The organism is Bradyrhizobium sp. Kon58 (genome assembly GCF_055807455.1).
The window spans coordinates 170,979-227,580 of sequence record NZ_JBVVOT010000009.1 but is presented as its reverse complement, the minus strand read 5'-3'; the positions used below and the strand labels follow the sequence as shown (position 1 = coordinate 227,580).

54 protein-coding genes (2 of these 54 only partly in view) are annotated in these 56,602 nt (G+C 63.9%); 22 read left to right on the top strand and 32 right to left on the bottom strand.

Annotation, left to right across the window (positions count from 1 at the left end; translation table 11 throughout):
- The 15 genes from AC0L20_RS18350 to urtA all read right to left on the bottom strand — a co-directional run.
- Positions 1 to 1,446: the 5' portion of a CHASE domain-containing protein gene (locus AC0L20_RS18350; RefSeq protein WP_473290411.1), read on the bottom strand. The gene continues 213 nt to the left of window position 1, outside the view; the window shows 1,446 of its 1,659 coding nt (coding positions 1-1,446); its start codon is at positions 1,444 to 1,446; the stop codon falls past the left edge of the window.
- A 298-nt stretch (positions 1,447 to 1,744) separates the two neighbouring features.
- Positions 1,745 to 2,368 (bottom strand): urease accessory protein UreG, encoded by a 624-nt coding sequence (gene ureG / locus AC0L20_RS18345; RefSeq protein WP_473290409.1) that lies wholly within the window; start codon positions 2,366 to 2,368, stop codon positions 1,745 to 1,747.
- A 50-nt stretch (positions 2,369 to 2,418) separates the two neighbouring features.
- The gene (locus AC0L20_RS18340) at positions 2,419 to 3,147 is read right to left on the bottom strand and encodes an urease accessory protein UreF (protein WP_473290477.1); all 729 of its coding nucleotides are present in this window, start codon (positions 3,145 to 3,147) and stop codon (positions 2,419 to 2,421) included.
- Positions 3,128 to 3,748 (bottom strand): urease accessory protein UreE, encoded by a 621-nt coding sequence (locus AC0L20_RS18335; protein WP_473290407.1) that lies wholly within the window; start codon positions 3,746 to 3,748, stop codon positions 3,128 to 3,130. The genes AC0L20_RS18340 and AC0L20_RS18335 overlap by 20 nt, the downstream gene beginning before the upstream one ends.
- 14 nt (positions 3,749 to 3,762) lie before the next feature.
- Positions 3,763 to 4,062 (bottom strand): putative quinol monooxygenase, encoded by a 300-nt coding sequence (locus AC0L20_RS18330; protein WP_473290405.1) that lies wholly within the window; start codon positions 4,060 to 4,062, stop codon positions 3,763 to 3,765.
- Between the two features lie 140 nt (positions 4,063 to 4,202).
- Complete coding sequence (gene ureC / locus AC0L20_RS18325; RefSeq protein WP_007605426.1) at positions 4,203 to 5,918, bottom strand: urease subunit alpha; 1,716 nt, start codon at positions 5,916 to 5,918, stop codon at positions 4,203 to 4,205.
- A 37-nt stretch (positions 5,919 to 5,955) separates the two neighbouring features.
- Positions 5,956 to 6,495, bottom strand: a complete 540-nt coding sequence (locus tag AC0L20_RS18320; RefSeq protein WP_473290403.1) for an HD domain-containing protein — start codon at positions 6,493 to 6,495, stop codon at positions 5,956 to 5,958.
- Positions 6,496 to 6,552: 57 nt separating this feature from the next.
- The gene (locus AC0L20_RS18315) at positions 6,553 to 6,858 is read right to left on the bottom strand and encodes an urease subunit beta (protein WP_007599812.1); all 306 of its coding nucleotides are present in this window, start codon (positions 6,856 to 6,858) and stop codon (positions 6,553 to 6,555) included.
- Positions 6,859 to 6,867: 9 nt separating this feature from the next.
- Positions 6,868 to 7,170, bottom strand: coding sequence for an urease subunit gamma (locus AC0L20_RS18310; RefSeq protein ID WP_007599811.1), 303 nt, complete (start codon positions 7,168 to 7,170; stop codon positions 6,868 to 6,870).
- Between the two features lie 33 nt (positions 7,171 to 7,203).
- Positions 7,204 to 8,034, bottom strand: a complete 831-nt coding sequence (locus AC0L20_RS18305) for an urease accessory protein UreD (protein WP_473290401.1) — start codon at positions 8,032 to 8,034, stop codon at positions 7,204 to 7,206.
- Positions 8,035 to 8,065: 31 nt separating this feature from the next.
- Entirely contained in the window at positions 8,066 to 8,761 is a 696-nt protein-coding gene (urtE, locus tag AC0L20_RS18300) for an urea ABC transporter ATP-binding subunit UrtE (RefSeq protein WP_007605420.1), read from the bottom strand.
- A 3-nt stretch (positions 8,762 to 8,764) separates the two neighbouring features.
- Complete coding sequence (gene urtD, locus AC0L20_RS18295) at positions 8,765 to 9,526, bottom strand: urea ABC transporter ATP-binding protein UrtD (protein ID WP_473290399.1); 762 nt, start codon at positions 9,524 to 9,526, stop codon at positions 8,765 to 8,767.
- A complete protein-coding gene (gene urtC / locus AC0L20_RS18290) occupies positions 9,523 to 10,701 on the bottom strand; it encodes an urea ABC transporter permease subunit UrtC (RefSeq protein ID WP_456766323.1) in 1,179 nt (392 codons plus the stop codon). The genes urtD and urtC overlap by 4 nt, the downstream gene beginning before the upstream one ends.
- Positions 10,698 to 12,305: an urea ABC transporter permease subunit UrtB gene (gene urtB / locus AC0L20_RS18285; protein WP_473290396.1), complete on the bottom strand. Its 1,608-nt coding sequence runs from the start codon at positions 12,303 to 12,305 to the stop codon at positions 10,698 to 10,700. Before urtB ends, urtC begins: the two co-directional genes overlap by 4 nt.
- Before the next feature lie 84 nt (positions 12,306 to 12,389).
- Positions 12,390 to 13,712, bottom strand: coding sequence for an urea ABC transporter substrate-binding protein (gene urtA / locus AC0L20_RS18280; protein WP_007599797.1), 1,323 nt, complete (start codon positions 13,710 to 13,712; stop codon positions 12,390 to 12,392).
- A gap of 479 nt (positions 13,713 to 14,191) precedes the next feature.
- Here urtA and AC0L20_RS18275 point away from each other — a divergent pair, with 479 nt between their 5' ends.
- The 3 genes from AC0L20_RS18275 (at position 14,192) to AC0L20_RS18265 (ending at position 16,566) form a co-directional block, all read left to right on the top strand.
- Positions 14,192 to 15,772 carry a DEAD/DEAH box helicase gene (locus AC0L20_RS18275; protein WP_473290394.1) on the top strand — a complete coding sequence of 527 codons (1,581 nt, stop codon included), beginning with the start codon at positions 14,192 to 14,194 and terminating at the stop codon, positions 15,770 to 15,772.
- A gap of 23 nt (positions 15,773 to 15,795) precedes the next feature.
- Positions 15,796 to 16,083: a translation initiation factor IF-1 gene (infA, locus tag AC0L20_RS18270; protein ID WP_007599789.1), complete on the top strand. Its 288-nt coding sequence runs from the start codon at positions 15,796 to 15,798 to the stop codon at positions 16,081 to 16,083.
- A gap of 270 nt (positions 16,084 to 16,353) precedes the next feature.
- A complete protein-coding gene (locus tag AC0L20_RS18265) occupies positions 16,354 to 16,566 on the top strand; it encodes a cold-shock protein (RefSeq protein WP_007599788.1) in 213 nt (70 codons plus the stop codon).
- Positions 16,567 to 16,643: 77 nt separating this feature from the next.
- Here AC0L20_RS18265 and AC0L20_RS18260 read toward each other — a convergent pair whose 3' ends face one another.
- The 4 genes from AC0L20_RS18260 to AC0L20_RS18245 form a co-directional block, all read right to left on the bottom strand.
- Entirely contained in the window at positions 16,644 to 17,276 is a 633-nt protein-coding gene (locus AC0L20_RS18260) for a TadE/TadG family type IV pilus assembly protein (RefSeq protein WP_456769739.1), read from the bottom strand.
- A 23-nt stretch (positions 17,277 to 17,299) separates the two neighbouring features.
- Positions 17,300 to 17,872, bottom strand: coding sequence for a TadE/TadG family type IV pilus assembly protein (locus AC0L20_RS18255; protein WP_456766326.1), 573 nt, complete (start codon positions 17,870 to 17,872; stop codon positions 17,300 to 17,302).
- A 258-nt stretch (positions 17,873 to 18,130) separates the two neighbouring features.
- Positions 18,131 to 18,628: a pilus assembly protein N-terminal domain-containing protein gene (locus AC0L20_RS18250; protein WP_027570204.1), complete on the bottom strand. Its 498-nt coding sequence runs from the start codon at positions 18,626 to 18,628 to the stop codon at positions 18,131 to 18,133.
- 153 nt (positions 18,629 to 18,781) lie between these two features.
- Positions 18,782 to 19,609, bottom strand: coding sequence for a sterol desaturase family protein (locus tag AC0L20_RS18245; protein ID WP_473290392.1), 828 nt, complete (start codon positions 19,607 to 19,609; stop codon positions 18,782 to 18,784).
- A gap of 260 nt (positions 19,610 to 19,869) precedes the next feature.
- Between AC0L20_RS18245 and AC0L20_RS18240 the strand changes: the two genes are divergently transcribed.
- The 10 genes from AC0L20_RS18240 (at position 19,870) to AC0L20_RS18195 (ending at position 28,792) form a co-directional block, all read left to right on the top strand.
- Positions 19,870 to 20,034 (top strand): Flp family type IVb pilin, encoded by a 165-nt coding sequence (locus AC0L20_RS18240; protein WP_456766327.1) that lies wholly within the window; start codon positions 19,870 to 19,872, stop codon positions 20,032 to 20,034.
- A gap of 72 nt (positions 20,035 to 20,106) precedes the next feature.
- Entirely contained in the window at positions 20,107 to 20,247 is a 141-nt protein-coding gene (locus AC0L20_RS18235; RefSeq protein ID WP_197031224.1) for a hypothetical protein, read from the top strand.
- 122 nt (positions 20,248 to 20,369) lie between these two features.
- The gene (locus AC0L20_RS18230; protein WP_106941835.1) at positions 20,370 to 20,894 is read left to right on the top strand and encodes an A24 family peptidase; all 525 of its coding nucleotides are present in this window, start codon (positions 20,370 to 20,372) and stop codon (positions 20,892 to 20,894) included.
- Positions 20,895 to 21,021: 127 nt separating this feature from the next.
- Positions 21,022 to 21,819, top strand: a complete 798-nt coding sequence (gene cpaB, locus AC0L20_RS18225; protein ID WP_027570201.1) for a Flp pilus assembly protein CpaB — start codon at positions 21,022 to 21,024, stop codon at positions 21,817 to 21,819.
- 11 nt (positions 21,820 to 21,830) lie between these two features.
- Entirely contained in the window at positions 21,831 to 23,306 is a 1,476-nt protein-coding gene (locus AC0L20_RS18220; protein ID WP_473290475.1) for a type II and III secretion system protein family protein, read from the top strand.
- Between the two features lie 17 nt (positions 23,307 to 23,323).
- Positions 23,324 to 24,061, top strand: a complete 738-nt coding sequence (locus AC0L20_RS18215) for a CpaD family pilus assembly protein (RefSeq protein ID WP_456766328.1) — start codon at positions 23,324 to 23,326, stop codon at positions 24,059 to 24,061.
- Complete coding sequence (locus AC0L20_RS18210) at positions 24,058 to 25,326, top strand: CpaE/TadZ family protein (protein ID WP_027570198.1); 1,269 nt, start codon at positions 24,058 to 24,060, stop codon at positions 25,324 to 25,326. The genes AC0L20_RS18215 and AC0L20_RS18210 overlap by 4 nt, the downstream gene beginning before the upstream one ends.
- Before the next feature lie 21 nt (positions 25,327 to 25,347).
- Positions 25,348 to 26,814: a CpaF family protein gene (locus AC0L20_RS18205; RefSeq protein WP_473290380.1), complete on the top strand. Its 1,467-nt coding sequence runs from the start codon at positions 25,348 to 25,350 to the stop codon at positions 26,812 to 26,814.
- Between the two features lie 16 nt (positions 26,815 to 26,830).
- Positions 26,831 to 27,808, top strand: coding sequence for a type II secretion system F family protein (locus tag AC0L20_RS18200; protein ID WP_473290377.1), 978 nt, complete (start codon positions 26,831 to 26,833; stop codon positions 27,806 to 27,808).
- A 9-nt stretch (positions 27,809 to 27,817) separates the two neighbouring features.
- Complete coding sequence (locus AC0L20_RS18195) at positions 27,818 to 28,792, top strand: type II secretion system F family protein (protein WP_473290373.1); 975 nt, start codon at positions 27,818 to 27,820, stop codon at positions 28,790 to 28,792.
- A gap of 60 nt (positions 28,793 to 28,852) precedes the next feature.
- Here AC0L20_RS18195 and AC0L20_RS18190 read toward each other — a convergent pair whose 3' ends face one another.
- From AC0L20_RS18190 to AC0L20_RS18180, 3 genes are all read right to left on the bottom strand, one after another.
- A complete protein-coding gene (locus AC0L20_RS18190; protein WP_473290473.1) occupies positions 28,853 to 29,602 on the bottom strand; it encodes a tetratricopeptide repeat protein in 750 nt (249 codons plus the stop codon).
- Between the two features lie 202 nt (positions 29,603 to 29,804).
- Entirely contained in the window at positions 29,805 to 31,319 is a 1,515-nt protein-coding gene (locus AC0L20_RS18185; RefSeq protein ID WP_473290370.1) for a metallophosphoesterase family protein, read from the bottom strand.
- Positions 31,320 to 31,604: 285 nt separating this feature from the next.
- Positions 31,605 to 31,808, bottom strand: a complete 204-nt coding sequence (locus AC0L20_RS18180) for a hypothetical protein (protein WP_018454690.1) — start codon at positions 31,806 to 31,808, stop codon at positions 31,605 to 31,607.
- A 200-nt stretch (positions 31,809 to 32,008) separates the two neighbouring features.
- On the opposite strand from AC0L20_RS18180, the gene AC0L20_RS18175 reads away from it, so the two are divergent.
- Positions 32,009 to 33,382: a leucyl aminopeptidase family protein gene (locus tag AC0L20_RS18175; RefSeq protein WP_473290368.1), complete on the top strand. Its 1,374-nt coding sequence runs from the start codon at positions 32,009 to 32,011 to the stop codon at positions 33,380 to 33,382.
- The gene (locus AC0L20_RS18170) at positions 33,375 to 34,241 is read left to right on the top strand and encodes a C40 family peptidase (RefSeq protein ID WP_473290366.1); all 867 of its coding nucleotides are present in this window, start codon (positions 33,375 to 33,377) and stop codon (positions 34,239 to 34,241) included. Before AC0L20_RS18175 ends, AC0L20_RS18170 begins: the two co-directional genes overlap by 8 nt.
- 4 nt (positions 34,242 to 34,245) lie before the next feature.
- Here AC0L20_RS18170 and AC0L20_RS18165 read toward each other — a convergent pair whose 3' ends face one another.
- The 6 genes from AC0L20_RS18165 to AC0L20_RS18140 all read right to left on the bottom strand — a co-directional run bounded on the left by AC0L20_RS18165 (position 34,246) and on the right by AC0L20_RS18140 (position 42,734).
- Positions 34,246 to 35,883 (bottom strand): ABC transporter ATP-binding protein, encoded by a 1,638-nt coding sequence (locus AC0L20_RS18165; RefSeq protein WP_473290364.1) that lies wholly within the window; start codon positions 35,881 to 35,883, stop codon positions 34,246 to 34,248.
- A 4-nt stretch (positions 35,884 to 35,887) separates the two neighbouring features.
- Positions 35,888 to 37,069 carry an ABC transporter permease gene (locus tag AC0L20_RS18160; protein ID WP_473290361.1) on the bottom strand — a complete coding sequence of 394 codons (1,182 nt, stop codon included), beginning with the start codon at positions 37,067 to 37,069 and terminating at the stop codon, positions 35,888 to 35,890.
- Positions 37,069 to 38,178 carry a microcin C ABC transporter permease YejB gene (locus AC0L20_RS18155; protein ID WP_473290358.1) on the bottom strand — a complete coding sequence of 370 codons (1,110 nt, stop codon included), beginning with the start codon at positions 38,176 to 38,178 and terminating at the stop codon, positions 37,069 to 37,071. Before AC0L20_RS18155 ends, AC0L20_RS18160 begins: the two co-directional genes overlap by 1 nt.
- Positions 38,175 to 40,055, bottom strand: coding sequence for an extracellular solute-binding protein (locus tag AC0L20_RS18150; RefSeq protein WP_473290356.1), 1,881 nt, complete (start codon positions 40,053 to 40,055; stop codon positions 38,175 to 38,177). The genes AC0L20_RS18155 and AC0L20_RS18150 overlap by 4 nt, the downstream gene beginning before the upstream one ends.
- Before the next feature lie 14 nt (positions 40,056 to 40,069).
- Positions 40,070 to 41,971, bottom strand: a complete 1,902-nt coding sequence (locus tag AC0L20_RS18145) for an extracellular solute-binding protein (RefSeq protein WP_473290354.1) — start codon at positions 41,969 to 41,971, stop codon at positions 40,070 to 40,072.
- 208 nt (positions 41,972 to 42,179) lie between these two features.
- Positions 42,180 to 42,734 (bottom strand): c-type cytochrome, encoded by a 555-nt coding sequence (locus AC0L20_RS18140; protein ID WP_007599749.1) that lies wholly within the window; start codon positions 42,732 to 42,734, stop codon positions 42,180 to 42,182.
- Between the two features lie 219 nt (positions 42,735 to 42,953).
- Between AC0L20_RS18140 and AC0L20_RS18135 the strand changes: the two genes are divergently transcribed.
- Positions 42,954 to 43,694: a 3-deoxy-manno-octulosonate cytidylyltransferase gene (locus AC0L20_RS18135; protein ID WP_473290352.1), complete on the top strand. Its 741-nt coding sequence runs from the start codon at positions 42,954 to 42,956 to the stop codon at positions 43,692 to 43,694.
- Between the two features lie 21 nt (positions 43,695 to 43,715).
- Positions 43,716 to 44,561 (top strand): prephenate dehydratase, encoded by an 846-nt coding sequence (locus tag AC0L20_RS18130; protein ID WP_473290350.1) that lies wholly within the window; start codon positions 43,716 to 43,718, stop codon positions 44,559 to 44,561.
- Between the two features lie 44 nt (positions 44,562 to 44,605).
- On the opposite strand, the gene AC0L20_RS18125 is transcribed toward AC0L20_RS18130, so the two are convergent.
- Positions 44,606 to 45,619 (bottom strand): LLM class flavin-dependent oxidoreductase, encoded by a 1,014-nt coding sequence (locus AC0L20_RS18125; protein ID WP_473290348.1) that lies wholly within the window; start codon positions 45,617 to 45,619, stop codon positions 44,606 to 44,608.
- A gap of 392 nt (positions 45,620 to 46,011) precedes the next feature.
- On the opposite strand from AC0L20_RS18125, the gene metF reads away from it, so the two are divergent.
- The 3 genes from metF to AC0L20_RS18110 all read left to right on the top strand — a co-directional run bounded on the left by metF (position 46,012) and on the right by AC0L20_RS18110 (position 52,157).
- A complete protein-coding gene (gene metF, locus AC0L20_RS18120; protein ID WP_473290346.1) occupies positions 46,012 to 46,932 on the top strand; it encodes a methylenetetrahydrofolate reductase [NAD(P)H] in 921 nt (306 codons plus the stop codon).
- 6 nt (positions 46,933 to 46,938) lie between these two features.
- On the top strand, positions 46,939 to 50,802 hold the full coding sequence (metH, locus tag AC0L20_RS18115) for a methionine synthase (RefSeq protein WP_473290342.1): 3,864 nt from the start codon (positions 46,939 to 46,941) through the stop codon (positions 50,800 to 50,802).
- Between the two features lie 347 nt (positions 50,803 to 51,149).
- On the top strand, positions 51,150 to 52,157 hold the full coding sequence (locus AC0L20_RS18110) for a DUF3592 domain-containing protein (protein WP_473290339.1): 1,008 nt from the start codon (positions 51,150 to 51,152) through the stop codon (positions 52,155 to 52,157).
- A 6-nt stretch (positions 52,158 to 52,163) separates the two neighbouring features.
- Here AC0L20_RS18110 and AC0L20_RS18105 read toward each other — a convergent pair whose 3' ends face one another.
- Positions 52,164 to 52,793 (bottom strand): glutathione S-transferase family protein, encoded by a 630-nt coding sequence (locus AC0L20_RS18105; RefSeq protein ID WP_473290335.1) that lies wholly within the window; start codon positions 52,791 to 52,793, stop codon positions 52,164 to 52,166.
- A gap of 156 nt (positions 52,794 to 52,949) precedes the next feature.
- On the opposite strand from AC0L20_RS18105, the gene AC0L20_RS18100 reads away from it, so the two are divergent.
- Complete coding sequence (locus AC0L20_RS18100; RefSeq protein WP_473290332.1) at positions 52,950 to 53,897, top strand: threonine/serine dehydratase; 948 nt, start codon at positions 52,950 to 52,952, stop codon at positions 53,895 to 53,897.
- Positions 53,898 to 53,951: 54 nt separating this feature from the next.
- Positions 53,952 to 54,545 carry a hypothetical protein gene (locus AC0L20_RS18095; RefSeq protein ID WP_473290329.1) on the top strand — a complete coding sequence of 198 codons (594 nt, stop codon included), beginning with the start codon at positions 53,952 to 53,954 and terminating at the stop codon, positions 54,543 to 54,545.
- 138 nt (positions 54,546 to 54,683) lie between these two features.
- Here AC0L20_RS18095 and AC0L20_RS18090 read toward each other — a convergent pair whose 3' ends face one another.
- Complete coding sequence (locus tag AC0L20_RS18090; protein WP_473290327.1) at positions 54,684 to 55,277, bottom strand: GNAT family N-acetyltransferase; 594 nt, start codon at positions 55,275 to 55,277, stop codon at positions 54,684 to 54,686.
- A 191-nt stretch (positions 55,278 to 55,468) separates the two neighbouring features.
- On the bottom strand, positions 55,469 to 56,602 hold the 3' end of the coding sequence (locus AC0L20_RS18085) for a penicillin acylase family protein (RefSeq protein ID WP_473290325.1). 1,314 nt of this gene lie beyond the right edge of the window; 1,134 of the gene's 2,448 nt are visible here — the last part of the coding sequence; the start codon falls outside the window, past its right edge; its stop codon occupies positions 55,469 to 55,471.

The window sequence follows — 56,602 nt, the reverse complement described above, 5'->3', positions numbered from 1 at the left end:
GAACTCCTCCCAGCGGAAATAGAAGACCTCGCCGGCGCCCTCGTTCGTCACCGTCCAATTGGCCGTGATGTGCGGATGCTTGCCGACCAGCGACAGGCCCTCGTCGGAGTGCGAGGCGAGCTCGAAGAACAGCAGCGACAGGCTCTGCGCCGCGCGCGCGCTGACTGCGATATCAGGACCGGTAACGGCGATGCGGTCGGCATGCGGAATGGCGCGCGCCTCGAACAGGCCCTTCAGCTTGACACCCTGCCACTGGCTCTCGCTGAGCAGCGAGACGACGTTGGACATGGCGTGGATGCGGCCGATCAGGAGCTCGCGCGCGACATCGATGTCGGAGCCATGGCGCAGCGTGCGGGTCACGATCGACTGGATCACCGCCAGGATGTTTTTGACCCGGTGGTTGAGCTCGTCGATGACAGCGGTCAGCCGGCGCTCGAAGCCGATTCTGACCTGGATTTCCCGGCTGAGCCGCAAATTGTTGTAGGCGACATAGCCGAACAGGCCGCACACCATCGCGGTGATCGCAAAGCCGATCGCCGCCACGATGATCGCAGTCTGTTCGGCGCGGCGCGCCGAATTGGTCTTGGCGTAATAGCCGAGCTGCCAGTCGCGACCACCGAAGCTCACCGTGCGCGTCGCCGACGGCGCCGGCCCATCGGCCGCCGTCGGGCGGGCCGAGACCACGCCTTGATCGTTGGCGACCAACTCGCCACCCTCACGGCGCGGATCCTTCAGCGCGACCGCGAACAACGACATGTCGTCGTTGGTCAGCATCAGGGAAGAGAGCTCATAGGAAAATGTGATGAAGCCCGCCGGCTCCGTCGCGCCCTCGGGGATGACGGGAGCGGCCACAATGATGCCGATCGGCCCGCCGCCACGCAGGAGGGCAACCGGTTCTGAGGCAACCGACCTCTTCTCCACTCTGGCGCGCGTCAGCATGGCGCTGCGCACCTGGTCCTGGTCGTAACTGCGGCCGGGCAGCCCCTTGGTCTCGTTGCTGCGCGGCTCGAGATCCATCAGCACATCGATCGGCTGGGTGACACCTGCCGGATCGATCGGCTTGTCGTCATAGCTGCGGATTCGCGGATTGGGGAAGCCGGCGCTCGCGATGGCGGCCTGTGCTGCGGCAAGCTCGTTCGGCTTCAGGCGGGCGACCCAGCCCGCCACCACGAAATCAGTCTTGAAGGCGTAGATGGCCGAGCGCAGCGGCTCGAGCATGTTTGGCTTGAGCACCGACGGCGCCCGAAACAGGCCGGAGGCAACCCGCGCGAGCAGTTCGCGCTCGGTGAGCCGGTCCTGGACCAGGCTCGCATGGACGTCGATCGCGCGCGCCAGCGCGATCCGGTCCAGCGCCAGCTCCTGGTCGTGGACGCGATAAGCCGCAAGCCCGGAGAGCAGGGCTCCGAGAAGAGCAATGAAGCCGATGATGAAACCCAGCCTGACCACGCGACTACTCAGGCGAAAGCAGGAGGTCGGCAATAAACACGGAGCATATGGACGCCGCTCGAACGGGCACGTGCCGAAACAGGGTGAACCCCAATGGCCGAGATAATGGAGGAGGAGGCATCGATACGCAACTTGGGTCGCCTGAGAAGCTTAAAGCCGCCCGGCCGATGGTCCGGCCGGAATGGATTGCTCCGGGCACCGGAGGTAATCAATTGCCGTGACCGAAATTTGTTCCGCGGACACGGCTCTGCCCATGCCGTTATCCGGGGAAAACGCCTGCGCCAAGTGGTCGCGCCGGTCAGCCGGCCCGTTTCAAGCCGCCTTTGGCCTCGATGAAACCGATGATGCGGTCCATTCCCTGGCTCTTCTTCAGGTTGGTCATGACGAACGGTCGCTCGCCGCGCATGCGCCTGGCGTCCGTCTCCATCTTTTCCAAGGAGGCGCCGACATAGGGCGCCAGGTCGATCTTGTTGATGACAAGGAGGTCGGACCGGGTGATGCCGGGGCCGCCCTTGGACGGGATCTTGTCGCCGGCCGCCACGTCGATGACGTAAATGGTGAGATCGGCGAGCTCCGGGGAAAAAGTGGCAGCGAGGTTATCACCGCCGGATTCGATCAGCACGAGATCGAGCCCGGGAAACTTGGCGCGCATATCCGCCACCGCGGCGAGATTCATCGAGGCGTCCTCGCGGATCGCGGTGTGCGGGCAGCCGCCGGTCTCGACCCCGGCAATGCGATCCGGCGTCAGCGAGCCCGAGCGTACCAGGAATTCCGCATCCCATTTGGTGTAGATGTCATTGGTGATCGCGGCGATGTCGTAGCGCTCGCGCATGGTCTTGCAGAGCAGGTCCATCAGCGCGGTCTTGCCCGATCCGACCGGACCGCCGATGCCGACACGCAAGGGACCGTGAGATGTAGCCATTGCTTCTTTCCTATCGTCGTCCTGGCGGCTGCGGAGTGTACTGGCCGCAATCAAGATCTGAACAACCGCGTATATTGCGTCTCGTGCCGCAGGCTGGCGAGGTCGGCGCGAAAATTCGCGCCGCCGAGATCGTCCAAGGTCGCATTCAGCGCACGATTTGCCGTCGCGGCAACCGCGCCTTCCAGCCTCACCAGCACGCGCTGGCTGTCGGTCTGGCCGAGCGGAATGAGCCGGCTGGCCGCGGAGATCCAGTTCGAGACCAGCGCATGCAGGAAGGCGTGCAGCGTCGGCGCCAGCGGCACGCCGTGCATCGCGGCGACCACGCCAACGGCAACGGGATAGATCAGTGGCGTCCGGCATGCCGCAACCATGGCATCCAGCCCGTCGGCATCCCACGCGGCGCGGGCGATGTCGATGAAGGCACGGCCCTGCGATGTCGTCTCCAGCTGCCGCTCGCGCGACGGCACGAAGGCCGCGGCGAGCTCCGCGATATCGCTCAAGGTGTCGCCCTCACCCGCTTCAGTGGCGCGATAGGCGTGGACCAGAAAAATCGCATCGCAGAAGCCCGAGCCATCGCGAAGCATCGCGTCGAGCCAGTCCGCCAGCGTCGCGACGTCGGTGATGTCGCCGGCCTCGACCGCCCATTCGATGCCGCTGGAGTAGGAAAAGCCGCCGACGGGAAACGCGGGCGACAGCCACGTCATCAGCCGGTACAGCGCCGCCGCCTCGCGCTCCGCGAGGTCGCGGGCCGCGACCGGCTCATTTGTGGTCATGAGCATGCTTGTGGCCATGGTCATGGTCGGGGTGATCGCAATGCTCGTCGTGGTGGTGATCGTGACCGTCGCCATGTGCGGCGTGACCATGGTGGTGATCATGACCGTGATGATCATGATGATCGTCGTGGCCATGATCGTGATGCGCGTGGTCGTCGTGTCCATGGGCATGACCGGCATCGGCATAGGCGCCGCCTTCGGGATCGAACGGCGCTTCGATCTCGATCACGTGGGCACCGAGGCCCTTCACCATGGCTTCGATGACGTGGTCGCGGCGGATGCGCAGGCCCTTGGCCATGATCTGCGTCGGCAGATGACGATTGCCGAGATGCCAGCCGACACGAATAAGGTGGTGGGGATCGTGGCCGCGGATCTCGAGCAGCGGCTCGGGCGCGGCGACCACCTCGACCAGCCGTCCGTCCTCCAGCACCAGCGCATCGCCGCCACGCAGCGCGACGGCATTCTCCAGGTCGAGCAGGAACTCGAGCCCCCGCGTCCCCATCATCGCCATGCGGCGGCGGTGTCGATCGTCGAAATCGAGCACGACCGTATCCGCCGGCGCTTCCGCGAAGCGGTGTTGTCCCCTGACCTGCGTCGCCCGGATCATGCGCTTTTACCTCGTTACCGTGTCTCGACCTTCTCGGGCGTGATCACTTCGATCTTCGGCGGCGCCGTAAAACACTTCACCGCGACGCGGCCAAACGTCTTCATGTGCTCCATGGCGCGATGCGGCACCAGTGCTTCGGCATTCTCCCACTGCTCGACGAACACCATCTTGGCGGGATCGGTGACGCTCTCATGCAGATCATAGGTGATATTGCCGGGCTCTTTCCGCGTCTCCTTGATGCAGGCGGTGGCGGCTGCAATGAATTCGGCGCGCGTTTCAGGCTTGATGGTCAAGGTGGCGACGACGTAGATCACGAGAAATCCTCCCGGCTTTTCTTCTGGGCTTCAGATACCCGGCGGGACCTTAGACCAGGCGAGATCGAACGCAAAACCGGAAAAGCTGTCTCCGATATGCGACCAAGACATACTCCTGGGACATGCGTTGAGGCGCTATTTCAGTACATGAAATATCGCTGCGCCATCGGCAGCACCTCGGCGGGGGCGCAGGTCAAGAGCTCGCCGTCGGCGCGGACCTCATAGGTCTCCGGATCGACCTCGATATTGGGCGTGGCGTCGTTGTGAATCATGCTCTTCTTCGAGATCCTGCCGCGGGTGTTCTGGACCGCATAGAGCTTCTTGTCGATGCCGAGCTTACGCGCGAGGCCGCCGGTAATCGCGGCCTTCGAGGTGAACACCACGGAGGACGCGGTCATCGCCTTGCCGAAGGCGCCGAACATCGGCTGGTAATGCACCGGCTGCGGGGTCGGGATAGAGGCGTTGGGATCGCCCATGGGAGCCGCGACGATCATGCCGCCCTTGACGACGCAATCCGGCTTGACGCCGAAGAAGGCTGGCGACCACAGCACGAGATCGGCGAGCTTACCCTTCTCCACCGAGCCGATCAGCTTCGAAACGCCATGGGCGATCGCGGGATTGATCGTGTATTTGGCGATGTAGCGTTTGACGCGGAAATTGTCGTTGTCCTTGCCCTTATCCTGCGGCAACGAGCCGCGCTGCTTCTTCATCTTGTCGGCGGTCTGCCAGGTCCGGATGATGACCTCGCCGAGGCGGCCCATGGCCTGGGAGTCCGAGGAGATCATCGAGAGCGCGCCGAGATCATGCAGGATGTCCTCGGCCGCGATGGTCTCCTTGCGGATGCGGCTTTCAGCGAACGCCAGATCTTCCGCGATCGAGGGATCGAGGTGGTGGCACACCATCAGCATGTCCAGATGCTCGTCGATGGTGTTGCGCGTGAAGGGCCGCGTCGGGTTGGTCGAAGACGGCAGCACGTTCTTCAGCCCCGCGACCTTGATGATATCAGGGGCGTGGCCGCCGCCGGCGCCCTCGGTGTGGAAGGCGTGGATGGTGCGGCCCTTGAACGCCTTGATCGTATCCTCGACGAAGCCGGATTCGTTCAGCGTGTCGGTGTGGATCATCACCTGGATGTCGTAGTCATCTGCGACCGACAGGCAGGTGTCGATCGCGGCCGGCGTGGTGCCCCAGTCCTCGTGCAGCTTCAGCGCACAGGCGCCGGCCTTGATCATCTCGACCAGCGCGGCGGGCCGCGAAGCGTTGCCCTTGCCGGAGATGCCCAGATTGACCGGGAAGGCGTCGAACGACTGGATCATCCGCCCCATGTGCCACGGCCCCGGCGTGCAGGTGGTGGCGAACGTGCCGTGCGAGGGGCCGGTGCCGCCCCCGAGCATCGAGGTGACGCCCGACATCAGCGCGTGCTCGATCTGCTGCGGACAGATGAAATGGATGTGGCTGTCGAAGCCGCCGGCGGTGAGGATCTTGCCTTCACCCGCGATCACGTCGGTGCCGGGGCCGATGATGATGGTGACACCGGGCTGGATGTCGGGATTGCCGGCCTTGCCGATGCCGGCGATCATGCCGTCTTTGATCGCGACGTCGGCCTTCACGATGCCCCAGTGATCGACGATCAGCGCATTGGTGATGACGGTGTCCGCCGCACCCTGCTTGTTGGTGACCTGCGACTGGCCCATGCCGTCGCGGATCACCTTGCCGCCGCCGAACTTCACTTCCTCGCCGTAGGTAGTGAAATCCTTCTCGACCTCGATGATGAGGTCGGTGTCGGCCAGCCGCACCCTGTCGCCGGTGGTCGGGCCGAACATGTCGGCATAGACGGAACGCTTTATTTTGACGGACATCACAAGCCCCGTTTGCGTTTGAATTTTGACATGGTGCTCACAGCGAGGTCCTCGCCGTGAGCACCATGTCGTCGAATGTCGTATCGAGCCAAGAGTTGGCGCCGCGGCAACCGGCGACAACCTGCTCGGCCCAGTCGGTGTAATCGACCAGATCGTCGCGTTCCTCGGCCGTCGGATCGGAATGTACGCGCGCGCCGATATTGCTGATCTTGTCGGCGATCTTGATCAGCCTGGCGCCAGCCGATTTTTTCGGTGCGTCGAGCACCTGACGCCGCCGCCGCTCCGGCTTCGGCAGGCTCATATCGTCGGTGCATTCCTCGACAAGCGACGCGACACGGTCGGAGAATTTTTGCGCGAGCTCCTCGCGCGTGGTGTCGGTGTCCTCGATCACATCATGCAGCCAGCCTGCTGCAACGAGTTCGGCGTCGGCGCCGTCCGTCGCGGTGGCAAGCAGGTTCGCGACCTCGGCGAGGTGATTGATGTAAGGCTCATGACCGCGGCCTTTGCGCGCCATCCCGTTGTGACGGCGCGCGGCGAGCTCGGCGGCTTCGGAGACGAGGCGGACAGGTGACAGCATGGCAAAGTCCTCCGTTTTCGCCTCAACCGTGCCGCGCCACGCTCGTTCCTGTGGAATTCACAGCTTCCCCATTACGTCGCCGCGGAAGCCGTAGATGGTCTTCTTGCCGGCCACCGCGACGAGCTGGACGTCGCGGGTCTGGCCCGGCTCGAAGCGAACGGCGGTGCCGGCGGCGATGTCGAGGCGCATGCCGCGGGCTTTCTTGCGGTCGAACTTCAGCGCCGGGTTGGTCTCGAAGAAATGGTAGTGCGAGCCGACCTGGATCGGGCGGTCGCCGGTGTTGGCAACCGTCAGCGTCACGGTCTTGCGGCCGGCATTGAGCTCGATCTCGCCGTCCTGGATGAAGAGTTCGCCGGGGATCATGCTTCTCTCCTACCTGATCGGCTCGTGCACGGTGACGAGCTTGGTCCCGTCCGGAAAGGTCGCTTCGACCTGGATGTCGTGGATCATCTCCGGGATTCCCGGCATCACCTGGTCGCGGGTGAGGACCTGCGCACCCGCCTGCATCAGCTCGGCGACGGTGCGGCCGTCGCGCGCGCCTTCGAGGATGAAATCGGAGATGAGCGCGATCGCCTCGGGATGGTTGAGCTTGACGCCGCGATCCAGTCGGCGGCGGGCCACGATCGCCGCCATCGAGATCAGAAGCTTGTCCTTTTCGCGGGGAGACAGGTTCATGCGAAATCTCTTCCGTTCAACACTTTCAGTCGATCAATTGAGCCAGAGCCGCGGCAACGCCGCACCGGTGCGCGCCAGCACGGCCATCATGTCGGCGCGCAGCCGCGCCGCATCTTGGGCACAGAACCGCGCCATTGCAAAGCCATTCCAGGCGGATATCCCGACCTCGCCGCCAAAGGATTCCGAGGCCTCGCGGAGACGCTCGATCAGGGCCTCGTCGCCGGGCACGATCAGCGCCGTGCCGATCGCAGCGCCGCCCTTCGCCACTGCCGATCGCGCAAGCTTTGCGCCGATGTTGCCGTCGAGCCTGACGGTCTCGGCGAACACTAACTTGCCGCCGCGACGCAGCCGCCAGCGGTCGACGAACTCGCCCTGCTCCATCCGTTCGCCCATGGCGGTGCGGCCGAACACCACGATCTCGCACAGCAGGAGCGAGGCAGTCGCATCGAGGTCTATGTCGAAGCGGCGCCGCACGCGCGCCCGGTCGAACAGGATCGTCTCCTGCGGCAGCCAGCCGAGATGTGCGCCTGCGGCAACCTTCAGCGCTATATTGAGCTCCGCCGCCTGCCCTGGCGCGCGGTAGACCTTTTCCGCGGCTGCCGTCGTCAGCGTCAGCTTCGAACCATCTGCGGCCGCGATCTCAATGTCGAAGCGATCGCCGCCCGCAACGCCGCCGGCCGTGTTGACGAACACACCGGAGAGACCCTCGTCCTCCGGCGAAGGGAAGCGCACGCGCAGGGAGCCGGACTCATGCAAGATCCCGCGACGTGTCACACCGTCGCGCGCGTGGACGTCGAAGCGCACCGCGCCGCGGGCGCGGTTGGCGTCGAACACCGAAGATGTCGCTAAAACGTCGCTGCGCATCCGCCTCCCCAGCCGGTCGCGGCAGAATGGCCTACAGCGCCATCTGGCGGCTGATTTCGCTCGCGTCGAGATTGGAGCGGTCGCAGGTGAACTTCACCGCGCCGCGATCCATCACCGCAAAACTGTCGCCGAGTTCGCAGGCAAAGTCGAGATATTGTTCGACCAGCACGATGGCGATGTTGCCGAGATTGCGCAGGTACGAGATGGCTCGGCCGATGTCCTTGATGATCGAGGGCTGGATGCCCTCGGTCGGCTCGTCGAGCAGCAGCAGCTTTGGCCGCATCACCAGCGCGCGCCCGATTGCGAGCTGTTGCTGCTGGCCGCCGGACAGATCGCCGCCGCGCCGTCCGAGCATGGATTGCAGCACCGGGAACAGCGAGTACACGTCGTCCGGAATGTGCTTGTCCTCGCGCCTGAGCGGGCCGAAGCCGGTCTTGAGATTTTCCTCGACCGTCAGAAGCGGAAATATCTCGCGCCCCTGCGGCACGAAGCCGATGCCCTTGCGCGCACGCTCATAGGGCTTCAGGCCGGTGATATCGCTGCCGTCGAGCACAATCGCGCCCGAGGAAATCGGGTACTGCCCGACCATGGCGCGCAGGAGCGAGGTCTTGCCGACGCCGTTGCGCCCGAGCACGCAAGTCACCTTGCCGGGTTCGGCCGCGATCGAGACGCCGCGCAGGGCCTGCGCCGCGCCGTAGAACAGGTTGATGTCCTTGACCTCAAGCATCGCTCAGCGCCCCAGATACACTTCGATGACCCGCTCGTTGGACGAGACCTGGTCGATGGTGCCTTCCGCGAGCACGGTACCCTCGTGGAGGCAAGTGACCTTGACGCCGAGCTCGCGCACGAACGTCATGTCGTGCTCGACCACCATCACGGTGTGGGTCTTGTTGATTTCCTTGAGCAGCTCGGCGGTGAGATGCGTCTCGACGTCGGTCATGCCGGCGACGGGCTCGTCGACGAGGAGCAGTTTCGGATCCTGTGCGAGCAGCATGCCGATCTCGAGCCACTGCTTCTGGCCGTGGCTGAGGCTGCCGGCGAGACGGTTGCGGGCATCGGTGAGGCGGATCGTCTCCAGCACCTTGTCGATCTGCTCGGATTCGGCCCGGCTGCCGCGCCAGAACAGCGTAGCCTTGACGCTGTGGTCGACATTGAGCGCGAGCAACAGATTGTCCTGCACGGTCTGGCTCTCGAACACGGTCGGCTTCTGGAATTTGCGGCCGATGCCGAGCTCGGCGATACGGGTTTCGTCTAGTCGCGTCAGATCGGTGACGCCGTCGAACAGCACGGTGCCTTCGTCAGGCTTGGTCTTGCCGGTGATGATGTCCATCATCGTGGTCTTGCCGGCGCCGTTCGGGCCGATGATGGCGCGCATCTCGCCGGGCTCGAGCGTCAGCGAGAGGTTGTTGATGGCGTGGAAGCCGTCGAACGAGACGTGCACGCCGTCGAGATACAGCATTGCAGAGGTCGCGCGGGTATCCATGACGTTCATTGCGCCTCCTCCGCCATTTTGGGTTCGGTGACGCCGTCTTCGGCCGCGGCGCTCGCAATGGTCGCGGCGTCGCGCCTTTCCTTCGACGAGTCCCACCAGGCGTTGAACGTGCCGACGATGCCCTTGGGCAGCAGCAGCGTCACCAGGATGAACATGGCGCCCAGCATGAACAGCCAGTAGGGCGCAAGCATGCCGGAGGTGAAGAACGTTTTCGCGTAGTTGACGACGACGGCACCGAGCGCAGCGCCGACCAGCGTACCGCGGCCGCCGACCGCGACCCAGATTACTGCCTCGATCGAATTGCCCGGCGCGAATTCACTTGGGTTGATGATGCCGACCTGCGGCACATAGAGCGCGCCGGCGACGCCGGCCATGCAGGCCGAGACCGTGAACACGAACAGCTTGTAGGATTCGACGCGGTAGCCGAGGAAGCGCGTGCGCGATTCCGCATCGCGCACGGCGATCAGCACCTTGCCGAGCTTGGACGAGACGATGGCGCGGCAGATCAGGAAGCCAACGATCAGCGCCAGGCAGCTCAGCGCGAACAGCGCAGCACGCGTGCCCTCGGCCTGCACGTTGAAGCCCAAAATGTCCTTGAAGTCGGTCATGCCGTTGTTGCCGCCGAAACCGAAATCGTTGCGGAAGAAGGCGAGCAGCAGTGCATAGGTCATCGCCTGCGTGATGATCGACAGATACACGCCCGTGACGCGGGAGCGGAAGGCGAGCCAGCCGAAGCAAAAGGCCAGCAGCCCCGGTACGATCAACACCATCAGCGCGGCAAACCAGAACATGTCGAAGCCGTACCAGTACCAGGGCAGCTTCGAATAGTTCAGGAACACCATGAAGTCCGGCAGGATCGGGTTGCCATAGACGCCGCGGCTGCCGATCTGCCGCATCAGGTACATGCCCATCGCGTAGCCGCCGAGCGCGAAGAAGGCGCCGTGGCCGAGCGAGAGGATGCCGCAATAGCCCCAGATCAGGTCAATCGAGAGCGCCAGGATGGCGTAGCAGACATATTTGCCCCAGAGCGCGACCAGATAGGTCGGCACTTGCAGGAATGAGCCCGCGGGCAGCAGCAGGTTGGAGAGCGGGATAAGGATGCCGCAGGCCACAACGACGGCAAGGAAGATCGTCGCGCCGCGGTCCAGCGATCGCGTCAGCATGTGAGGGGTCATGCTTCCACCGCACGGCCCTTGAGCGCGAACAGGCCGCGCGGCCGCTTTTGAATGAACAGGATGATGAGAACGAGGATGGCGATCTTGCCGAGCACGGCGCCGGCGACCGGCTCCAGGAATTTGTTGGCGATGCCGAGCGTGAAGGCGCCGACCAGCGTGCCCCAGAGATTGCCGACGCCGCCGAACACCACGACCATGAAGCTGTCGATGATGTAGCTCTGGCCGAGATTGGGGCTGACATTGTCGATCTGCGACAGCGCCACGCCGGCAATGCCGGCAATGCCCGAGCCGAGGCCGAAGGTCAGCGCATCGACACGCGAGGTCGCGATGCCCATCGAAGCCGCCATGCGGCGGTTCTGCGTGACCGCGCGCATCTCGAGCCCGAGTGCCGTGTAGCGCAGCATCGCGAGCAGGATGACGAACACCGCGAGCGTGAAGACCAGGATCCAGAGCCGGTTATAGGTAATCGTGATCTGGCCGAGCTCGAACGCGCCGCTCATCCAGGAGGGGTTGCCGACCTCGCGGTTGGTCGGGCCGAACATGGTGCGCACGGCCTGCTGCAGCACCAGCGACAGGCCCCACGTCGCCAGCAGCGTCTCCAGCGGACGGCCATAGAGAAAGCGGATGATGCTGCGCTCGATCACGACGCCGAGCGCGCCAGCCACCAAAAAGGCGAGCGGCACCGCGATCAGCAGCGAATAGTCGAACAGGCCGGGATAGCGGGTGCGGATCACCTCCTGCACCACGAAGGTGGTGTAGGCCCCGATCATCACCATCTCGCCGTGGGCCATGTTGATGACGCCCATCACGCCGAACGTGATGGCAAGCCCGATCGCGGCAAGCAGCAGCACCGAACCGAGCGAGAGGCCGTACCAGGCATTCTGCACCATCGACCAGACCGCGAGCGAACTCTGGATCGAGCCGATTGCGCTCGCGGCAGCCTTGGTCACCGAGGCGGGCTGGTCGCCCATGCCGGTGAGAAGCGCCATCGCCTCCTGGTCGCCGCGCGCCTTGATGGTGGCAACGGCTTCAAGCTTCTCGAGCTCGGTGGCATCAGGCTTGAACAACAGGATCGCCGCGCGGGCGTCGCCCAGCGCAGCCTTGACGGATCGGTTGGTTTCCTTGGCGAGCGCGCCGTCGACGGCTTCGAGCGAGGTCTCCTCATGCGACTTGAAGACGGATTGCGCGGCCTGGAGCCGCGCTCCGATGTCGGGTGACTGCAGCGTCAGACTGCCAATCGCGGCATCGACGCTGCGGCGCAGGCGGTTGTTGAGGCGGACCGCGCTTGCACTGTCGGGCACGCTGGCCACGGCCTGACCGGTCGCGGCATCGATCGACTTGCCGTCGGCGCCGGTAACGTAAACCTTCTTGCTGTCCGGATCGGCCATCAGCCGGCCGTCCTGGAGCGCGCTGATAATCGGAAAGGCCAGCGTATTGCCGCTGCTCGCGACCACGCCGATCGCCTCTTCCGTGTCGGAATAATCGTCGTTGGCGAATTTGGCGACCGCATCTTCGAACGGACCAGCCAATGCCGGCAATGCGAACGCGATCAGGAACAACGAGAGCAGGAGCGAACAGAGGCGGGCGGACAAATTGGCTGGCACTGTGAGAGACCCCGGCAGAAAAGGGTAGAGAAGGCGGCGGGATCGCCGCCTTCTCCGATCGTGCAATGGAGCGTCAGGTCCGGATCAGGAACCCGAACCGAGGCACTTGTTGGTCTTGGTGTTGAAGTTGCCGCACTTCTTGCCGACCCAGTCGCCGACCAGGTCCTTGGAGCCGTCGAGCTCCTTCGACCAGGCGTCGCCCGCGACAAGACCCGGGGTCTTCCACACCACGTCGAACTGGCCGTTGGCTTTGATTTCGCCAATGAACACCGGCTTGGTGATGTGATGGTTCGGAAGCATCTTGGAGGTGCCGCCGGTCAGGTTCTTGGCTTCGATGCCCGGGAGCGCGTCGATCACCTTGTCCGGATCGGTCGACTTCACCTTCTCGACCGCCTTGACCCACATGTCGAAGCCGATCACGTGCGCTTCCATCGGATCGTTGGTCACGCGCTTCGGATTCTTGGTGTAGGTCTGCCACGCCTTGATGAACTTCTCGTTCTCCGGCGACTTGATCGACTGGAAGTAGTTCCAGGCGGCCAGATGGCCGAGCAGCGGCTTGGTGTCGATGCCGGCGAGTTCTTCCTCACCCACCGAGAATGCGACGACCGGGATGTCCTTCGCCTTGATGCCCTGGTTACCGAGCTCCTTGTAGAAGGGAACGTTGGCGTCGCCGTTGATGGTCGAGACCACGGCGGTCTTCTTGCCGGCCGAACCGAACTTCTTGATGTCGGCCACGATCGTCTGCCAGTCGGAATGACCGAACGGCGTGTAGTTGATCATGATGTCTTCCTGGGCGACACCCTTGGACTTCAGATAAGCTTCCAGGATCTTGTTGGTGGTGCGCGGATAGACGTAGTCGGTGCCCGCGAGCACCCAGCGCTTCACCTTCTCGTCCTTCATCAGATAGTCGACGGCGGGGATCGCCTGCTGGTTCGGCGCGGCACCGGTGTAGAACACGTTGCGCTCGCTCTCCTCGCCCTCGTACTGCACGGGGTAGAACAGGATGCTGTTCAGCTCCTTGAACACCGGGAGCACTGACTTGCGCGACACCGAGGTCCAGCAGCCGAACACGACCGAGACCTTGTCCTTGGTGATCAGCTCGCGTGCCTTCTCGGCGAACAGCGGCCAGTTCGAAGCGGGATCGACGACGACGGCTTCGAGCTTCTTGCCGTTGACGCCGCCCTTCTTGTTCTGCTCGTCGATCAGGAAGAGGATGGTGTCCTTCAGCGTGGTCTCGCTGATGGCCATGGTGCCGGAGAGGGAATGAAGCACGCCGACCTTGATGGTGTCGTCCGCGGCTTTCGCACCGGAAATGGAAGCCAGACCAAGCATCAGTCCGGCGGTCGCGGCGAGAACGCCACGGCGGCTAAATGGCGCCGCTATATCGTGAGTGGATTTGCTATGCATGAGTATCTCATCTCCCTGACGCAGACGTGAAAAACGCTGCGAAACGGCCCCAACGGCCGCCTGCGATTAACGGATTCGCAAGAACCGTGCCATGGATTAGACACATATTAGGCTATTGATTTCGCTGGAGAAATCGACAGAAAACGAACCATCGCCATGGCTGCGCCGCTTAAACATTGAGCAATTCAAATGTATGCGAATGCGGCAGGCAGGCTATTTTCTAAGCAAATTTAGCGCTCTGGCTAAATTTCCGGCATAACTATTTCTGCACCGCGATCGCCATTTGTGGTGCGCCTGCCTTGAAAGCGCCGCCTCAATGTTCCATATGGGGGCCGAGGTCTCTTGCGAATCAGAGACCGTTGCGAGCCGCGTGTTCTTAAGCCCTTACGGGCGTCTGGCTTGCCCCATCCCATCAAGCCATCCGACACCCCAAACACGCAGGTGTCCCTCTCGACACCCTTTTGCGCGCGCCGCGCCGAATGCGCCGGGCGCCCGCTTTTGACATGGAAAGAACCCACCTTTTGACTTCGTTTCAGGATTTCGGCCTCGCCGAACCCATCGCTCGTGCTCTCACCGAAGAGAACTACGTCACCCCCACCCCCATCCAGGCCCAGACGATTCCGACCGCGCTGACCGGCCGCGACGTCGTCGGCATCGCCCAGACCGGAACCGGCAAGACCGCGTCCTTCGCGCTGCCGATCCTGCACCGCCTGCTCGAGAATCGCATCAAGCCGCAGCCGAAGACGACCCGCGTCCTGGTGCTGTCGCCGACCCGCGAACTGTCCGGCCAGATCCTCGACAGCTTCAACGCCTATGGCCGCCACATCCGCCTGTCCTCGACCCTCGCTATCGGCGGCGTGCCGATGGGCCGTCAGGTCCGCTCGCTGATGCAGGGCGTCGAGGTGCTGGTCGCCACCCCCGGCCGTTTGCTCGACCTCGTGCAGAGCAACGGACTGAAGCTTGGAAGCGTCGAATTCCTCGTGCTCGACGAGGCCGATCGCATGCTCGACATGGGCTTCATCAACGACATCCGCAAAATCGTCGCCAAGCTGCCGATCAAGCGGCAGACGCTGTTCTTCTCGGCCACCATGCCGAAGGACATCGCCGAGCTCGCGGACGCCATGCTGCGCGACCCCGCCCGCGTCGCGGTGACCCCGGTCTCCTCGACCGTGGAACGCATCCAGCAGCGCATCATCCAGGTCGACTTCTCCGCCAAGCCGGCGTTCCTCGCCCAGCTGTTGAAGCAGGAGCAGGTCAACCGCGCGCTGGTTTTCACCCGCACCAAACACGGCGCGGACAAGGTGGTGAAGACGCTCGAGAAGGCCGGCATCCCCGCCAGCGCCATCCACGGTAACAAGTCGCAGAACCATCGCGAACGGACGCTTGCCCAGTTCCGCACCGGTGAAATCCGCACGCTGGTCGCCACCGATATCGCCGCCCGCGGCATCGATGTCGACGGCATCACCCATGTCATCAATTTCGACCTGCCCAACGTGCCGGAGACCTATGTGCACCGCATCGGCCGCACCGCGCGCGCGGGTGCCGAGGGCACCGCGATCTCGCTGGTCGCAGGCGGCGAGGAGCTCAGCTATCTCCGCGACATCGAGCGGCTGATCAAAGTGGCGCTGCCGCGTGAGGATCGCCGCACCGACGCTGGCCGCCGCGATGCGGGTCCTCCCCCGCAGCAGCAACGACAGGGTCGACCGGGCCGCCCGGGCCAGCGTCCGCAAGGCGCAAGGCATGGCGACGGGCGGCGTGCCGACGAAAGGCATGCGGACGGGCGCCACCACAGTGCCGCCAAGCAGGGCGACGGAAGACCCGGCGAGGGACGGCATGGCGACGCCAGGCGTGCTGACGCACGGCCCGGCAGTGGCCCGAAGGCTTCGAAGGCTCCTCGTCGCGACCACACCGGCGGCAAGGCGCATTCTTCGCCAAACGGCCGTCCGGAACAGCGTTCCGCGCATAGCGCCGGGGCGTCTGATGGGATACAAGGCGTTGCCTTTTTGCGCCGCGAGAGTCGGCCGAACGGCCAACCGAACCGCAAACCCCATTCGCACTAGCCGTCCACGACCTGGAGAAATTCATGGCTAAGGAAGAGCTGATCCAGTTCGAAGGACTGGTCACCGAAATCCTCCCCGACGCGCGCTACCGCGTGCAGCTCGACGCCGGACACGAGATCGTCGCCTACACCGCCGGCAAGATGAAGAAGAACCGCATCAAGACTCTGGCGGGCGACCGCGTGACGGTGGAGATGTCGCCCTATGACCTCGAAAAGGGCCGGCTGATTTTCCGCCACAAGGACGAACGTCCGAGCGGGATGGGCGGACCTCCGCGCCCCGGACAGCGCGGCGGCCAGTTCCGTCGCCGCTAGTCGGGGGCTCAGCGCGCGAGCGCGGACCTGAAGTTCCGACCTGTATGCTGATCCGCCGTGAGCATCACGGCGGATCAAAAAATCGTGCACGCCAGCATTGTTTTGGGGTTCTGTTTCCAATAAAATGAATTAATCGATTTTCGGCCGGACGACATTAGCATCCACCGGTACAGCCGGTTCAGACACGCTGACGACCCTTCCAAAAATTCGATCTAACCTGTCCGCGCGAGCGGGCTCTGACATTGTGTTATCTGAGAAGGGACTACCCCCATGAGCATGGGAACCGTGAAGTGGTTTAACGCGACCAAAGGCTTCGGCTTCATCCAGCCCGACGATGGCGGCCAGGACGTGTTCGTCCACATCAGCGCTGTGGAGCGTGCAGGCCTCGGCACGCTGCGCGAAGGTCAGAAGATCTCCTACGAGATCGTGGCCGACCGCCGTTCCGGCAAGTCGGCAGCGGACAACCTTCGTTCCGCCGGTTGAGCCTACCGCTTACGGCCCCGATCGGCTCGAGCGAACAAGTCAAAAGAAAAGGCCGGGCGCAATGCCCGGCCTTTTTTCTAGTTCAGGGGGCACGGCAGCGACGGTACGCCGTTGTAAGGAACGCAGGTGACCTGGCGCGGACGCGTGTAGGAGACATCGCTCAGCATGATGCCCGACTTCAGAACAAATTTGACGGAGGGCGTGTAGAGGTAACTCGCCTCGCTGTAAATGAGGTAGGTCTTCGGGATCAAGAGCGTCGACGGAATCATCGAGGTGACCGTGGTACCAGCAGCCAGAGCCGAGGGCGGAGCCGTCAGCGTGGCCTGCGTCGCACCGTTGGCAATGGTGGCGGACTGGCTCCATTTAATTTTGGCGACGCTGCTCGAGTCGATATAGATCTGAAGAACCGTGCCGTTCACGAGCGTAGCGTCGTAAGGCATGATCATCGAAATGCTTGCCGTGAACGTGTCCTGCAAGTCGCCAGCGTCGAGCGACGTTGACTGCGACGTCAAATCGGACAGCGTCCGTGCAATCATCGTGACTTTGCGATCAATCGCCACGGCCGATGAAAATTCGACGGTACCGAAGAACATCACCAGCATCAGCGGCACGATGACCGCGAATTCGGTCGCAGCGAGCGCGCGCTTGTCGGCGACGAAGTCGCGCACGAAGTGACCGGTATTCCTCCAGATATGCGCAATCGGCTGCATCGGCTTGCTCGAATCCATCTGTCTCAAAAAGGTTCGTTCTTGAAGGCCGCGGTCGCGACCAGCAGCCGTTTGTTGCTGCAGCCCATGTTGAAGCCAAGGCCGGTGACGATGAGCGGCCACTGATAGAACAGGCGCACCACGACGACCTGGCCGGCGGCCCCGGCATTGTACTGCACGCCGGCTGGGTTGAAGCTGCAGGAATTGCCGTAGCTGGTGAGGCTTAGTGCTCCGAACGAGTTTGTACTCACAACGTCGACGTAGAGCTTGGTGCAATCAAAGAGTGCTGGGATCTGGCTGCAGACGTAAGCCTTGAACGTCGCTTGCGAGCAGGGCGTGCTCACGCCGGAGACCGCGCAGGCCGCCACCGAACCGGATTGCGCCTGCCCCGTCAGCAACACCCGCGCGGAATTCTGGCTGGCGCTCTCGAGCACCTGGGTCGCCAAGAACATCAGCGCCGTCTCGATGACGGCGAACAGCAGCGCGAAGAACATCGGTGCGACCAGCGCGAACTCGACGGCTGCGGAGCCGCGGCGACTGCCGCGAAACCGGCGCAGCATGGCGAGGAGCGTGAACCTCGTAGGTGCAGGCGAAGGCATCAAATTCCCCAGCAGCAGCAATCATCTGCCATGTTCAATAGCGGAAACTGATTGTTTAAGTGTTTCAGGCGATCCGCACCCGGCGGCCCGGGCCATTAAGGGCGCGTTAACTGTGAACGACCCAGGCCAACGAGACGAGAGCATTGAGACGAGCATACGGAGAGAGAAACTCACGCGCCCGCGTCGGCCCGGGGCGATCCTTGCCCCGGCAAACCCGCCAATCAAACTCGCTGGTTCGTCTTACTCAGTTCGTCTTACTCAGTTCGTCTTGGCGCCCGCCCCAGCATTGCCGCTGGCCGTGCTGCTCAACGAACCGGCCTGACTCATCGTGTTGTTGAAATAGGTGTCGCTGTCGCCGAGCGTCACGCGACGCTGGCAAACCGGCATGCAGCTGTAGGACTCGCGCTCGATCCCGCGATAGACGGTGACGAGCCGATCGCTCGGACCTTCGACCTGGATTTGGCGGTCGACCAGGATCTCGCCGCCTCGGTCGAGCGCGATGAAATTGGTGGCGCCATAGCCCTTGCCGGTCACGACGATCATGCCACCAGGCTGGAGCGTGACGTCGGCGATCATGGGATTGCCGACCACGATGGTCGCCACCTTGCCAGGCAACCGCACCAGCTTGGCTTGGTCGACATTCACGGCAATGGCATCTGCGGTCGGCTCGGCAAGGCCAGCAGCCGGCGATGCCAGCACCGCGGCCGCAACCAGAAGACAGACGCGCGCATGACGGCGCAGCAGTTGTTTACGCATACTCTTACCCCCGGGACGTCACAAACCGGCAGAAGCAATCAGAGAACAGCCGAGCCGGTGCCCGACCCGGCTAACCTGCCCTCAATTCGTGAACGTTCCGCAAATTCGCCGACTATTGTTTGAACGGACTGGCATTTCGCGGCCCTCGAGAACCTAGCGGCGGAACGGATAGGCAAGCTGCCCTCCGATCTCCTTCGGCATGGTGGCTTCATCCTTGCCGTAATCCTGCGGCAATTGCCCCGCGGGCATGCGGAAAGTGCCGAACAGCACATCCCAGATCGGGAACGTGCCGGCAAAATTGGTGTCGCCGCCCTCTACGAGCGAGGTGTGGTGCCAGCGATGGAACACCGGCGTCGCCAGCACATATTTGAACGGCCCGAAGGTCCAGTTGAGGTTGGCGTGCACGAAGGCCGAATGGAAGGTCGTGAACGGGGCGAGCCAGACCATGGCGTTCGGCGAAATGCCGGCCATCAGCAGCACGACGTCGACCGCGATCGTACCGAGCACGAGATTGACGGGATGGAAGCGGGCCGCGGAAATCCAGCTGATCTCCTCCGAGGAGTGATGGATCGCATGGTACTTCCAGAACCCGCCGCCGTGGAACAGCCGGTGCAGCCAGTACAGCATGAAATCGGACAGCACCAGGAACAGCACGGCCTGGACCCAGAGCGGCAATAGCGCCAGCGGGCCGTGGCCATTGTCGTAGAAGGCGATGAGTTCGTCGGCATCATGGATGTTGAAGACGAAGCTCGCACCGACGATCAGAAGGCTGATCCGCATGACGCGTGCGAACACCGGAACGACAAACCAGTAGCAGATGTCCGTGACGATCTCCCGCTTGCGCCACCAGGGCACGCCGGGATTGCAGGCCCAGACGTGCTCGAGCACGGTGAAGACCACCGCGAGCGCGAAGGTCGTGGGGATCACCTTCGCGATGGTCTCGCCGAGCATCAGGGCGATTTCCATGGGCAGGCTCGACATTGTCGCCTCTCTTGCGAATTGCTGGTCCCGCCTACGCGTACTCCCCCAAATTTAAGGGACGGTGAAGCCGGAGCTGCGCTTGCTGCACATCCGGAACCGGAACGAATTGCAGCTGGCTGCCTTAAGGCGAAATTCACTCTGGCCAGCGGCAAGCGGGTTTGCCCGATCGAATTAACTCTCCCGAAAGAGCTCGGATCTCATGGTCGTTGCGTCAAGCACACGCCGAACGAGGCGATCCCACCCCAGATGGAGTTTTGTTCATGAAGAACCTGATTGCGCGTTTCGCGAAAGATGAATCCGGCGCCACCGCCATCGAATACGGCCTGATCGCCGCCGGCATCGCGCTGGCCATCATCACCGTCGTCAACAATCTCGGCAGCACGCTGAACGCCAAGTTCAACTCGATCAGCAGCTCGCTGAAGTAAGCGGTCGAGAACGACGGCAAAAGCCCCGGGCCTCCGGGGCCTTTGTTTTTCAGACGGCGAGTTCCTGTGGCGTTGAGCAAGTACAGAACCGATGCCGCGGTCGCGGCAAACGCGGCCGAGGCCGCGCAGACCGGCTCGCCGGCTTACTGGGTCTGTCTGGCCCTGCTGCTTGCGACCGTCGCGCTCGCCGCACGCATCGCCTCCCTCTGGTGAGCACGCCTTCGGCTGGTTCCGCCCATCGAAACCGCTGCCGCCGTTTTCGGTTTGTTTAGCACTGCCGGCTAGAATCCGGCGACGCCAGCTCCGCGGCAAACCCAGGCCTCAAGACGCAGCCCATGATCCTCGACCTTGCGCGCCTTCTGCTCTTCCCTGCCCTGATGGCGTTTGCCGCCGCGAGCGATCTCTTCACGATGACGATCTCTAACCGCGTGTCGCTGGCGCTGGTCGCCGGCTTTTTCGCGCTTGCTCTCGCCGGTGGCATGGCACCTTACGAGATGCTGAGCCATGTCGGCTCAGGCGCGCTCGTCCTGGTCGTGGCTTTCACCTGTTTTGCGATGGGCTGGGTCGGCGGTGGCGATGCCAAGGTCGCGGCCTCCGTCGCACTCTGGTTCGGGTTCGCACAGCTGATGAACTTCCTGCTCTACGCCTCGCTGTTCGGCGGGGCGCTGACGCTGCTCCTTCTCCAGTTCCGGCAGTGGCCGCTGCCTTATGGGCTGGCGGGCCAGGCCTGGCTCGCGCGGCTGCACGCCAAGGAGAGCGGCATTCCCTACGGCATCGCGCTCGCACTGAGTGCGCTGATGGTCTACCCGGAGACCGAATGGGTGAAGGCGATCGACCTCGCTCACCTCGCATTGCGCTGAACGCATCGGGTCAACCCGGCGTTAAGGCGATTTAGATACGCCTCATTAACCATGCTTTGACGAATAGCTGGTCAACTGCCGATTACGGCGGCGTCAGCGTCGCGGCGTTTGTTGGAAAGTGAAGCGTATGAATAGGGCACGCATTGTCGTCCTGACGGTCGCCATCTGCGCCGGCGGCGTCGCCGCGTATCTGGCGAGCGGCTCGGACAATTCTGCGCCGCCTCCGGCTCCGGTCGCGCAGCTTCCCACCGTCGACGTCCTGGTCGCCAAGAACGACATCGGCCTCGGCCAGACCGTCAAGCCGGAAGACGTGCAATGGCAGACCTGGCCGTCCGCGACCGCCAGCACCACCTTCATCCGCCGCAACGAGCGGCCCGAGGGGGTAACCCAGGTCACCGGCTCGATCGCACGATCTCCCTTCATCCAGGGTGAGCCGATCCGCGACCAGAAGCTGGTCAAGGCCGAAGGCTCCGGCTTCATGGCGGCAATCCTGCCCACCGGCATGCGGGCGATTTCGACCGAGATCTCGCCGGAAACCGGCGCAGGCGGCTTCATCCTCCCCAACGACCGCGTCGACGTGCTTCTGACGCGCCGTCTCAAGAATCCGGACCAGAGCAGCGGCGCCCCTGATGTGATCACGTCCGAGATCATCCTGGCCAATATCCGCGTCCTGGCCATCGACCAGGCGCCGAAGGAGAAGGACGGGCAGAACGCGGTGGTCGGCAAGACCGTCACCCTCGAGCTCAATCCTGCGCAGACTGCGACGCTCTCCTCCGCACGCCAGAGCGGCACGCTGTCGCTGGCGTTGCGCAGCATCGTCGACGTCAAGCTGAGCGAGATCACGCTCGATGATTCCGCGCAGAAGCGCGATGGCATTTCGATCATTCGGTACGGTATCCCAAGCTCGACGGCGAAGGCACGATGAGGACTGTCGATATGAAATGCAGGGCGAACTTGGCGACGATGCGAACTTCTGTGGTCCGCGCCCTGTCGTTTTCGGCCGCCCTCGCGCTCGCGCTCAACCCGGTGCTGACCCCTGTGGTCGCCGCCGACTATCGCCCCGTGGCGCAGGCTGCGGCCGACGGTCAGATGAACGCGCGATTCCTCTCGCTCGGCATCGGCAAGTCGATCGTGATCGACCTTCCGCGTGACATCAAGGACGTGCTTGTCGCCGATCCCAAGATCGCCAATGCGGTCGTCCGCTCGGCGCAGCGCGCCTACATCATCGGCGCCGCGATCGGCCAGACCAACATCGTGTTCTTCGATTCCGCCGGCCAGCAGATTGCGGCCTATGACATCGCGGTCAAGCGCGACCTCAACGGCGTGCGGGCCGCGCTGAAGCAGATCCTGCCGAACTCAGACATCCAGATCGACGGGCTAGGCGACGGCATCATCCTGACCGGCTCGGCCGCGAATCCCGCCGAAGCCCTGCAGGCCAACGACCTCGCCGTGCGCCTCGCGGGCGGCCCCGAGAAGGTCGTGAACTCGATCGTGGTCCGCGGCCGCGACCAGGTCATGCTCAAGGTGACTGTCGCCGAAGTGCAGCGCAGCATCATCAAGCAGCTCGGAATCGACCTCACCGCCAACCTCAGCTACGGCACCTCGGTCGTCAGCTTCAGCAACTCCAATCCGTTCACGGCTCTCGGCCACAACCTCGTCGACGGCAACAACCTGACCACCAAGTTCGGCGGGGCCCCGTCGGTGCAGGCCACCCTGCGTGCGATGGAAACCGCGGGCGTGATCCGGACGCTGGCCGAACCAAATCTGACCGCAATCTCCGGTGAATCGGCAACATTCATCGCCGGCGGTGAATTCCCGGTGCCTGCCGGCTACGCGTGCGACCCCACCACGCACGTTTGTACCACCCAGATCAGCTTCAAGAAGTTCGGCATCTCGCTCAACTTCACCCCCGTCGTTCTCACCGAGGGCAAGATCAGCCTGCGGGTGATGACCGAGGTCTCCGAGCTCTCCAACGAAAACGCGATCACGCTGTCCCAGGCCGTGACCTCGTCCTCGGTCAACTCGCTCACGGTGCCTTCGATCAAGACCCGCCGCGCAGAAACCTCGCTGGAAATTCCCTCCGGCGGTGCGATGGCTATGGCCGGCCTGATCCAGCAGCAGACCAAGCAGGCGGTCAGCGGACTGCCGGGCCTGATGCAGCTCCCGGTCCTCGGCACGCTGTTCCGCAGCCGCGACTTCGTCAACAACGCGACCGAGCTGGTCGTGATCGTGACCCCCTATATCGTTCGCGCAGTTGCGCAAAAGGATCTGTCGCGGCCGGATGATGGCTTCTCCGCGCCTGCGGATCCGCAGGCCGAACTGCTCGGCAACATCAACCGCATCTACGGCGTGCCCGGCCGGACCGAACCGGCCAAGAACTACCGCGGCACCTACGGCTTCATCACCGACTGAGGCGGAACGGGGACTTCATGAAGATCACTAGACCACCCCAGATTCGCAGGCGCGCCATCCACCTCGGCGGCGCGCTCGTCGGCATGGCGCTCGCCCTTGGCGGCTGCCAGCATGACGAAGCGGTCACGGCCTCCATTCCCGACGACTACAAGCAGCGGCATCCGATCGCGATCGAGGAGCAGAATCGCTCCATCGTCGTCTTCGTCGGCCATGCCCGTGGCGGCTTGACCGCCGCCCAGCGCGCCGACGTGATGGGCGTCGCGTCGGCCTGGATGCACGAAGGCACCGGCGCGATCCGGATCGACGTGCCGTCCGGCACGCCCAACGCGCGTCCGGTCGCGGACACCATGCGTGAAATCCAGGCCATTCTGTCGGCGGCGGGCGTTCCGCCGCGCGGCGTCAGCGCCCGCTCTTACCAGCCGGAAGACAAGCGCTTCCTGCCGCCGATCCGACTCACCTATTCCAAGATCGCCGCGGTCGCGGGTCCCTGCGGCCTGTGGCCGGAAGATATCGGCCCTTCGATGAAGAACAAGAGCTGGTTCGAGAACAAGGACTATTACAATTACGGCTGCGCTTATCAGCGCAACCTTGCGGCGATGGTCGACAATCCGTCGGATCTCGAGCAGCCGCGGCCCGAAACGCCGTCCTACACGCCGCGTCGCACCGCCGCGTTCGAGAAGTATCGCAAGGGAATGCCGACGGCGGTCGCCTATCCTGAGGCCGACAGGGCCAAACTCAGCGACACCGGCAAATGATCAGCTACGCCCGCCAGCCCCAAGAAGAGCAGTCCGAGGCATCGCTCCCGCCGGCCGAGGAGCATATTGCGCCTGCGCCCCGCGTTTCCGTCCAGGCTTTCTGCGAGACCGTGGAAACGGCGGCCGCCGTGCAGTCGGCCGGCGAAGATCGCCGTCTCGGCAAGGCCCATCTGAAGATCCAGATGGGCGGTATGGCGGCTGCGGTCGAAGCCTACCGCTCGGCACCCACGCCGAACGTGATCGTGCTCGAAAGCGACGGCCGCAACGACCTCCTGGGCGGGCTCGATCATCTCGCGACCGTCTGCGACGCCGGCACCCGCGTGGTCGTGATCGGCCGCATCAACGACGTCATGCTCTACCGCGAGCTGGTGCGCCGCGGCGTCAGCGACTACGTGCTCGCGCCGGTCGGCGCGATCGACGTCGTGCGCTCGATCTGCAACCTGTTCTCGGCGCCGGAAGCCAAGGCCGTCGGCCGCATCATCGCCGTGGTCGGCGCCAAGGGCGGCGTCGGCGCGTCAACCATCTCCCACAACGTCGCCTGGGCGATCGCCCGCGATCTCGCGATGGATGCGGTCGTCGCCGACCTCGACCTCGCCTTCGGCACTGCCGGGCTCGACTATAACCAGGATCCGCCGCAGGGTATTGCCGACGCCGTGTTCTCGCCCGATCGCGTCGATACCGCCTTCATCGACCGCCTGCTGTCGAAATGCACCGACCACCTCAGCCTGCTGGCGGCGCCGGCGACGCTCGACCGGGTCTATGATTTCGGCGCCGACGCCTTCGATGCCGTGTTCGACACGCTGCGCTCCACCATGCCCTGCATCGTGCTCGACGTTCCGCACCAATGGTCGGGCTGGACAAAACGCGCCCTGATCGGAGCGGACGACATCCTGATCGTGGCGGCGCCCGACCTCGCCAATTTGCGCAACACCAAGAACCTGTTCGATCTCCTGAAGGCCGCGCGCCCGAACGACCGTCCGCCGCTCTACTGCCTGAACCAGGTCGGCGTGCCGAAACGGCCCGAAATCGCCGCGGCGGAGTTCGCCAAGGCGATCGAGAGCCAGCCGGTCGTCTCGATCCCGTTCGAGCCGCAGATCTTCGGCTCGGCGGCCAATAACGGCCAGATGATCGCGGAGATCTCGGCCAATCATAAGTCAATCGAGATGTTCCTTCAGATCGCCCAGCGCCTGACCGGCCGCAGTGAAACGAAGAAGCAGAAATCGTCCCTGCTTTCACCCCTGATTGAGAAGTTGCGGGGAAAATAGGTCGCCGCATGGAGTTTTTAAGTGTTCGGTAAGCGTAGCGGAACAGACACCGACCCTCGGGCCCCGAAGCCCGGTGCCGTGTCGTCAGAGCCTGCCCAGGCTTCGGCGCCCGCTGTGTCGCGCGTGCCGCCGCCGCCGCCGGCCGTCTCCTCTCCGCCGCTTGCCCCGGCGAAGCCTGCGCCGACCATGGAAGCCCGCCGCTCGGACAATTATTACGAGGTCAAGGCGACCATCTTCGGCGCGCTGATCGAGGCCATCGACCTCGCCCAGCTCGCCAAGCTCGATTCGGAGTCCGCGCGCGAGGAAATCCGGGACATCGTCAACGAGATCATCGCGATCAAGAACATCGTGATGTCGATCGCCGAGCAGGAAGAGCTGCTCGACGACATCTGCAATGACGTCCTCGGCTACGGTCCGCTGGAGCCGCTGTTGTCGCGCGACGACATCGCCGACATCATGGTCAACGGCGCCGACACTGTCTACATCGAGGTCGCCGGCAAGATCCAACGCACCGGTATCCGCTTCCGCGACAACCAGCAGCTCCTCAACATCTGCCAGCGTATCGTCAGCCAGGTCGGCCGGCGCGTCGACGAGTCCTCGCCGATCTGCGACGCGCGCCTGGCCGATGGCTCCCGCGTCAACGCCATCGTGCCCCCGCTGTCGATCGACGGCCCCACGCTCACCATCCGCAAGTTCAAGAAGGACAAGCTGACGCTCGATCAGCTCGTCAAGTTCGGCGCAATCTCGCCGGAGGGCGCGGAAATCCTCCAGATCATCGGCCGCGTCCGCTGCAACGTGCTGATCTCCGGCGGTACCGGCTCGGGCAAAACCACGTTGCTCAATTGCCTGACCAACTACATCGAGCACGACGAGCGTGTCATCACCTGCGAAGACGCCGCCGAACTCCAGCTCCAGCAGCCCCACGTGGTCCGACTGGAAACCCGCCCGCCCAACATCGAGGGCGAGGGCCAGGTCACCATGCGCGAGCTGGTGCGCAACTGCCTGCGTATGCGTCCCGAGCGCATCATCGTCGGCGAAGTCCGCGGACCCGAGGCATTCGACCTGCTCCAGGCCATGAACACCGGCCATGACGGCTCGATGGGCACGCTGCACGCCAACAATCCCCGCGAGGCGCTATCGCGCTGCGAATCGATGATCACGATGGGCGGCTTCTCCCTGCCTTCACGCACCATCCGCGAGATGATCTGCGCCTCGATCGACGTCATCGTCCAGGCCGCGCGCCTGCGCGACGGTTCGCGCCGCATCACCCACATCACCGAGGTGATGGGCATGGAAGGCGACACCATCATCACCCAGGACGTCTTCCTCTACGACATGGTCGGCGAGGACGCCAATGGCAAGATCATCGGCCGGCACCGGTCGACCGGAATCGGCCGCCCGAAGTTCTGGGAACGCGCCCGCTATTACGGCGAAGAGAAGCGCCTTGCCGCGGCGCTCGACGCCGCGGAAGTGGCGCCCACGACGTGAGCAGGTCAGCGCAGCCATGAACATGCAAGTCCTTGCCCTCGCCTTCCTTGCCACCGCCGCCGTCGGCGGCCTCGCCTGGGTCTTCCTTTATCCAATGCTGTCCGGGGAACGGAAGGCCGAGAGCCGCCGCGCCTCGATCTCGCGCGCAGAGGCGCCCACGGCCCGCGCGGCCGAGAAGACGCAGCGCTCGCGCCGCGAGCAGGTCGAAACCTCGCTCAAGGATCTCGAGGCGCGGCGCCTGCAGGAGAAGAGCGTACCGCTCAGCGTTCGCCTGTCGCAGGCCGGCCTCGACTGGGCGCCGCAGAAATTCTGGATCGTGTCCGCCGTCGTGGCGGGCGTGCTGTTCGCAGTCGCCTTGTTCATCGGCGGCGGCCTGCTCGGTGCCGCCGGACTCGCTTTTGCCGGCGGCTTCGGTCTGCCACGCTGGGCGCTGGGCTTCCTGAAGAGGCGCCGCGAAGCCAAATTCCTGAAGGCCCTGCCCGACGCGGTCGACGTGATCGTCCGCGGCATCAAGGCGGGCCTGCCGCTGTTCGAATCGATCAAGGTCGTCGCCGCCGACGCGCCGGAGCCGCTACGCTCGGAGTTTCTGTCCATCATCGAAACGCAGGCGATCGGCATGCCGCTCGGCGAGGCCTGCACGCGACTCTACGATCGGATGCCGCTGCCCGAGGCTAATTTCTTCGGCATCGTCATCTCGATCCAGCAGAAGTCGGGCGGCAATCTCTCCGAAGCACTCGGCAACCTCTCCAAGGTGCTGCGCGACCGCAAGAAGATGAAAGAGAAGATCCAGGCGATGTCGATGGAAGCCAAGGCCTCGGCCGGCATCATCGGCTCGCTGCCGCCGATCGTGATGTTCCTCGTCTACCTCACAACGCCGGGATACATCTCGATGCTTTGGACTCATCCCACCGGCCAGCTCATGCTGGTCGGCTGCGTCGTCTGGATGTCGATTGGCATCATGGTGATGAAGAAGATGATCAACTTCGACTTCTGATGGTGCCTTATGGTAGAGTTCCTCATTGCGAAGCTTCACGACGTCCACTTCATGACGATGTTGCTGGCGGCCATCGCCGCCAGCGCCACCGTCTATACGCTGGTGATGCCGCTGTTCGCCGGCGAAGGCCTTTCCAAGCGCATGAAGGCGGTGGCGAACGAACGTGAGCGCATCCGGCAGCGCGAGCGCGAGCGCCTCCACAAGAGCGAAAAAGTCTCGCTGCGCCAGACGCCGAAGCAGCTCGTCTCGAAGGTCGTCGACGACTTCAACCTGACCAAATGGCTCGCGCAGGAAGCTGCGCGGGACAAGCTCATCATGGCGGGCTATCGGGGCCAGGCGCCCTACATCACCTTCCTGTTTGCCCGCCTGGTTGCCCCGATCGTGCTGTTCGTCGGCTCGATCATCTACGTGTTCCTGATCGCGCATATGCAGCAGTCGATGCCGATCAAGATCGGCATCTGCGTCGGCGCGGCCTATCTCGGACTTCAAGCGCCGATGCTGTTCCTCAGGAACGCGATCTCCAAACGCCAACTCTCGATCAAGCGCGCCTTTCCCGACGCGCTCGACCTGCTCCTGATCTGCATCGAATCCGGCATGTCGATCGAGATGGCGTTCCGGAAGGTCGCGGTCGAAATCGTGGGCCAGTCGATCGCGCTGTCGGAGGAGTTCACCCTGACCACGGCCGAGCTGTCCTATTTGCAGGATCGCAAGGTCGCCTACGAGAACCTCGCGCGGCGCACCGGGCTCGAGGGCGTCAAGTCGGTATGTCTCGCGCTCCAGCAGGCGGAGCGTTACGGCACCCCGCTCGGCCATTCTCTGCGGGTGATGGCGCAGGAAAACCGCGACATGCGCATGAACGAGGCCGAGAAAAAGGCAGCGGCACTGCCGCCGAAGCTGACGGTACCGATGATCCTGTTCTTCCTGCCGGTGCTGTTCGTCGTCATCCTCGGACCGACGGGGATCAAGGTCACCGAGATGCAATGACGTTCGACGCGGACCGCGCAAGGTCCGCGGCTGCCTTCAGGATTGGACGATCACGTCTGATCAGTCGGGCTGGCCGAGCGAGGCGACCGGAGTCCGCTTCGGCGCACCCCGCTTGACGTCGCTGCGGGTCAGCATTTCCTTGAGATAGGCGACATTGGCCGCAGCCTGGTCCGGCGGCAGGTCCGCCTTCACGATGCTCTCGGCTTCGGTGAAGCGGCCCTGGAGACCGACGACCAGACCGAGATTTTGCCGCACCCGCGCGTTTGCGCGCGGCGAGGCATAGGCTTGCCGCAGCGCGTCTTCGGCCTTCGGCAGATCTCGCGACAACATGTAGGACAGGCCGAGATTGGAGAGCACGCCGGGATCGCCAGGCGCGATCTTGAGTGCGCTCGCATAATAGGAGCGCGCTTCCTGGTGACGGCCCATCTGATCGAGCGCGGTGCCCTGCACCGAGAGCAGGCGCCAATCCGGGTTATCGGGCGAATGCGCCTTCGACAGCACGTCGAAGGCTTGCTGGAAATTGCCGTTGTCCGAGAGCGCGCGGCCGTATTGGGCCATCAGCGCCCTGTTGCCGGGATTGGCGATGGTCGCCTGCTCGAGCACGGCGGCGGCCTGGGCGTGCTGACCGTTGGCGCGCAAGGCCTGGCCGTAGGCGAGCGCCGCATCGGCGTCCTTGGGATTGGCGCGATAGCGCTCGCCATAGACTTCGGCAGCGCGCGCGGGATCGGCGGGAACGGCTTCGGCCCGCGGCCCGACCGAGCCCGTGACGTCAGAGAGTTTCGACATCGCCGTGCAGCCGCCGAGGCCCATGGCCAACGCCGCGACCAGCGAGGTGGACGCAAGAAGCCGGGCAAGACTGAGCCGTCCAAGACTGAACCGTCCAAGACTGAGCCGTTCAAGACCGAACCGTTGACGCATGACGCTTTGACTCTCGAGCCGATTGATCGAGCCGAACGCGCCAGCAATAGACTGTTAACCCTAACGGCCGGTTAATTCCCCGGGCCCGCGTCCCTCACCGCGGCGCCTGCGGCGGCACCTCGCCGCCGAGACCCAGATCGAGGCCGAGCGCCCTCACCTGCTCGTTCAGGTCCCGCAGCAATTGCAATCGTTGCCGAGTCGCGATCTCGACATCGATGTCCGGGCGCGCCACCCTCGGCAATTCGCGCCGAAGATCGTCACGATTGACCAGACGCCTCGCGCGGAGCTCGTCGAGCTGAAAATCGTCGATGCCGAGCACATTTGCAGATTGCTCGATCAACCGACGCAGCAGCGATGTCACCACGGCTACGGCGCCGACGTCATGCTTGCGTGCAGATCTCGAGAACTTGCTGTCGAGATCGGCCCAGGCGTGAGAGGTCGCCAGATAGACGTGGAGCAAATCAGCCCAATCCACCTCGCCGTCGGCATAGAAGGCGCGGCGCAGCAGGAGCCGGCGGGCGAATGCCGCGACCTGGTCCCGTTTCAGCGTCGTGCATGCGTCGATCTCGATGCCCGACTGGACGGCCGGATCTCGGGAAAAATCGCGCCCGGCGGGCAGCCTGACGACGCCGTGCGGCAGGTTGGAATCGAGCGGCCTGAAGACACCATCCTTGCGCGGACGTGAGTAGCGGGCGATCGCAAAGCGATACTCGGTGCGGCCGCCAGAGGACATCGGGTGGGACATCGGGCCGAAATGAATGACGTTGAAGCCGGCATCGTCGCCGGCCTGCCCGGTCGATGATGGACAGGACAGGACGTAGATCGTGCGCCAGAATGCTTCATCGCTCTCACTCGACGTGGCGCGCGGATCGGGAATCGAATAGCGCGTCAAGCCTTCGACATGCCGGTGTCCGTGCAGAACCAGATCGACGTTGAGAGATGTCGCCGCTTCGAGAAAGGTCGCGGGCGCGGCGAGATACATCAGCGGCTCGTCGGGCACGCCGAGGAACCGCTTTCCTTCTCCGGTCGCCTGCGGCAGTGGATGATGGTGCAGCGCAAGCACGCGCACCAGGTTTTCAACCGGCTCGGCATAATCGGCGCGGCCGCCCGACCCGAGGCTGCCCGCGAGCTCAACGCTCAGCCGCGCGGAATCCGAAACCATGGCGTTGTAGGCGCGCTGGTCGACGTTGCCGCTCGCGAGCGTCGTGAGGCTCGCGCGGTTGGAATCCAGCAGCACCAGATCGAGGCCAGCTTGACGGTAGTAGACGCTCTTCGAGGTCCGCGGCAAATGCAGGTAATCATAGACGTCGTGGCGGCCTGCACGCTGGCTCGGGCGCTTGACGTCGTGATTGCCGGCAATTGCCTGAATGTCGGTGAACAGCCCGGTCTGCCGGAAGAACGTAATGACGGCGAGCGCTTCGCCGAGCGCAGGCGGCGTCGGGTCGTCCACGATATCGCCGGTGATCAGCAGGATGCGATCGGGAACATCCGCGAAGTCCGCCATTCTCTCGCGAATTGCTGCATTGAGCGTCTCGATCGTCGCAAGCAGCCGACCAGACCCGTCCAGATGCAGGTCGGAAATCTGTACGATGACGAACGATCTATCCATTTTGCGTCGCTTATTTGCGAATGCCGCGCCGCGCAAACGATAAGAGAAATGCCTTCGACGATCAGGTTCCGTCCGGTATCAGCCCGGGCCATGATGAGCCGGGGTAAGAAGCGACTGCATGCCCCGTTGTTGCGCTCGTTGCGTGCAGAACCGCACGACACAATCTAAAATATTGGCCAATAATGCCACAACCGCAGCGCTAGTAAAGCCCTGCGGCCGCTCGCGTGAACGGCGGTCCTCGGCATGAGATACGCGGCCCGCCCGACGATGGTTTCGCTCATCAGATCAATATTCAATGGCGAGCCGCTTGCGGATTTCGTCAATGCGCTTGTCCAGTGCATCGAACCGCGCGTGAACGGAGCGGTCGTGGAGATAGAAGACGTAACCACCGGCGAGGAACGCGAATATCCAATGATGATGCTCGACATAGCCAAAAATCGCCTCGACCGCCTGGCCGATGAATGTGACCACGCTCCACACAAATTCCATTGCATTTCCTCCCGGCCGGCTTTGTCGTCGGCCGCCGGAGATCTACACCTGACGGCCGTTGCCGGAACCTAGCATGGCCCCCTTGCTGCGAGTAGCGGATCGCTGAACGGTGGCAGCAAAGCTGATTGCAGCGGCGGCAAAACTCTGCGAAATCTCGTCCGTTCGTATGACCCGCTCGATCTGACGATCCGGACCCGCCAATGCCTTCTGTCTTCGAGACGTCGCCTACCGCCATCCCGATCACCTTCGTCACCAGGTCGAGCTGGGATCAGGTCGCCGAGCGGCTACCGGCGGCGCAACGCCAGTTCGCCACTGCGAGCGCCTTTACCGCAAAGCCGGGCGGCTATCTCGCCCTGCCCGCGCCCGATGGCGCGATCGCGCAAGTGCTGTTCGGGCTCGAGGACGAAGGTGCAAGATCGCGCGACCTGTTCCGACCGGGCGCCCTGCCCGGCCTGCTGCCGCCGGGCGTCTATCGCTTCGCCAATGCACCGCACGATGCACGGCTCGCCGCACTCGCGTTCGCGCTCGGCAGCTACCGTTTCGCCCGGTACCGCAAAGCCGATCGCCCCGAGGTCCGCCTCGTACCGCCCGACGGCGTCGATGCGACCGAGATCAACCGCATGGCGGACGCCGCAATGCTGGCGCGCGACCTCATCAACATGCCGGCCAACGACATGGGGCCGGAGGAGCTGGCCGCAGCCGCGCAGGATCTCGCCGCCGAATTCGGTGCAAGCTTTGCCTGCACCGTCGGTGATGAGCTGAAGACGAATTTTCCGCTGATCCACGCCGTCGGCATGGCATCTAGCCGCGCGCCGCGGTTGATCGACATCGGCTGGGGCGACCCGGCTCATCCCAAGGTGACGCTGGTCGGCAAGGGCGTCTGCTTCGACACCGGCGGGCTCGACCTGAAGCCGTCGAGCGGCATGCTGATCATGAAGAAGGACATGGGGGGCGCCGCCAACGTGCTGGCGCTGGCGCGCATGGTGATGGATGCGAAGCTGAAGGTGCGGCTGCGCGTGCTGATTCCGGCCGTGGAGAACGCCGTGGCGGGCAATGCCTTCCGCCCGCTCGACATCTTCACCTCGCGCAAGGGCATCACGGTCGAGATCGGCAATACGGACGCGGAGGGACGGCTGGTGCTCGCCGACGCGCTGGCGCTGGCGGACGAGGAAAAGCCGGACCTGCTGATCGATCTCGGCACGCTGACGGGAGCGGCACGCGTCGCGCTGGGGCCGGATTTACCGCCCTTTTACACCAATGATGAGGTGCTTGCCGCCGACGTCGCACGATGCGCGGCGAAGGAGAACGATCCGTTGTGGCGCATGCCGCTGTGGCCGCCTTACGATGCGTGGCTGGACTCCAAGACCGCTACCATCACCAACGCACCATCAGGCGGCTTTGCCGGCTCGATCATCTGCGCGCTGTTCCTGCAACGCTTTGTCGAACAGGCCAAGAGCTGGCTGCATGTCGACATCTACGGCTGGACGCCGTCGGCGAAGCCCGCACGCCCCGAGGGCGGCGAGTGCCAGGCCGCGCGCGCGATCTACACATTGCTGAGCGAGCGCTATGCGTGATCCTGGGCGAGATCCAAGCCACGACCCAAGGCTGACACCCGCGCGCGGCGACCTCGCCGCAAAATACCTCGAAGGCAAGGTGCAGGCGGATCGCTTCGTCACGGGCGACGAATTCGAGCTAGTCGAGGCGATCGCGCCCGTGCGCGAACAGCCGTCGTCGAACGCGATGCTGATGACGCAAGCGTTGCGCGGCGAGCGCGTCACGGTCTACGACCGCAACGGCGAAGGCTGGGCGTGGGGTCAGCTTTCCGGTGACGGCTATGTCGGCTGGCTGCCGGATGCAGCGCTCGTGAAGCCCTCGGCCGCAGCGACCCATATGGTCAGCGCGCTACGAACTTTTGCCTTCCCTGGTCCCTCGATCAAGCTGCCGCCGGCAGACACGCTGGTGATGGGATCGAAGATCGCGGTTGCACGCGAGGACGGCGGCTTCGCCGTGACGCGCGACGGACATTATCTGCCCAAGGCCCATCTCGTCCCGCTTGGTCATCGCGAGCCGGATTTCGTCGCAGTCGCCGAGCGTTTCGTCGGCACGCCCTATCTCTGGGGTGGCAAGAGCAGCCTCGGCGTCGATTGCTCCGGCCTCGTCCAGGTCTCGCTGACATCGGCGGGCATCGGCTGCCCGCGCGACAGCGACATGCAGCAGGCCGGGCTCGGCCGAGCGCTGGAGCCGCATGAGCAGAGCAAGCTACAACGCGGCGATCTCATTTTCTGGAAGGGTCATGTCGCCATCGTTCGCGATGGCAGCACCATGGTTCATGCCAATGCGCATCACATGGCAACGGTGATTGAGCCGATCGAGCCGGCGATTGCACGGATCAAGCAAGCCGGCAGCGCGGTCACCGCGATCAAGCGGCTCTGACGGACTAAGTCGCCGCAGACCCGTTCCCCGCCGTCTCCAGCCGGAACGCCGCCGCAAACAGCGCGCGCGTGTAGTCCGTCTTCGGATTCTTGAAGAGCTCGGCGGCCTGGCCTTCCTCGACCACCTTGCCGCCACGCATCACGATCAGATGGCTCGCGAGCGAGGCGACGACGCGCAGATCGTGCGAGATGAACATGTAGGTGAGATCGCGACGGCGCTGCAATTCACGCAGCAGATCGACCATCTGCGCCTGAATCAGCATGTCGAGCGCACTGGTCGGCTCATCCAGCACGACGAAATCCGGCTCCAGCACCACCGCCCGCGCGATACTTATGCGCTGGCGCTGGCCGCCGGAGAATTCATGCGGATAACGGTTGCGGGTATCCGGCTTCAATCCGACGTCCTCGAGCGCCTTGACGACGCGCTCCTCACGCTCGCCGCGCGAGAGCAGCGGTTGATGCACGGTGAGGCCCTCGGCGACGATGTCGGCGACCGACATGCGCGGGCTGAGCGAGCCGAACGGATCCTGGAACACGATCTGCATGTCGCGCCGGAACGGCCGCATCTCCTTGAAACGCAGGCCCTGGATATCTTTTCCCAGGAACACGATGCGTCCGTTCGAGGAGATCAGCCGCAGCAATGCGAGCCCCAGCGTGGTCTTGCCCGAGCCGGATTCGCCGACGACGCCAAGCGTCTCGCCCTTGCGCACGGCGATGCTGACGCCGTCGACCGCCTTGATGTGACCGACTGTCTTGCGCATCAGCCCGCGCTTGATCGGGAACCAGACCTTCAGATCGTCGGCCGACATCACCACCGGCGCATTCGGCTGCGGCGGCGCCGGATCCGGTTTCGGCTCCGCGGCAAGCAGGTCGCGCGTGTAAGGATGCTTCGGGGTCTTGAACACCTGCTCGACCGGCCCCTGCTCGACGATCTCGCCGCCCTTCATGACGCAGACCTGGTCGGCGATGCGGCGCACGATGCCGAGATCGTGGGTGATGAAGAGCAGGCTCATGCCGAGCCGGCCGCGGATCTCTGCGAGCAGCGTCAGGATTTGCGCCTGCACGGTGACGTCGAGCGCCGTGGTCGGCTCGTCCGCGATCAGGAGGTCCGGCTCGTTGGCGAGCGCCATCGCGATCATCACGCGCTGGCGCTGGCCGCCGGAGAGCTGGTGCGGATAGCTCTTCAGCCGCGTTTCAGGCTCGGAAATGCCAACCTGCGTCAGCAATTCCAGCGTCCGCCTGCGCGCCTCGGCATTGCTGGTCGGATTGTGCAGCTGGATGATCTCGCCGATCTGCGCCTCGATCGTGTGCAGTGGATTGAGCGAGGTCATCGGCTCCTGGAAGATGATGGAGATGTCGCTGCCGCGAATCTCCCGCATCTCCTGCTCCGACCGGTCGATCAGTTCCTGGCCCTTGAAGTGGATGCTGCCCGAGGGATGCGAGGCGTTCGGATAGGGCAAGAGCTTGAGGATCGACAGCGCGCTGACCGACTTGCCGGAGCCGGACTCGCCGACCAGCGCCAGGCACTCGCCGCGCCTGATCTGGAACGAGACCTTGTCGACCGCGAGCGTGGTGGCGCCCCCCTGATGGAAAGCCACCGAGAGGTCGCGCACGCTGAGCAAAGGCTGGTTGATCGCGTCCATTGGCTTACCTGAACGTCTTGCGCGGATCGAAGGCATCGCGCACGGCTTCGCCGATGAAGATCAAGAGCGACAGCATGATCGCGACCGAGAAGAAGCCGGAGAAACCGAGCCAGGGCGCCTGCACGTTGGACTTGCCCTGCGACAGCAGCTCACCGAGCGACGGCGAGCCGGGCGGCAGCCCGAACCCCAGGAAGTCGAGCGCCGTCAGCGTCATCACCGAACTCGACACGATGAACGGCAGGAATGTCATGGTCGCGACCATCGCGTTCGGCAACAGATGCCTGAACATGATGACCTTGTTCGACACGCCGAGCGCCCGCGCCGCCTGGATGTACTCGAAATTGCGCCCGCGCAGGAATTCCGCGCGCACGAGTCCGACCAGCGATACCCAGGAAAACAACAGCAGGATGCCGAGCAGCACGAAGAAACCGGGCACCAGCACGGACGACAGGATCAGCAGCAGATAGAGCGAAGGGATCGCGGTCCATATCTCGATGAAGCGCTGGAACAACAGGTCGATCCAGCCACCGAAATAGCCCTGCACCGCGCCGGCCGCGATGCCGACGACGGAGGAGACGATGGTCAGGCACAGGCCGAACAGCACCGAGATGCGGAAGCCGTAGATCAGCCGCGCCACCACGTCGCGGCCCTGATCGTCGGTGCCGAGCCAGTTGTATTCGAGATCGCGGCAGCTCTTGAGACCTTTCTTCTCGACCACAGGCTTGCACTGCGCTTCCGTCAACATCCAGGTCGGCCGCGACGGCGCCGGCGTCGGCAGATCGAGATTGTGGGTGTCGTAGGAATAGCGGATCAGCGGCCAGACGATGCTGCCGCCCTTGTCCTTGATCAGCTTCTGCAAATACGGATCGCGATAGTCGGCTGCCGTTTCGAAGTCGCCGCCGAAAGTGGTTTCCGAATAGGTGACGACGGACGGCCAATAGAGGTGGCCATCATATTTGATCAGGAACGGCCGATCATTGGCGATCAGCTCGGCGAACAGCGACACCACAAACAGGATGAGGAAGATCCAGAACGACCAATAGCCGCGCCGGTTCGCCTTGAAATTCTGCCACCGGCGCCTGTTGAGCGGCGATGGCACGAACGGTTTGCGCGTGATCGGCACGGCACTGCCGAGCGGCGACTTCGCAGTGGTTTCGATCGGCGTGGTGGGGGCGGCCAGCGTCATCAGACCTCCCGCGCCTCGAAATCGATTCGCGGATCAATCCACATATAGGTCAGGTCAGAGATCAGGTTGATCACGAGGCCGACGAGCGAAAAGATGAAGAGCGTGCCGAACACCACGGGGTAGTCGCGGTTGAGAACGCTTTCGAAACTGAGTAGTCCCAGCCCGTCCAGCGAGAAGATGGTCTCGATCAGAAGCGAGCCCGAGAAGAAGGCGTGAATGAAGGTGCTTGGAAAGCCGGCGATGACGATCAGCATCGCGTTACGGAAGACGTGACCATAGAGCACCCGGTTCTCGCTGCAGCCTTTCGACCGCGCGGTCATCACGTATTGCTTGCGAATCTCGTCCAGAAACGAGTTCTTGGTCAGGAACGTCATGGTGGTGAACGCCCCGAGTCCCATGGCGATCAGCGGCAGCGTCAAATGCCAGAAGTAGTCGATGATCTTCCAGTACCACGGAAACTGCGACCAGCCGTCCGACGTCAATCCGCGCAGCGGGAACCAGTTGAAGAACGAGCCGCCGGCAAACAGGATGATCAGGAGGATCGCGAACAGGAAGCCGGGAATGGCATAGCCGAGCACGAGCACGCTCGACGTCCAGGTGTCGAAGCGCGTTCCGTCCCTGACCGCCTTGCGAATGCCGAGCGGAATTGAGATCAGGTAAGTCAGCAGCGTCAGCCAGATGCCGAGCGAGATCGAGACCGGCAACTTCTCCTTGACGAGCTGCAGGACGCTGACATCGCGAAAATAGCTCTTGCCGAAATCGAAGCGGGCGAAATTCCAGACCATCAGCGCGAAGCGCTCCGGGGCCGGCTTGTCGAAGCCGAACTGCACTTCCAGCTTTTTGATGAAATCGGGATCGAGGCCTTGCGCGCCGCGATACTTCGAATTGATGGCATCGCCGCCGGCCCCTAGCTGCCCCGGAGCGCGCTGCGCAAAGTCGCTGCCGCCCGAAATGCGCGAGGTCCCGCCGGTATCGGCGCCCGAGAGCTGCGCGATCACGCGCTCGACCGGCCCGCCCGGCGCGAACTGCACGACGATGAAGGAGACGAAGAGGATCCCGAGCAAGGTCGGGATCATCAGCAGGATGCGGCGGGCGATATAGGCGCTCATGGCTGTTTCGCCTGCTCGAGCCTGGCGGCTTTGCCGCCCTCGTACCACCAGATGTCGGGGGCACCGACGCCGTTGGCATAACGCGGCGGCTTCTGCGGATGACCGAATTGGTCCCAATAAGCAAGCCGGTGCGTCTTGTTATACCATTGCGGCACCCAATAGCGGCCGGCGCGGAACAGACGATCGAAGGCGCGGCAGGCGATGGTCAATTCCTCGCGGCTGTCGGCCGCCATGATCTTCTCGATCATGGCATCGATGGCCGGGCTAGCGACGCCCGCGAGATTATACGAGCCCTTGGTTGCGGCAACCTGCGAGGAAAAGAATGCGCGCATGGCATCGCCCGGTGTCGCCGACATGCTGAAGCGTTGGATCGTCATATCGAAGTCGAAATCTTCCTGGCGCGCCTTATGTTGTACGGCATCGACGAGGCGCACGCTCGCTTCGATGCCGAGCGTCGCGAGATTCTTTATGTAGGGCCCATGGTGCGGCTGGAACGAAGCCTCGTCCAACAGGAATTCGATCCTGAAGATCTCGCCGTTTGGCAGCACCCTCTTGCCGTCCTTGATTGGCAGGCCGGCGTCGCTGAGCAATTGCTGCGCCTTGCGCAACAGGCTGCGGTCCTGCCCGGATCCGTCCGAGACCGGCGGCGTGAACGGCGCGGCGAACACCTCGTTGGGAACCTGGCCGCGAAACGGCTCCAGCAGCTTCAGCTCTTCCGGCGGCGGAGGCCCGTCGCTCGCCATGAGGTCCGAGTTCTGAAATGGCGACACCGTGCGGGCATAAGCACCGTACATGATGGTCTTGTTGGTCCACTCGAAGTCGAAGGCGTCGATCAGTGCCTCACGCACGCGAGGATCCCTGAACTTGTCGCGCCGGGTATTGATGAACCATCCTTGCGCGCCGGAGGGCGTGTCGTCGGGCACGACCTCCATCTTGACGCGACCGTCCTTCACCGCAGGGAAGTCATAGCGGGTCGCCCAGATCCGAGAGGTGAACTCCTCGCGGTAGAGATAGTTCTTACCGGTGAAACCTTCGAAGGCGACATCGCGGTCGCGGTAGAATTCGTACCGCACCACGTCGAAATTGTAGCTGCCGCGACAGGGGGGCAGATCGGCAGCCCACCAGTCCTTGACGCGCTCGTATTCGATGTAGCGGTTGACCTCGAACTTGCCGACCTTGTACGGCCCCGAACCCAGCGGGATCTCCAAAGACGTTTCGTCGAACGGACGGGAGGCATAGTAGGCTTTCGAGAAGATCGGCAGTCCCGCGATATAGAGTGGCACGTCGCGCGCGCGTCCCTTGGCGAAGGTCACAACAAGCGTTGCATCGTCTAGGGCTTCCGCGCTGACCATATCGCGCATCTGCACGATGATCAGCGGATGCCCCTTGGCCTTCAGCGACGTCAGCGAAAACGCCGCGTCGTGAGCGGTGAGCCTGGTGCCGTCGTGGAATTTCGCCTCGGGCTGCATGGTGAAGCGATAAACGAGCCTATCAGGCGATATACTTACAGACTTGGCGGCAAGCCCGTACATCCCGTCCGGCTCGTCATTGGCGCGCAGCATCAACGGCGCAAAGGTCATGTCCATGCCCTGCGCGCCATCGCCTTTGAGGATGAAGGCATTGAGCGAGTTGAAGGTCTGATAGGACTGGTTGTAGGCGCGCACCGACGGGATCAGCGAGAAAGTGCCGCCCTTCGGCGCGTCGACATTGACGTAGTCGAAGTGATGGAAATCGGCGGGATATTTGAGGTCGCCGAAGGCCGACATGCCGTGGGCCTCGGCGGGCATCTCGGACGCTGTCGCGCCCCGGAGCCAGGCCGCGCTGAACGCGCCACCGGCACCCAGGGCCAGCACATGCCGGCGTGAAAGCTGCGCCATGCGAGAAATGCCCTTCACGACTTCTTTGCGATCCGCGCCGCCTTGTCCGCGTCGTACCACCAGATGAACGGAAAGCCGGACTGACCGTATTTGGGCAATTCCGCCGGCCGGCCGAAGCGATCCCAGCGCGCGGTGCGCACAAATGGATAATTCCATTGCGGGATCACGTAGTGATTCCAGAGAAGAACTCGGTCAAGAGCCTTGGTTGACGCGACGAGCTGGTCTCGATCCTTCGCGAAAATCACACGATCGATCAACTTGTCGACCGCCGGATTCTTGATTCCCGCAATGTTGTCAGACCCGGCCATGTCAGCGGCTTTGGAACCCCAATGTTCTCGTTGCTCGTTGCCGGGAGACTGCGATTCCCCCCAGGACTTTGTGACGATATCGAAGTCCCAATTCCGCAATCTGTTCTCGTACTGAGTGGGATCGATCGTCCGGATGCTCACGGCAATTCCGAGCCGCTCCAGTGACGGCTTGTAGAAGAGCATCACCCTTTCGAACGCAGGTTCGGCGGTCAACAGCTCAAAGCCAAGCTGCGTTCCTGTCTTAGTCTCGATCAGCTTGCGGTCGCGCACCTCGTAGCCGGCCTCCTTGAACAGGCGCAGCGCTTCGCGCAGATTGTCGCGAACGGCTTCGGGACTGCCGCCGACGGGATTGCTGTAGGCCGTCGTGAAGACTTCGGGCGGGACTTCGGCGCGGACGGTCTCGAGGATCTCGAGTTCCTTGCCCTGCGGCAACCCGGTCGCCATCAGGTCCTCAAGACCATCGAAATAGCTGCGAACACGAAAATACTCGCCATAGAAGAGTTGCTTATTCATCTCCTCGAAGTCGAACGCGTAATTGAGCGCACGACGCACGCGGGGATCGCTGAATTTGGCGCGGCGCAGATTCGGCACGAAAGCCTGCATCACACCGGAGCTCCGATTTCGAAACTTCTCGAGGACCACGCGCTTCTCGGTTACGGCCGGGAAGTCGTAGGCTGTCGCCCAATTCTTGGCGCTGTTCTCGCTGCGCCAGTCGACCTCATCAGCCTTGAACGCCTCGATCGCCACGGTGACATCGCGGAAATACTCGTAGCGCAGCTCGTCGAAATTATTGCGGCCCACATTGGCCGCGAGGTCGCGCCCCCAATAATCCTTGACGCGCTCCAGCGCGATCGACCGTCCGGCAACGAATTCCTTGACCCGGTACGGGCCCGAGCCCAGCGGCACTTCGAGCGTGGTGGCGGAGACATCGCGCTTGCGGCCCTGCGCGTCCGTGCCCTCCCACCAATGCTTCGGCAAAACTATCAGCTGACCCACGATCTGCGGCAGTTCGCGGTTGCCCGGTGCATCGAAGACGAACTTCACCTCGTGGTCGCCGACCTTCTCGGCTTTCACCACATGGCTGTAATAGGCCGAGTACATCGGGTGATGCTTCTTGAAGGAATCGAGCGAAAAGATCACGTCGTCCGCCGTAACAGGCTTGCCGTCATGCCATTTGGCTTGCGGCCGCAGGCGGTAAGTCACGAAGGAGAAATCGTCCGGATGGCTGACGGCCTCGGCCAGCGCGCCGTACTCGGTCGAAACTTCGTCGAGCGCGCCAGTCGTGAGGGATTCGTAGATGAATGCCACGGCGCCTGCGACTTGCCCCTTCACACCGGAGACGACGATGTTGAAATTGTCGAAGGTACCGATGGCGATCTGGCGCGCGACGCCGCCCTTGGGCGCTTCCGGATTGACGTAGTCGAAGCGCTTGAAGTCCGCTGGGTATTTGACCTGTCCGAACAGCGACAGCGCGTGCCGCCAAGTCGGCTCGCCGGCGGATTGCGCGCGTGCCGCGCCGACGCCGGAAAGGCCCCCTACGGAACCAAGGGCGGGGAGCGTTGCGGCAGCAGTGCCAGTGAGCAGGAGATCGCGTCGGGTAAGGGCCAAATCAACATTCCTGTCTTGAAGGAGGCTACTCCTTTAAGTTCCCAATATAGGCGAGGTTTCGACGGAATATGTTGCTTTTTCCTCATCATGGAAGTCCGGCTGGCCGATCGCTGCGACCAAACGCCCCGATAACAACGCCGCGAGGCCCGGATAAGCAAACGGCCGGGCTTTGAGCCCGGCCGCGTACCAAGATCGAAATCGACAGGCCTTACTTCGCCGCGGTCGGCAGCGGCTTCGGGCTGTCTGAGAGACTGTTCAGGTAAGCGATCACGTCGGCGCGCTCGCTATCCTTCGGGATGCCGGCAAAGCCCATCGCGGTGCCCGGGACAGCCGCCTTGGGATTGGCGATGAATTTGTTGAGCGCATCGAAGTCCCAGGTGCCGCCCTTCGCCTTCATAGCAGCCGAGAAGTTGAAGCCGCCGCGACCTTCGCCAACATGGTCGCCGACGACGCCATAGAGGTTCGGACCGACACGGTTCGGGCCGCCCTTCTCGAAGGTATGGCAGGCGCCGCACTTCTTGGCGGCGGCGGCGCCCTTCTCGACCGAGGCGGTCTGGAGCAGCTTTTCGATCGGTTCGGCGGCCGCGGGGGCAGCGCCGCCTTCCTTGCCGTGACCGGCGTCTTCCTTCACCGCGATCTCGAAGCCCGGCTTTTCCGGCATCTTGGGCGAGAACAACGCCTGGGCGGTGAAGCTCGTCACCAGCAGAAGGAGACAGGTGCCGAGCACGGCACCAAGAATCTTGTTCAGTTCGAAAGAGTCCATTTCCGGCCAGGCCCCACACCGCAAGAAGGATCGAGCGGCCCAATGCGGCCGCCAGGACGAGCCTCGGAGAATCAACGTTCCTTTATTGTTTCCCCGAGTTTTGCCATTGAGATATCGGTTTGCCCGGGGTCTGGCAACCCGTATAAGCGAGCGGGCTTCACGCCCGTCCCCACCCCATTGCTCGGCGCGGAAAACGCCCCGTTTCCAGGCCCTTGAACGATGATCGATCCCCGCATCCTGGTGCTTATTCCAGCCCGCATGGCTGCCACCCGCCTGCCCGGCAAGCCGCTCGCCGATATCGCGGGGCAGCCGATGATTGTGCACGTGATGCGCCGCGCCGAGGCCGCCGGCATAGGCCGGGTCGCGGTCGCAACCGACACCGCGGAGATCGCGTCCGTCGTGACCGCCCATGGCGGCGAGGCCGTGATGACCCGCCCGGACCACCCGTCCGGCTCCGACCGCATCCACGAGGCCATGCAGAAGCTCGATCCGGACGGCAAAGCCGAGATCGTGGTCAATCTCCAGGGCGATTTCCCGACGATCACGATCGATAACATCCGCGAGGTGCTACCGCCGCTGCAAGACCCCGTCGTGGACATCGCAACGCTGGCTTCGCAGATCCACACCGAGGAGGAAGACCTCGCGCCGAGCGTCGTGAAGGCGATCGGGACCTCGCTCGGCGGCAGACGCATGCGTGCACTTTATTTCACCCGCGCGACCGCGCCGACCGGCGACGGGCCGCGTTACCACCATATCGGCCTCTACGCCTATCGCCGCGCCGCGCTGGAGCGCTACGTCCGGCTTCCGCCTTCGCCGCTGGAATTGCAGGAGAAGCTCGAGCAGCTCCGGGCGCTTGAGGCCGGAATGCGCATCGACTTCACCATTGTCGATACCGTGCCCCGCGGGGTCGACACGCCGGCGGACCTGGAAACCGCCCGCAGCATCCTTTCCAAATCCTGAGCCGCTGTTACAAGGCCGAGCATGAGCAAGCTGAAAATTGCATTCCAGGGCGAGCCTGGCGCCAATTCGCACATCGCCATCGTCGAGGCCTATCCCGATGCCGAGCCGATGCCCTGCGCCACCTTCGAGGACGCCTTGTCGGCGATCGCGTCGGGCGAAGCCGATCTCGGCATGATTCCGATCGAGAATTCGGTCGCAGGCCGCGTCGCCGACATCCATCATTTGCTGCCGGCCTCCGGCCTCTTCATCATCGGCGAATGGTTTCTGCCGGTCCGGCATCAGCTGATGGCGGTGAAGGGGACCAGGCTCGAGGACATCAAGAGCGTCGAGAGCCACGTGCACGCGCTCGGCCAATGCCGGCGCATCATTCGCAAGCTTGGCATCAAGCCGATCGTGCACGCCGATACCGCCGGCAGCGCCCGCGATATTTCCGAGCGCAACGACAAGACCGTCGCCGCGATCGCCTCGCGCCTGGCCGCGAAGATTTACGGCCTCGACATTTTGGCCGAGGACATCGAGGACGAGGCCCACAACACCACGCGCTTCGTGGTGCTGGCGCGCGAACCGAAATGGGCCGCACAGGGCTCCGGTCCGCTGGTCACGACTTTTGTGTTCCGGGTGCGCAATTTGCCGGCCGCGCTCTACAAGGCGCTCGGTGGCTTTGCCACCAACGGCGTCAACATGACCAAGCTCGAAAGCTACATGGTCGACGGCAATTTCTTCGCCACCCAGTTTTACGCCGACGTCGACGGCCACCCCGAGGACAAGGGCCTCGCTTTCGCGATCGAGGAGCTGAAATTCTTCTCGCGCGAATTCCGCATCGTCGGCGTGTATCCGGGCCACCCGTTCCGCGCGACGATGGAATAGTCTCGTGTCCCGACGCGCGAAGCGCGAGCCGGAGCACGAGAGCCTTATCCGACCGCCTTAAGCCCGAACGCCTCCGCCAGCAGCGAATATGATTTCTTTCGCGCCTCGTGATCGTACACGGCGGTGATCACCATCAACTCGTCCGGCTTGCTCGCATCGATCAGCGGCTGAAGCGTCTCCTGCACGGTTGCAGGGCTGCCGACGAACAGGCGCGAGCGGTTGCGCCGGATCGAGATGCGCTCCGAATCGGTATAGGGATAGGCTAGCGCCTCTTCGACGCTCGGTAGCGGAAGATATTGTCCGCGGTCGCGGCGCAGGCGGTTGAGGTCGAAAGACGCCGCAAGCTTTTCGGCTTCCTCATCCGTGTCGGCCGTAATGACGGCGACCGCGAGGATCGCGCGCGGGCTCGCACTCCAGGCCGAGGGCTGAAAACGATTGCGATAATGCACCATCGCGTCGATCGCATCGTGGGACGCAAAATGATGGGCGAATGCGAAGCCCATGCCGACTTGCGCGGCGAGCTCCGACGAATAATCGCTGGAGCCGAGCAGCCAGATCGGCGGCAACGGCGTATCGTCGGGCATCGCAACGACGTTGTGGTAGGGATGGCCCGAGGGGAATTCCCGGGTCTGCCACAGGATCAATTCGTGCAGCCGCTCGAGGAAATCGTCGCCTTCGCGACGGTCGAGCCGGCTGCGCAACGCATAGGCCGTGGCACCGTCGGTGCCGGGGGCGCGGCCGAGGCCGAGGTCGATCCGGCCAGGAAACAGCGCCTCCAGCATCTTGAAGCGCTCGGCCACGACCAGCGGCGCGTGATTGGGCAACATCACGCCACCGGAGCCGACGCGGATGTGCTTCGTCACCGCCGCGATCTGGCCGATCATCACGTCGGGCGCCGGGCTCGCGACAGAGGCGAGGTTGTGATGCTCGGCGAGCCAGTAGCGGACATAGCCGAGCCCGTCGACATGGCGCGCCAGGTCGATGCTGTTGCGCAGCGCGGCGGCGGGCTTGGTGCCTGTGGTGACGACGGAGAGGTCGAGGACTGAGAGCGGGATCATGGCGCGCTAACGTAGTGGAGAGCGGCGCAGCGGCAATGGGCAGGGCGCGCAGGTCTGACGTGCAGGCCGCGGGCTCGCGCGACTGCGCCGCAGCGTTGGGACCAACACCGATCTGATAACATGGCATTCAGACTGCCCACCTCAGAAATTTGCGTAAGATGGCCATAGATACTGGTTATATACCTGATTTAGCTAACATTATAGCTAAATGCATTTATCCCACTTCGACTTCAAGCGGCATCTCATTTGCTATGATAGTAACAAAAGTGGGCCACTTCCCATCCGCGATGGGCTGTCGTGCGCGGCCACTTTGGCTTATCTTGACCTCTCCCAATGTAGACCTGACCGCCGGCCGCCAGCGACCCGGCGCGCCCTTGGAGTGAGTGGTGCCCATGACTGACGCGACGATGCCTGCCCACACCGACGGGCAAGACGGGTACCTGAAGCGGCCTGCGATTTCCTTCGAGTTCTTTCCGCCCAAGACGGAAGATATGGAGCGCAATCTCTGGGACACCATCAACCGGCTGGCCCCGCTCGACCCGAAATTCGTCTCGGTCACCTATGGCGCCGGCGGCTCCACCCGTGAGCGCACCCACGCGACCATCTCGCGCATCCTGAAAGAAACCGCGCTGCTGCCGGCCGCGCATCTGACCTGCGTCGGCGCCTCGCGCGGCGAGATCGACGAGATCGTCGACCGCTATCACGAGGTCGGCGTCCGCCACATCGTGGCCTTGCGCGGCGATCCCGCGGGCGGCATCGGCACGGCCTATTCCAGCCATCCCGACGGCTATCAGAGCTCCGCCGACCTCGTCGCCGGCATCAAGAAGCGGCACGGCGATATCGAGGTATCGGTCTCGGCGTACCCTGAGAAGCACCCGGAGGCGCGCGACTTCGACGATGACATCGACACGCTGCAGGCCAAGGTCGATGCGGGCGCGACCCGCGCGATCACGCAGGTGTTCTTCGATAACGACCTCTATTTCCGCTATCTCGATCGCGTGCGCGCGCGCGGGATCAACATCCCGATCGTGCCGGGCATCATGCCCATGCATAATTTCAAGCAGGCTCGCAATTTCGTCACCCGCAACGGCACCTCCGTGCCGGACTGGATCGCCGCGAAGTTCGAGGGGCTCGACAACGACGCCGAGACCCGCAAGCTGGTGGCGGCGACCGTCGCCGCCGGCCAGGTGCAGAAGCTCGCCAAGCACGGCGTCGACACCTTCCATTTCTACACCATGAACCGCGCCGATCTCGTGTTCGCGATCAGCCATTTGCTCGGCATCCGCGCAAAGAGCGCGCAGAAGGCGGCTTAATACAGCATGACCGTATCCACCTCTCCCAAGCGAACCGCCCTGCTCAACGCCGCGCGTGAGCGCATTCTCGTGCTCGACGGCGCCATGGGCACGATGATCCAGAATCTGCAGTTCGACGAAGCCGCCTTCCGCGGCGAGCGCTTCAAGACCTTCCATCGCGATTTGCGCGGCAACAACGACCTCCTGATCCTGACCCAGCCGCAGGCGATCGAGGACATCCACGCCGCCTATCTGCGTGCCGGCGCCGACATCGTCGCCACCAACACCTTCTCCACGACCTCGATCGCGCAGGCCGACTACGATCTCGCCGACATCGTCTACGAGATGGCGCGCGAAGGCGCCCGCCTCGCCGGCAACGCCGCGCGCCGCGTCGAGGCCGAGGACGGCAAGCCGCGCTTCGTCGCCGGCGCCATCGGGCCGACCAACCGCACCGCCTCGATCTCACCCGACGTGTCCAATCCCGGCTACCGCGCCGTCACGTTCGACGATCTCCGCAAATCCTATGGCGAGCAGATCAACGGCATGCTCGACGGCGGCGTCGATCTGCTGCTGGTCGAGACCATCTTCGACACGCTGAACGCCAAGGCTGCGCTCTACGCGATCGCCGAGATCACCGAGGAGCGCGGCATCGACATGCCCGTGATGGTGTCGGGCACCATCACCGACAAGTCCGGCCGCCTGCTGTCCGGCCAGTTGCCGGAAGCGTTCTGGCATTCGGTGCAGCACGCCAAGCCCGTCACCATCGGCTTCAACTGCGCGCTCGGCGCGGAAGATCTTCGCGCGCATATCGCCGATATCGGCCGCGTCGCCGACACGCTTGTTTGTGCCTATCCCAATGCCGGCCTGCCCAACGAGTTCGGCCAGTATGACGAGACCCCCGAATACATGGCCCGCCTGGTCGGCGAGTTCGCGCGCGATGGCCTCGTCAACATCGTCGGCGGCTGCTGCGGCACCACGCCGGACCATATCGCTGCGATTGCGGCTGCGGTCGCGCCGCACAAGCCGCGCATCGTGCCGGAGATCGAACCCCGCTTGCGGCTCTCCGGCCTCGAGCCGTTCATCCTGACCGACGCCATTCCCTTCGTGAATGTCGGCGAACGCACCAACGTCACCGGCTCCGCCCGTTTCCGCAAGCTGGTCACCGCCGGCGACTACACCGCCGCGCTGCAGGTGGCGCGCGACCAGGTCGAGAACGGCGCGCAGATCATCGACGTCAACATGGACGAGGGTCTTCTGGATTCGGAAGCCGCGATGGTGACCTTCCTCAACCTCGTCGCCGCCGAGCCCGACATCGCCCGCGTGCCCGTGATGGTCGACAGCTCGAAATTCTCCGTGATCGAGGCCGGCCTGAAATGCGTGCAGGGCAAGCCGGTCGTCAACTCGATCTCGATGAAGGAAGGCGAGGACAAGTTCATTCACGAGGCCAAGATCGCCCGCCGCCACGGCGCGGCCGTCGTGGTGATGGCGTTCGACGAGGCCGGCCAGGCCGACACGTTCGCCCGCAAGACCGAGATCTGCAAGCGCGCCTACGACATCCTCGTGAACCGCGTCGGCTTCCCGCCGGAAGACATCATCTTCGATCCGAATATTTTCGCGATCGCAACCGGCATCGAGGAACACAACAATTACGGCGTCGACTTCATCGAGGCGACGCGCTGGATCCGCAAGAACCTGCCGGGCGCGCACATTTCCGGTGGTGTGTCCAATTTGTCGTTCTCGTTCCGCGGCAACGAGCCGGTGCGCGAGGCCATGCACTCGGTGTTCCTGTATCACGCCATCAAGGCCGGCATGGACATGGGCATCGTCAATGCCGGGCAGATGATCGTCTATGACGACATCGATCCCGAACTGCGCCAGGTGTGCGAAGACGTCATCCTCAACCGCGACCCCGGTGCGTCCGAGCGTCTGCTGGCGCTCGCGGAAAGATTCCGCGGCAACAAGACCCAGACCAAGGAAGCCGATCTCGCCTGGCGCGAATGGCCGGTGGCGAAGCGGCTGTCGCACGCATTGGTGCACGGGATCACCGAGTTTATCGAGCAGGATACCGAGGAGGCCCGCAAGGCTTCGAAGCGCCCGCTCGACGTGATCGAGGGTCCGCTGATGGCGGGCATGAACGTGGTCGGCGATCTCTTCGGCGACGGCAAGATGTTCCTGCCGCAGGTGGTGAAGTCGGCCCGCGTGATGAAGCAGGCTGTCGCCTGGCTGATGCCGTTCATGGAAGAGGAGAAGGCGCGCAATCTCGCCAACGGCATCGGTACGGAAGGCTCCTCGTCCGCCGGCAAGATCGTGCTCGCGACCGTCAAGGGCGACGTCCACGACATCGGCAAGAACATCGTCGGCATCGTGCTCCAGTGCAACAATTACGAGGTCATCGACCTCGGCGTGATGGTGCCGGCAGCCAAGATCGTCGAGACCGTGAAGGCGGAGAAGGCCGACATCGTCGGGCTATCCGGCCTGATCACGCCCTCGCTCGACGAGATGGCGTTCTTCGCCGCAGAATTGCAGCGCGAAGGCCTCAAGCTGCCGCTCTTGATCGGCGGCGCCACCACGAGCCGCGTGCATACGGCGGTGAAGATCGACCCGAGCTATCGCGCCGGCCCCGTGGTGCATGTCAACGACGCCAGCCGCGCGGTTGGTGTTGCGTCTGCTCTGCTGTCGCCCGAGAGGCGCGAGGCCTATGCCGCCGAAGTCCGCGCCGAATACGCAAAAATCTCGGACGCGCATATGCGCGCCCAGGCCGACAAGAAGCGGCTGAAGCTGGCGACCGCCCGCGCCAACCGCGTGCCGGTCGACTTTGCCGCGAACAAGCCGGTGAAGCCGACCTTCCTCGGCACCCGGAGCTTCGACGACTACGATCTCGCCGAGCTGGTGCCCTATATCGACTGGACGCCGTTCTTCCAGACCTGGGAGCTCGCCGGGCGCTTCCCCGCCATTCTCGACGACGCCAAGGTCGGCGAGGTCGCGCGCTCGCTCTACGATGACGCGCGGAAAATGCTCGACCTGATCGTCAAGGAGAAATGGTTCCGCGCGCGGGCCACCGTCGGCTTCTGGCCGGCCAATGCGCAGGGCGACGACATCGTGCTCTATGCCGACGAGAGCCGGACCAGGACGATTGCGACGCTGCACACGCTGCGCCAGCAGCTCGAGAAGCGCGAGGGCCGTTTCAACGCGGCGCTGTCCGACTTCGTCGCGCCCGCCACCACCGGCGTGCCCGATTATGTCGGCGGCTTCGTCGTCACCGCCGGCATCGGCGAGGATGTGGTCGCCGACCGCTTCAAGATGGCCAATGACGACTACTCCTCGATCCTGTGCAAGGCGCTGGCCGACCGCCTCGCCGAAGCCTTCGCCGAGCGCATGCATACCCGCGTCCGCCGCGAGTTCTGGGCCTATGCGCCGGACGAGACGCTCTCGACCGACGAGTTGATCCTCGAAAAGTACCAGGGCATCCGTCCCGCTCCCGGCTATCCCGCGCAGCCCGATCACACCGAGAAGGCTACGCTGTTCGAGCTGCTCGACGCCGAGAACACCGCCGGCGTGAAGCTGACCGAGAGCTTTGCGATGTGGCCGGGCTCTTCCGTGTCGGGGCTCTATCTCGCCAATCCTGAGAGCTATTATTTCGGCGTCGGCAAGATCGAGCGCGATCAGGTCGAGGATTATGCTGCGCGCAAGGGCATGAGCGTCGCCGAGACCGAGCGCTGGCTCGCGCCGATCCTGAACTACATCCCGGCGCGAGAGGGCGCGAGCGACAAGGCGGCGTTCGCGGCAACACCGGCCAATGACGAAACGTCGAAGGAGCTTGCCTCGCATCCGCCGGGCTGCACCTGCGCGGTGCATTTGGTCTGGCAGAAGAAGCGCGCGGGCGCGGGCTAGGCGCCCTCCAAACGAAAAAATGCGAAAACAACCCCATGCACAGTAGCGATGGGGTTGAAAAGCCTGCAGAATTTCTTCTTACCCGAAAAAGACTTGCTCCGTCGGGCAAAACACCTGTATTGTTTCATCATCGCAAACCTCGCCCGTTGAACGGTAGAGGCTCTCCTGGATTGCTTCGCTGCGCTCGCAATGACGGAGTGTGGGCAAGGGCATCGCCTCTCCAACTCACATATCCAAACGTTTCGCATTCTCGCGGAGCGTTGCGCCCCCACGACCCACCATGCCGTGAACGCAACGCGCGTTCGCCGCGACCAATGGCGGTCGCCGCCGAAGCGCAGGGGAATCGGATGCTGAACGCCCAACAATTGATGTGGACCCAGATTGCCGCCGGCATCGCCGTGCTGCTGTTTGGATTGACGCTGTTCAACCTGATCCGCATGCGAGGCCGGATGGTGGCGGCGCGGAGTTGGGACAAGGTGGAGGGCATCATCACGGTCTCCCCGGTCGACCAGCCGGCGACGCATTCCTCGGACGATCGGAACGACGCCAAGCCCATCATCCGTTATCGCTATCAGGCCGGCGGCCAGGAGCTGGAAGGCGACAAGGTCTTTGTCGGCGGCACCGTCATCACGACGAGGGTCCTGGCCGCAAAACTGACCGGACGTTATCCGGTCGGCGCTCATGTCGACGTCCACGTCGATCCGAAGCAACCGACCGAGGCGCTGCTGGAGCCCGCCGCCGCGCAGAACGTCGCGGCACTGGTGGCGTTCACAATGGTGTTCGGCATCATCGCCGCCACGCTGACCGCGCATTCGTTCGCAGGCCACGTGCTCTACGCCGACAAGGGCGTGCCGCTGTTCGCGTTCGCGGTGCCGATCATCGTGCTCGTGGGCGGGGTGTTCCTCGCCGCCGATTATGTCCGGACGCGCCGGCTGGCGAGCGCCAGCCTGCGCTGGCCGACCGCTGCCGGCAGGATCACCCATTGCGACGTGATCGAGGAAATCGTCGAGGAGAAGACCGAGCACGACAATCGACCGACGACGTCAAAGCTCGTCCACCGCTATCAGGTCGACTTGCGCTACGCCTACAGGGTCGGCAAGCGCGACTTCATCGGCACCGAAGTCGATTGGAACGGCACCATGATCTCCGGGCTGCGCGAGGTCGCCGAAGAGGGCGCGGCGAAATACCGGCCCGGGAAGAGCGTTAAGGTCTATTACGATCCGGACCAGCCGGGGCAGGCCGTGCTGGAGCCCGCAAGCCGGAAAGGCGCGCTGGGGCCGCTGATCGGCGCCGCGGTCTGCGCGGTCGTCGGCGGCCTTTTCCTAATGATCCTGATCAAGATCGGGTTCGCGTAGCGGCGCTCACCCCTTCGGCGGTGACAGTGGCTGCACGATCTCCTGGAACGGCGCCAGCGCCTCGCACGCGTCGGCATGCGCCGACAGCGCCGGATAGCGCGAGGACTCGAACAGAAGCGGGTGCGCCTCGCGGGTGAAGCGCACGACGCAGGCGACCACAACGTCGGCGTGGCCGATGCGGTCACCCAGCCAGTATGGCGTGGTCACCTTGGCGCGCTCGGCCTCCAGCGCTGTCAGCACGTCCGCGATCTGCGCCTGACAACGCTCGACCCACAGCGCAAGCTGCTCCTTCCGCAACACGCGCTCGTAGAGCAGGCTCACGGCCTTGTCGCCGAGACCGGAGGCGAGCGCGCAGATGCGCAAATGACGCCGGCGCTCGGCGCCGGAGCGCGGCAGCATCGCCTTCTCCGGCCCCACCAATTCGTCGAGATAATCGAGGATGACCGTGCTCTCGATCAACGCCTCGCCATCGTCGAGCACCAGCGTCGGCACCCGGCGCAGCGGATTATAGGGCGCGATCTTGTCGGCGTCGCCGAAGGTCGACCACGGTCTGTGCTCGAAGGCGAGGCCGTAAAGCCGCAGCGCAATCGCGACGCGGCGGACGAAGGGGGAGTCGTATTGGCCGATCAGGAACATGGTTTTGCTCTTCTCTGGCTTTTGGACGAGGGCAGAGCCGATCAGTTTCCACGGCAAGGCCGCAGTAGCGCAAGCGAAATCATGGAAGTGGAGCATTGCGCCGGATGCAACGGCGCCGCGACAGCGTCTGCCGGATGCGCTATCAAGGACGGCATCATGACAGCAACAATGGACATCAATCGGGAGCGGATCGCGGCGACCGAGGCCGTCATCCGTCCGCACATACGGCGCACACCGCTCGTTGAGGGCGATCTCGCCGATTTTGGCCTGCCGGCTTCGCCCGTCACGTTCAAGCTCGAGATGCTGCAGCATTCCGGATCGTTCAAGGCGCGAGGTGCCTTTGCCAATCTGCTGTTGCGCCAGCTGCCGGAGACCGGTGTCGTCGCGGCATCGGGCGGCAATCACGGCGCGGCGGTGGCTTATGCGGCGCAGCGGCTCGGCGTTCCCGCCACGATCTTCGTGCCCGACATCACCTCGCCGGCCAAGGCCGAGCGGATCAAAGGCTATGGCGCGAAACTCGTGGTTGCGGGCAGCCGCTACGCCGACGCGCTCGCCGCGAGCGAAACCCATGTCGCGCAAACTGGCGCCATGGCCGTGCATGCTTACGACCAGGTCGAGACCTTGCTCGGTCAGGGCAGCGTCGGCATGGAGCTGGAGCAGGATGCACCGGGCATCGACACGGTGCTGGTTGCAGTCGGCGGCGGCGGCCTGATCGGTGGTATGGCAGCCTGGAGTGCCGGCAGGACGCGCATCGTCGCGGTCGAGCCGGAGCAATCGCCGACGCTTCACGCCGCCTTCGCGGCGGGTGCGCCGATCGATGCGCCCGCCGGCGGCATCGCCGCCGATAGTCTCGCCCCGCGACGTGTCGGACAATTGATGTTTCCGATTGCGCGGGCCCATGTCGAGCGAGTCGTCCTGGTCGCCGACGACGCCATCAGGCAGGCGCAGGCGGCATTGTGGTCGAGCCTGCGCGTGGTGGCCGAGCCTGGTGGCGCAGCCGCATTTGCCGCCTTGCTCTCCGGTCGCTATCGTCCCTCACCCGGCGAGCGGGTCGCGGTGCTGGTTTGCGGTGCCAACACCACGGCAGTGAATTTCAACAGCTAGCGAGCTTCGCATAATCGGGTACCACGGACTCATCGCCGCACGGAGCAGAGCGATTTGACTGCTGACCAGCCTCCCTCACTCACTCTCCTGGGCGCCTACTCCTTCAGCGCTGACAATGCTGCCTATGCCCGTTTCATCCGGGAATTGATCGACTCACACGATCCCCCCAATTTCAGCGAAGAGGTGAAGTCTCTGCTGCGGAAAGCCGGCAGGGGCGATGAAATAGTGCCTCTGACTGGTGAGGAGCGGCGGAAATTGGAAGACAATCTACGAGGTTACATGGATGACGCTGTAATTCTCGAGGTGTTCGTGGCGAATCCGGACGCGCGGTTCAATCCTCATGATTTTACCCAAATCGATCCGTCCAACCCCGAAGGGCACGCAGAGATGGCGTGGAACGAAACGTTCCTGACCGCAGATGGCGAGACGGTGATCGAGACCGACTACAAGCAAAGACTGCCCGCGGCGAAACAGTATCGCGTGGTGTTCGTCATCCATCGTTGGGAGCCTAGCCTCCCACTGCTCTCCAGCTACGGAGAGCTGCATGCTCCGCCCGTGCAGCCATTGACCGAGCGATTATGGTGTCTCGCTGTCTATGATCTTCCGGAACCGAGTGTTGGCGTGATCCGGGGATCCCGCCACGCGTAGCCCCAATGCAACGCGACGACAGCGCCACACTCCGTCATTGCGAGCGCAGCGAAGCGATCCAGTATCTTTCCACGGAAACAGACTGGATTGCTTCGTCGCAAGGGCTCCTCGCAATGACGGTGGGGAGGCCGCTGCGCACTATTCGATGATCGGCACATGCTTCGCCGCCGTCCGTGCCGCCGTGCCATCGAGCCGCGGGTCGTCGGCGATCTCGATCTGGCGGCGGAACGGACGGAAGCCCGAGCGCTGATAGAACGCAACGGCGGACGGATGGTCGAAGGTGCAGGTGTGCACCCAGACGCGGGACAGGTCGCGTGACCATGCGAGCTCAAGCGCGCGGTTCATCATGAAGCGGGCGGCACCACTGCCGATCAGTTTTGCGGTGACGCCGAAATACACGAGCTCGCACTGGCCGGCTTCGCGAAAGTCCAGCTCCAGCAGGCCTTCATCGTTGCCGTCCACGACAAGCGCATAGACCTCGACGCCCGGTGCGTGGATGTTTGCGGCGAGCTCGGCGTCGTTCATGCGCGCCCGCGAAAACCATAACCACTCCTCGCCGACGCGGCGATGGAGGTCGCGATACCAATGAAGCGCGGGGGTATCGACCTTGCGCAGGGTCCATGTGCCAGGCGGATCGCTGCGGCGCGCAGGGCGCGCGGTCATCTCGAGATCGGTGACGACGGCAGCGATCTTGCCGGCGGGAATGTCGGAATAGCCGTCGGGGAGGATCATGGGATGCGTCCCTTAGAAGCTGAACGCCGGCCACACATTCGGGGTCGTCCTGGCGAAAGCCAGGACCCATTACCACAGCTGGTCGCTGTTGCGGCAGGCTGGAGCCGCCAGCGGTCCAAGGCAACTTAGCTCGGTGGCTATGGGTCCTGGCTTTCGCCAGGACGACGGCGGAGTTTGTGGATACGCCTCACTCACCGCGGCGTCAGCGTGATCGCCTCCGCCGTCGCCGCCTCGACCGCAGCGCGGGTGTAGAGCAGCGGCACATACTGGCCGGTCGCCCAGAGCGGCGCGAGGTCGCGATAATGACCGCTGAAGGGATCGCCCGACTGGCCCGGCGTGTTGATGGTGCGGCTCGCATCCCAATTGCCGACGTCGAGCACCATGCGGAACGAGGCGCCGGCGAACAGCTGATAATCGCTGCGGCGGTAGGTGGCCGCGCGCGGCACATTGGCGGCGCCGCCATAGGCCAGCGGACCGACCGAGAGCTGAGCGGCCGTCGCCTTGTCGGCAAGCGGCATCAGCGCGTGGTCGAATTTCGCGACGTGCAGGCGACCCCAGCGCCAGGTTGAGGAATCGGCCCCGAGCCTGGCTGTGACATCGGCCACCGCGGCGCCGAGGCTGTCGCGCAGGATCTGGTCGCGTGCGGCGGCGGGATCGGAGCCAAACGACGCGTCCGGAGATTCCAGGAAGGCGACAAGCGCAGAAATGCTCGACGCCTCGGGCGCGATCAGGTCGGCGGCCTTGGGCGCCGTGGTCTTCAACAGCACCGGTCCAAGATGATTGGCGATCCAGACCTCGAACAATGCGGCAGCGGCGCTGTCGGCGGCATCACGCGCGTCCCACGGCTTGAGCAGTTCGAGGCCCTTCTTCACGTTGGCATCGTCCGAAGTGAGCGGCTGCAACAGCCTGACCAGCCGCCGCCCCAGCATCGTGGTGTCGTCGTTCTGCAGATCCATGGCATCGGCCAGTGTCACCTTGCTGTTGGCCTGCAGCACCTCGGTGATGCGCTGCCAGCGCGCACTGTCCGCCCATTCGAAACCGATCTTGCGCTCGCTGACGGGATAATCCGCCGGCAGGTTCATCTGGTTGGCGGTGGCGAGAAAGCCCTGCTTGGGCTGATAGGCCTTGGGCAGTTCGTCGAGCGAGAGAAAACCCTGCCATTCGTAGCGGCCGTCGCCGGGCACCGGCATCAGGCCATCATAGTTGGCGCGCCGCGGCGTCTTGCCGGCGGCAACCCAGCCGATATTGCCCTTGGTGTCCGCATAGACCTGATTCTCCGACGGCGCGCCCCAGCGCCGCATGGCACCGAGGAAACCGTTCCAATC

Bases quoted from the DNA above. Each gene is read 5' to 3' on its own strand.
- AC0L20_RS18275 (WP_473290394.1), top strand. From the start codon at position 14,192: ATGCGCCGGGCGCCCGCTTTTGACATGGAAAGAACCCACCTTTTGACT.
- AC0L20_RS18230 (WP_106941835.1), top strand. From the start codon at position 20,370: ATGATCCTCGACCTTGCGCGCCTTCTGCTCTTCCCTGCCCTGATGGCG.
- AC0L20_RS18150 (WP_473290356.1), bottom strand. From the start codon at position 40,055: ATGGCGCAGCTTTCACGCCGGCATGTGCTGGCCCTGGGTGCCGGTGGC.
- urtD (WP_473290399.1), bottom strand. From the start codon at position 9,526: ATGAACGTCATGGATACCCGCGCGACCTCTGCAATGCTGTATCTCGAC.
- metH (WP_473290342.1), top strand. From the start codon at position 46,939: ATGACCGTATCCACCTCTCCCAAGCGAACCGCCCTGCTCAACGCCGCG.
- AC0L20_RS18140 (WP_007599749.1), bottom strand. From the start codon at position 42,734: ATGGACTCTTTCGAACTGAACAAGATTCTTGGTGCCGTGCTCGGCACC.
- AC0L20_RS18220 (WP_473290475.1), top strand. From the start codon at position 21,831: ATGAAATGCAGGGCGAACTTGGCGACGATGCGAACTTCTGTGGTCCGC.
- AC0L20_RS18255 (WP_456766326.1), bottom strand. From the start codon at position 17,872: ATGCCTTCGCCTGCACCTACGAGGTTCACGCTCCTCGCCATGCTGCGC.
- AC0L20_RS18185 (WP_473290370.1), bottom strand. From the start codon at position 31,319: ATGGATAGATCGTTCGTCATCGTACAGATTTCCGACCTGCATCTGGAC.
- AC0L20_RS18240 (WP_456766327.1), top strand. From the start codon at position 19,870: ATGAAGAACCTGATTGCGCGTTTCGCGAAAGATGAATCCGGCGCCACC.
- AC0L20_RS18190 (WP_473290473.1), bottom strand. From the start codon at position 29,602: ATGGGCCTCGGCGGCTGCACGGCGATGTCGAAACTCTCTGACGTCACG.
- AC0L20_RS18125 (WP_473290348.1), bottom strand. From the start codon at position 45,619: ATGATCCCGCTCTCAGTCCTCGACCTCTCCGTCGTCACCACAGGCACC.
- AC0L20_RS18260 (WP_456769739.1), bottom strand. From the start codon at position 17,276: ATGCAGCCGATTGCGCATATCTGGAGGAATACCGGTCACTTCGTGCGC.
- infA (WP_007599789.1), top strand. From the start codon at position 15,796: ATGGCTAAGGAAGAGCTGATCCAGTTCGAAGGACTGGTCACCGAAATC.
- AC0L20_RS18340 (WP_473290477.1), bottom strand. From the start codon at position 3,147: ATGCTCATGACCACAAATGAGCCGGTCGCGGCCCGCGACCTCGCGGAG.
- AC0L20_RS18170 (WP_473290366.1), top strand. From the start codon at position 33,375: ATGCGTGATCCTGGGCGAGATCCAAGCCACGACCCAAGGCTGACACCC.
- metF (WP_473290346.1), top strand. From the start codon at position 46,012: ATGACTGACGCGACGATGCCTGCCCACACCGACGGGCAAGACGGGTAC.
- AC0L20_RS18180 (WP_018454690.1), bottom strand. From the start codon at position 31,808: ATGGAATTTGTGTGGAGCGTGGTCACATTCATCGGCCAGGCGGTCGAG.
- AC0L20_RS18105 (WP_473290335.1), bottom strand. From the start codon at position 52,793: ATGTTCCTGATCGGCCAATACGACTCCCCCTTCGTCCGCCGCGTCGCG.
- AC0L20_RS18320 (WP_473290403.1), bottom strand. From the start codon at position 6,495: ATGCTGTCACCTGTCCGCCTCGTCTCCGAAGCCGCCGAGCTCGCCGCG.
- AC0L20_RS18130 (WP_473290350.1), top strand. From the start codon at position 43,716: ATGAGCAAGCTGAAAATTGCATTCCAGGGCGAGCCTGGCGCCAATTCG.
- AC0L20_RS18200 (WP_473290377.1), top strand. From the start codon at position 26,831: ATGAACATGCAAGTCCTTGCCCTCGCCTTCCTTGCCACCGCCGCCGTC.
- AC0L20_RS18135 (WP_473290352.1), top strand. From the start codon at position 42,954: ATGATCGATCCCCGCATCCTGGTGCTTATTCCAGCCCGCATGGCTGCC.
- AC0L20_RS18310 (WP_007599811.1), bottom strand. From the start codon at position 7,170: ATGAACCTGTCTCCCCGCGAAAAGGACAAGCTTCTGATCTCGATGGCG.
- AC0L20_RS18215 (WP_456766328.1), top strand. From the start codon at position 23,324: ATGAAGATCACTAGACCACCCCAGATTCGCAGGCGCGCCATCCACCTC.
- urtC (WP_456766323.1), bottom strand. From the start codon at position 10,701: ATGACCCCTCACATGCTGACGCGATCGCTGGACCGCGGCGCGACGATC.
- AC0L20_RS18265 (WP_007599788.1), top strand. From the start codon at position 16,354: ATGAGCATGGGAACCGTGAAGTGGTTTAACGCGACCAAAGGCTTCGGC.
- AC0L20_RS18210 (WP_027570198.1), top strand. From the start codon at position 24,058: ATGATCAGCTACGCCCGCCAGCCCCAAGAAGAGCAGTCCGAGGCATCG.
- ureG (WP_473290409.1), bottom strand. From the start codon at position 2,368: ATGGCTACATCTCACGGTCCCTTGCGTGTCGGCATCGGCGGTCCGGTC.
- ureC (WP_007605426.1), bottom strand. From the start codon at position 5,918: ATGTCCGTCAAAATAAAGCGTTCCGTCTATGCCGACATGTTCGGCCCG.
- AC0L20_RS18175 (WP_473290368.1), top strand. From the start codon at position 32,009: ATGCCTTCTGTCTTCGAGACGTCGCCTACCGCCATCCCGATCACCTTC.
- AC0L20_RS18160 (WP_473290361.1), bottom strand. From the start codon at position 37,069: ATGACGCTGGCCGCCCCCACCACGCCGATCGAAACCACTGCGAAGTCG.
- urtA (WP_007599797.1), bottom strand. From the start codon at position 13,712: ATGCATAGCAAATCCACTCACGATATAGCGGCGCCATTTAGCCGCCGT.
- AC0L20_RS18315 (WP_007599812.1), bottom strand. From the start codon at position 6,858: ATGATCCCCGGCGAACTCTTCATCCAGGACGGCGAGATCGAGCTCAAT.
- AC0L20_RS18100 (WP_473290332.1), top strand. From the start codon at position 52,950: ATGACAGCAACAATGGACATCAATCGGGAGCGGATCGCGGCGACCGAG.
- AC0L20_RS18090 (WP_473290327.1), bottom strand. From the start codon at position 55,277: ATGATCCTCCCCGACGGCTATTCCGACATTCCCGCCGGCAAGATCGCT.
- AC0L20_RS18165 (WP_473290364.1), bottom strand. From the start codon at position 35,883: ATGGACGCGATCAACCAGCCTTTGCTCAGCGTGCGCGACCTCTCGGTG.
- urtE (WP_007605420.1), bottom strand. From the start codon at position 8,761: ATGCTTGAGGTCAAGGACATCAACCTGTTCTACGGCGCGGCGCAGGCC.
- AC0L20_RS18110 (WP_473290339.1), top strand. From the start codon at position 51,150: ATGCTGAACGCCCAACAATTGATGTGGACCCAGATTGCCGCCGGCATC.
- AC0L20_RS18155 (WP_473290358.1), bottom strand. From the start codon at position 38,178: ATGAGCGCCTATATCGCCCGCCGCATCCTGCTGATGATCCCGACCTTG.
- AC0L20_RS18195 (WP_473290373.1), top strand. From the start codon at position 27,818: ATGGTAGAGTTCCTCATTGCGAAGCTTCACGACGTCCACTTCATGACG.
- AC0L20_RS18305 (WP_473290401.1), bottom strand. From the start codon at position 8,034: ATGCGCAGCGACGTTTTAGCGACATCTTCGGTGTTCGACGCCAACCGC.
- AC0L20_RS18335 (WP_473290407.1), bottom strand. From the start codon at position 3,748: ATGATCCGGGCGACGCAGGTCAGGGGACAACACCGCTTCGCGGAAGCG.
- AC0L20_RS18250 (WP_027570204.1), bottom strand. From the start codon at position 18,628: ATGCGTAAACAACTGCTGCGCCGTCATGCGCGCGTCTGTCTTCTGGTT.
- AC0L20_RS18245 (WP_473290392.1), bottom strand. From the start codon at position 19,609: ATGTCGAGCCTGCCCATGGAAATCGCCCTGATGCTCGGCGAGACCATC.
- cpaB (WP_027570201.1), top strand. From the start codon at position 21,022: ATGAATAGGGCACGCATTGTCGTCCTGACGGTCGCCATCTGCGCCGGC.